Origin of the sequence: Reyranella sp. (genome assembly GCF_036558665.1) — a bacterium.
Taxonomy (GTDB): Bacteria; Pseudomonadota; Alphaproteobacteria; order Reyranellales; family Reyranellaceae; genus Reyranella.
The window spans coordinates 1-50,435 of record NZ_DATBFE010000151.1; the positions used below are offsets into that span (position 1 = coordinate 1).

The 50,435-nt window shown below is 65.1% G+C and carries 54 protein-coding genes and 1 pseudogene; 38 read left to right on the forward strand and 17 right to left on the reverse strand.

What is annotated here, in order from left to right; genetic code table 11:
• Positions 1-81 precede the first annotated feature (81 nt).
• Together metX and metW are read left to right on the forward strand one after the other, a co-directional pair.
• The gene (metX, locus tag VH499_RS21610; RefSeq protein ID WP_332054885.1) at positions 82-1,230 is read left to right on the forward strand and encodes a homoserine O-acetyltransferase MetX; all 1,149 of its coding nucleotides are present in this window, start codon (positions 82-84) and stop codon (positions 1,228-1,230) included.
• Entirely contained in the window at positions 1,227-1,835 is a 609-nt protein-coding gene (gene metW / locus VH499_RS21615) for a methionine biosynthesis protein MetW (RefSeq protein WP_332054833.1), read from the forward strand. The genes metX and metW overlap by 4 nt, the downstream gene beginning before the upstream one ends.
• Before the next feature lie 38 nt (positions 1,836-1,873).
• On the opposite strand, the gene VH499_RS21620 is transcribed toward metW, so the two are convergent.
• From VH499_RS21620 to VH499_RS21635, 4 genes are read right to left on the reverse strand one after another with little or no spacing between them, the layout of a single operon-like run.
• A complete protein-coding gene (locus tag VH499_RS21620; RefSeq protein ID WP_332054834.1) occupies positions 1,874-2,317 on the reverse strand; it encodes a GNAT family N-acetyltransferase in 444 nt (147 codons plus the stop codon).
• On the reverse strand, positions 2,310-2,813 hold the full coding sequence (locus VH499_RS21625; protein WP_332054835.1) for a YbaK/EbsC family protein: 504 nt from the start codon (positions 2,811-2,813) through the stop codon (positions 2,310-2,312). The genes VH499_RS21620 and VH499_RS21625 overlap by 8 nt, the downstream gene beginning before the upstream one ends.
• Positions 2,803-3,735, reverse strand: coding sequence for a DUF1932 domain-containing protein (locus VH499_RS21630; RefSeq protein WP_332054836.1), 933 nt, complete (start codon positions 3,733-3,735; stop codon positions 2,803-2,805). The genes VH499_RS21625 and VH499_RS21630 overlap by 11 nt, the downstream gene beginning before the upstream one ends.
• Entirely contained in the window at positions 3,735-4,514 is a 780-nt protein-coding gene (locus VH499_RS21635) for a class I SAM-dependent methyltransferase (protein ID WP_332054837.1), read from the reverse strand. Before VH499_RS21635 ends, VH499_RS21630 begins: the two co-directional genes overlap by 1 nt.
• Before the next feature lie 113 nt (positions 4,515-4,627).
• On the opposite strand from VH499_RS21635, the gene gloB reads away from it, so the two are divergent.
• Positions 4,628-5,404, forward strand: coding sequence for a hydroxyacylglutathione hydrolase (gene gloB, locus VH499_RS21640; protein WP_332054838.1), 777 nt, complete (start codon positions 4,628-4,630; stop codon positions 5,402-5,404).
• A 109-nt stretch (positions 5,405-5,513) separates the two neighbouring features.
• Positions 5,514-6,347, forward strand: coding sequence for a hypothetical protein (locus VH499_RS21645; RefSeq protein ID WP_332054839.1), 834 nt, complete (start codon positions 5,514-5,516; stop codon positions 6,345-6,347).
• Positions 6,348-6,363: 16 nt separating this feature from the next.
• On the opposite strand, the gene VH499_RS21650 is transcribed toward VH499_RS21645, so the two are convergent.
• Both VH499_RS21650 and VH499_RS21655 read right to left on the reverse strand, forming a co-directional pair.
• Positions 6,364-7,488, reverse strand: coding sequence for an MFS transporter (locus VH499_RS21650; protein ID WP_332054840.1), 1,125 nt, complete (start codon positions 7,486-7,488; stop codon positions 6,364-6,366).
• 13 nt (positions 7,489-7,501) lie between these two features.
• The gene (locus VH499_RS21655) at positions 7,502-8,458 is read right to left on the reverse strand and encodes an alpha/beta hydrolase (protein WP_332054841.1); all 957 of its coding nucleotides are present in this window, start codon (positions 8,456-8,458) and stop codon (positions 7,502-7,504) included.
• A gap of 232 nt (positions 8,459-8,690) precedes the next feature.
• On the opposite strand from VH499_RS21655, the gene VH499_RS21660 reads away from it, so the two are divergent.
• From VH499_RS21660 to VH499_RS21670, 3 genes are all read left to right on the forward strand, one after another.
• Positions 8,691-9,635, forward strand: coding sequence for a DUF2333 family protein (locus tag VH499_RS21660; RefSeq protein ID WP_332054842.1), 945 nt, complete (start codon positions 8,691-8,693; stop codon positions 9,633-9,635).
• Positions 9,636-9,946: 311 nt separating this feature from the next.
• Entirely contained in the window at positions 9,947-10,501 is a 555-nt protein-coding gene (locus VH499_RS21665) for a NifU family protein (protein ID WP_332054843.1), read from the forward strand.
• Positions 10,502-10,609: 108 nt separating this feature from the next.
• Complete coding sequence (locus tag VH499_RS21670; protein ID WP_332054844.1) at positions 10,610-11,692, forward strand: glucosaminidase domain-containing protein; 1,083 nt, start codon at positions 10,610-10,612, stop codon at positions 11,690-11,692.
• A 5-nt stretch (positions 11,693-11,697) separates the two neighbouring features.
• On the opposite strand, the gene ddpX is transcribed toward VH499_RS21670, so the two are convergent.
• Positions 11,698-12,264 carry a D-alanyl-D-alanine dipeptidase gene (gene ddpX, locus VH499_RS21675; RefSeq protein ID WP_332054845.1) on the reverse strand — a complete coding sequence of 189 codons (567 nt, stop codon included), beginning with the start codon at positions 12,262-12,264 and terminating at the stop codon, positions 11,698-11,700.
• Between the two features lie 56 nt (positions 12,265-12,320).
• Here ddpX and tsaB point away from each other — a divergent pair, with 56 nt between their 5' ends.
• Positions 12,321-12,998, forward strand: coding sequence for a tRNA (adenosine(37)-N6)-threonylcarbamoyltransferase complex dimerization subunit type 1 TsaB (gene tsaB, locus VH499_RS21680; protein ID WP_332054846.1), 678 nt, complete (start codon positions 12,321-12,323; stop codon positions 12,996-12,998).
• Positions 12,995-13,465 carry a ribosomal protein S18-alanine N-acetyltransferase gene (rimI, locus tag VH499_RS21685; protein ID WP_332054847.1) on the forward strand — a complete coding sequence of 157 codons (471 nt, stop codon included), beginning with the start codon at positions 12,995-12,997 and terminating at the stop codon, positions 13,463-13,465. The genes tsaB and rimI overlap by 4 nt, the downstream gene beginning before the upstream one ends.
• Here the strand turns inward: rimI and VH499_RS21690 are convergent, their stop codons facing one another.
• Entirely contained in the window at positions 13,466-13,714 is a 249-nt protein-coding gene (locus VH499_RS21690) for a sulfurtransferase TusA family protein (protein ID WP_332054848.1), read from the reverse strand.
• 47 nt (positions 13,715-13,761) lie between these two features.
• Here VH499_RS21690 and VH499_RS21695 point away from each other — a divergent pair, with 47 nt between their 5' ends.
• The 7 genes from VH499_RS21695 to ybeY all read left to right on the forward strand — a co-directional run bounded on the left by VH499_RS21695 (position 13,762) and on the right by ybeY (position 19,578).
• Positions 13,762-14,199 carry a Fur family transcriptional regulator gene (locus tag VH499_RS21695; protein ID WP_332054849.1) on the forward strand — a complete coding sequence of 146 codons (438 nt, stop codon included), beginning with the start codon at positions 13,762-13,764 and terminating at the stop codon, positions 14,197-14,199.
• Positions 14,200-14,265: 66 nt separating this feature from the next.
• Entirely contained in the window at positions 14,266-15,108 is an 843-nt protein-coding gene (locus VH499_RS21700; protein ID WP_332054850.1) for a GNAT family N-acetyltransferase, read from the forward strand.
• A gap of 57 nt (positions 15,109-15,165) precedes the next feature.
• On the forward strand, positions 15,166-15,948 hold the full coding sequence (locus VH499_RS21705; RefSeq protein WP_332054851.1) for a lysophospholipid acyltransferase family protein: 783 nt from the start codon (positions 15,166-15,168) through the stop codon (positions 15,946-15,948).
• Positions 15,945-16,715, forward strand: coding sequence for an enoyl-CoA hydratase/isomerase family protein (locus VH499_RS21710; RefSeq protein WP_332054852.1), 771 nt, complete (start codon positions 15,945-15,947; stop codon positions 16,713-16,715). Before VH499_RS21705 ends, VH499_RS21710 begins: the two co-directional genes overlap by 4 nt.
• Before the next feature lie 40 nt (positions 16,716-16,755).
• Positions 16,756-18,165, forward strand: coding sequence for a tRNA (N6-isopentenyl adenosine(37)-C2)-methylthiotransferase MiaB (gene miaB, locus VH499_RS21715; protein WP_332054853.1), 1,410 nt, complete (start codon positions 16,756-16,758; stop codon positions 18,163-18,165).
• Entirely contained in the window at positions 18,162-19,139 is a 978-nt protein-coding gene (locus VH499_RS21720) for a PhoH family protein (protein ID WP_332054854.1), read from the forward strand. The genes miaB and VH499_RS21720 overlap by 4 nt, the downstream gene beginning before the upstream one ends.
• Positions 19,108-19,578 carry an rRNA maturation RNase YbeY gene (gene ybeY / locus VH499_RS21725; RefSeq protein ID WP_332054855.1) on the forward strand — a complete coding sequence of 157 codons (471 nt, stop codon included), beginning with the start codon at positions 19,108-19,110 and terminating at the stop codon, positions 19,576-19,578. The genes VH499_RS21720 and ybeY overlap by 32 nt, the downstream gene beginning before the upstream one ends.
• 19 nt (positions 19,579-19,597) lie before the next feature.
• Here the strand turns inward: ybeY and VH499_RS21730 are convergent, their stop codons facing one another.
• On the reverse strand, positions 19,598-20,428 hold the full coding sequence (locus VH499_RS21730; protein WP_332054856.1) for an aldo/keto reductase: 831 nt from the start codon (positions 20,426-20,428) through the stop codon (positions 19,598-19,600).
• Between the two features lie 134 nt (positions 20,429-20,562).
• Between VH499_RS21730 and VH499_RS21735 the strand changes: the two genes are divergently transcribed.
• The 4 genes from VH499_RS21735 (at position 20,563) to metK (ending at position 25,078) form a co-directional block, all read left to right on the forward strand.
• The gene (locus tag VH499_RS21735; RefSeq protein WP_332054857.1) at positions 20,563-21,429 is read left to right on the forward strand and encodes a hemolysin family protein; all 867 of its coding nucleotides are present in this window, start codon (positions 20,563-20,565) and stop codon (positions 21,427-21,429) included.
• Positions 21,430-21,446: 17 nt separating this feature from the next.
• A complete protein-coding gene (gene lnt, locus VH499_RS21740; RefSeq protein WP_332054858.1) occupies positions 21,447-22,940 on the forward strand; it encodes an apolipoprotein N-acyltransferase in 1,494 nt (497 codons plus the stop codon).
• 254 nt (positions 22,941-23,194) lie between these two features.
• Positions 23,195-23,611, forward strand: a complete 417-nt coding sequence (locus VH499_RS21745; protein WP_296387641.1) for a helix-turn-helix domain-containing protein — start codon at positions 23,195-23,197, stop codon at positions 23,609-23,611.
• Positions 23,612-23,791: 180 nt separating this feature from the next.
• Positions 23,792-25,078: a methionine adenosyltransferase gene (metK, locus tag VH499_RS21750; protein WP_332054859.1), complete on the forward strand. Its 1,287-nt coding sequence runs from the start codon at positions 23,792-23,794 to the stop codon at positions 25,076-25,078.
• 25 nt (positions 25,079-25,103) lie between these two features.
• On the opposite strand, the gene VH499_RS21755 is transcribed toward metK, so the two are convergent.
• The 3 genes from VH499_RS21755 to VH499_RS21765 are packed head-to-tail and all read right to left on the reverse strand — an operon-like array spanning position 25,104 to position 27,278.
• Positions 25,104-25,568, reverse strand: coding sequence for an MmcB family DNA repair protein (locus VH499_RS21755; protein ID WP_332054860.1), 465 nt, complete (start codon positions 25,566-25,568; stop codon positions 25,104-25,106).
• A 10-nt stretch (positions 25,569-25,578) separates the two neighbouring features.
• Positions 25,579-26,778, reverse strand: a complete 1,200-nt coding sequence (locus VH499_RS21760) for a tetratricopeptide repeat protein (RefSeq protein WP_332054861.1) — start codon at positions 26,776-26,778, stop codon at positions 25,579-25,581.
• Positions 26,775-27,278: a hypothetical protein gene (locus VH499_RS21765; RefSeq protein ID WP_332054862.1), complete on the reverse strand. Its 504-nt coding sequence runs from the start codon at positions 27,276-27,278 to the stop codon at positions 26,775-26,777. Before VH499_RS21765 ends, VH499_RS21760 begins: the two co-directional genes overlap by 4 nt.
• A gap of 938 nt (positions 27,279-28,216) precedes the next feature.
• Between VH499_RS21765 and VH499_RS21770 the strand changes: the two genes are divergently transcribed.
• Positions 28,217-28,747, forward strand: coding sequence for a hypothetical protein (locus VH499_RS21770; protein WP_332054863.1), 531 nt, complete (start codon positions 28,217-28,219; stop codon positions 28,745-28,747).
• Between the two features lie 125 nt (positions 28,748-28,872).
• Here VH499_RS21770 and VH499_RS21775 read toward each other — a convergent pair whose 3' ends face one another.
• A complete protein-coding gene (locus tag VH499_RS21775) occupies positions 28,873-29,298 on the reverse strand; it encodes a cytochrome c (RefSeq protein ID WP_332054864.1) in 426 nt (141 codons plus the stop codon).
• A gap of 241 nt (positions 29,299-29,539) precedes the next feature.
• Here VH499_RS21775 and VH499_RS21780 point away from each other — a divergent pair, with 241 nt between their 5' ends.
• From VH499_RS21780 to VH499_RS21830, 11 genes and pseudogenes are all read left to right on the forward strand, one after another.
• Complete coding sequence (locus tag VH499_RS21780; RefSeq protein WP_332054865.1) at positions 29,540-30,475, forward strand: cytochrome c; 936 nt, start codon at positions 29,540-29,542, stop codon at positions 30,473-30,475.
• Between the two features lie 121 nt (positions 30,476-30,596).
• Positions 30,597-31,445: a MoxR family ATPase gene (locus VH499_RS21785; RefSeq protein WP_332054866.1), complete on the forward strand. Its 849-nt coding sequence runs from the start codon at positions 30,597-30,599 to the stop codon at positions 31,443-31,445.
• An 18-nt stretch (positions 31,446-31,463) separates the two neighbouring features.
• Positions 31,464-32,645, forward strand: coding sequence for a VWA domain-containing protein (locus VH499_RS21790; RefSeq protein WP_332054867.1), 1,182 nt, complete (start codon positions 31,464-31,466; stop codon positions 32,643-32,645).
• Positions 32,646-32,676: 31 nt separating this feature from the next.
• Positions 32,677-34,308, forward strand: coding sequence for a thiamine pyrophosphate-requiring protein (locus VH499_RS21795; protein WP_332054868.1), 1,632 nt, complete (start codon positions 32,677-32,679; stop codon positions 34,306-34,308).
• Positions 34,309-34,377: 69 nt separating this feature from the next.
• Positions 34,378-35,436: a TlpA disulfide reductase family protein gene (locus VH499_RS21800; RefSeq protein ID WP_332054869.1), complete on the forward strand. Its 1,059-nt coding sequence runs from the start codon at positions 34,378-34,380 to the stop codon at positions 35,434-35,436.
• 8 nt (positions 35,437-35,444) lie between these two features.
• A pseudogene (locus VH499_RS21805) lies at positions 35,445-36,485 on the forward strand (membrane dipeptidase); the annotation flags it as partial.
• A 388-nt stretch (positions 36,486-36,873) separates the two neighbouring features.
• On the forward strand, positions 36,874-37,320 hold the full coding sequence (gene soxX / locus VH499_RS21810; protein WP_332054870.1) for a sulfur oxidation c-type cytochrome SoxX: 447 nt from the start codon (positions 36,874-36,876) through the stop codon (positions 37,318-37,320).
• Between the two features lie 37 nt (positions 37,321-37,357).
• On the forward strand, positions 37,358-38,128 hold the full coding sequence (soxA, locus tag VH499_RS21815; RefSeq protein WP_332054871.1) for a sulfur oxidation c-type cytochrome SoxA: 771 nt from the start codon (positions 37,358-37,360) through the stop codon (positions 38,126-38,128).
• Between the two features lie 126 nt (positions 38,129-38,254).
• The gene (locus tag VH499_RS21820; RefSeq protein WP_332054872.1) at positions 38,255-38,527 is read left to right on the forward strand and encodes a hypothetical protein; all 273 of its coding nucleotides are present in this window, start codon (positions 38,255-38,257) and stop codon (positions 38,525-38,527) included.
• Positions 38,528-38,592: 65 nt separating this feature from the next.
• Positions 38,593-39,084 carry an Lrp/AsnC family transcriptional regulator gene (locus VH499_RS21825; protein ID WP_332054873.1) on the forward strand — a complete coding sequence of 164 codons (492 nt, stop codon included), beginning with the start codon at positions 38,593-38,595 and terminating at the stop codon, positions 39,082-39,084.
• A gap of 71 nt (positions 39,085-39,155) precedes the next feature.
• Entirely contained in the window at positions 39,156-39,953 is a 798-nt protein-coding gene (locus VH499_RS21830) for a class II aldolase/adducin family protein (RefSeq protein WP_332054874.1), read from the forward strand.
• Here the strand turns inward: VH499_RS21830 and VH499_RS21835 are convergent.
• Genes VH499_RS21835 through VH499_RS21845 form a run of 3 tightly spaced genes read right to left on the reverse strand, consistent with a single transcriptional unit; the run spans position 39,950 to position 43,215 of the window.
• Positions 39,950-40,432 (reverse strand): DUF3237 domain-containing protein, encoded by a 483-nt coding sequence (locus VH499_RS21835; RefSeq protein ID WP_332054875.1) that lies wholly within the window; start codon positions 40,430-40,432, stop codon positions 39,950-39,952. The genes VH499_RS21830 and VH499_RS21835 overlap by 4 nt on opposite strands.
• Complete coding sequence (locus VH499_RS21840) at positions 40,432-41,598, reverse strand: acyl-CoA dehydrogenase family protein (RefSeq protein ID WP_332054876.1); 1,167 nt, start codon at positions 41,596-41,598, stop codon at positions 40,432-40,434. The genes VH499_RS21835 and VH499_RS21840 overlap by 1 nt, the downstream gene beginning before the upstream one ends.
• Positions 41,599-41,619: 21 nt before the next feature.
• Positions 41,620-43,215, reverse strand: a complete 1,596-nt coding sequence (locus VH499_RS21845; protein WP_332054877.1) for a GMC family oxidoreductase — start codon at positions 43,213-43,215, stop codon at positions 41,620-41,622.
• Between the two features lie 75 nt (positions 43,216-43,290).
• On the opposite strand from VH499_RS21845, the gene VH499_RS21850 reads away from it, so the two are divergent.
• Positions 43,291-44,940 carry a thiamine pyrophosphate-binding protein gene (locus VH499_RS21850; RefSeq protein WP_332054878.1) on the forward strand — a complete coding sequence of 550 codons (1,650 nt, stop codon included), beginning with the start codon at positions 43,291-43,293 and terminating at the stop codon, positions 44,938-44,940.
• A gap of 119 nt (positions 44,941-45,059) precedes the next feature.
• Here VH499_RS21850 and VH499_RS21855 read toward each other — a convergent pair whose 3' ends face one another.
• A complete protein-coding gene (locus VH499_RS21855; RefSeq protein ID WP_332054879.1) occupies positions 45,060-45,854 on the reverse strand; it encodes an HpcH/HpaI aldolase family protein in 795 nt (264 codons plus the stop codon).
• A gap of 39 nt (positions 45,855-45,893) precedes the next feature.
• Between VH499_RS21855 and VH499_RS21860 the strand changes: the two genes are divergently transcribed.
• The 5 genes from VH499_RS21860 to VH499_RS21880 all read left to right on the forward strand — a co-directional run.
• Complete coding sequence (locus VH499_RS21860) at positions 45,894-46,271, forward strand: VOC family protein (protein WP_332054880.1); 378 nt, start codon at positions 45,894-45,896, stop codon at positions 46,269-46,271.
• 76 nt (positions 46,272-46,347) lie between these two features.
• Complete coding sequence (locus VH499_RS21865; protein ID WP_332054881.1) at positions 46,348-47,946, forward strand: ABC transporter substrate-binding protein; 1,599 nt, start codon at positions 46,348-46,350, stop codon at positions 47,944-47,946.
• A 9-nt stretch (positions 47,947-47,955) separates the two neighbouring features.
• Positions 47,956-48,903 (forward strand): ABC transporter permease, encoded by a 948-nt coding sequence (locus VH499_RS21870; protein ID WP_332054882.1) that lies wholly within the window; start codon positions 47,956-47,958, stop codon positions 48,901-48,903.
• A gap of 4 nt (positions 48,904-48,907) precedes the next feature.
• Entirely contained in the window at positions 48,908-49,801 is an 894-nt protein-coding gene (locus VH499_RS21875; RefSeq protein ID WP_332054883.1) for an ABC transporter permease, read from the forward strand.
• Positions 49,798-50,435: ABC transporter ATP-binding protein (locus VH499_RS21880; RefSeq protein ID WP_332054884.1), on the forward strand; the 638-nt coding region annotated here is incomplete at its 3' end. The genes VH499_RS21875 and VH499_RS21880, both read left to right, overlap by 4 nt.

Below are 50,435 nucleotides of genomic sequence, written 5' to 3' on the forward strand. Positions count from 1 at the left end.
CGCTAAAAGGTCGGAGTGCTCGAAAAAGCCCCCGCCCTTCAGGTCGGGGGCTTTTCGTTGGAGCGGAACGTGCTCGAGGACCTGACCGAAGCTGAACGCAAGGCGCTCGCCCAGTGCCGCCACGCGGTTCTGGGAAGCGACCGACCCCTGCTGCTCGATTGCGGAGTCGAACTCGGCCCGTATCGCGTGGCGTACCAGACCTACGGGACGCTCAATACAGACAAGTCCAATGCGATCCTGATCTGCCACGCCCTCACGGGCGACCAGTTCGTCGCCGAGCAGCATCCGGTGACCCGCCGCGACGGCTGGTGGGAGAGCCTGGTCGGGCCGGGCAAGGTGCTGGATCCCGCACGCTACTATATTGTTTGCAGCAACGTGCTGGGCGGCTGCATGGGCACCACGGGCCCGCTGGCCAAGGATCCCGGCACCGGCCAGCCGTGGAACCTGCGCTTCCCGGTGGTGACGATCGGCGACATGGTGCGGGCGCAGGCCGCCCTGCTCGACCATCTCGGCATCCCTGACCTGTTCTGCGTGATCGGCGGCTCGATGGGCGGCATGCAGGTGCTGCAATGGGCGGCGAGCTTCCCCAAGCGGGTCTTCTCTGCCGTGCCGATCGCCTGCGCCGCGCGCCATTCGGCGCAGAACATCGCGTTCCACGAAGTCGGCCGCCAGGCGATCATGGCCGATCCCGAATGGAAGGCGGGCGACTATCGCCTCCATGGTACGGCGCCGGAGCGCGGGCTCGCGGTCGCGCGTATGACCGCGCACATCACCTACCTCTCGGAGCTGGCGCTGCAGCGCAAGTTCGGCCGCAACCTGCAGGACCGCAATGCGCTGGGCTTCGGTTTCGACGCCGACTTTCAGGTCGAGAGCTATCTGCGCCACCAGGGCTCGACCTTCGTCGACCGGTTCGACGCCAACAGCTACCTCTACATCACCCGCGCAATGGATTACTTCGACCTCGCGGGCCAGCATGGCGGCGTGCTGGCCAATGCCTTCAAGGGCACGGCGACACGCTTCTGCTCGATCTCCTTCACCTCGGACTGGCTGTTCCCGACGCGCGAGAACCGCGCGATCGTGCATGCGCTGAACGCCGTGGCCGCCAACGTCTCGTTCGTCGAGGTCGAGACCGACAAGGGCCATGACGCCTTCCTGCTCGACGAGCCCGAGATGTTCCGCACGCTGCAGGGCTTCCTGCAGGGCGCCGGTTCCGCGCGGGGGTTGAAATGAGCACCGCGCCGATTCGCGTCGACCTGCAGCTGATCGCCGACATGGTCCAGCCCGGCGGGCGGGCGCTCGATGTCGGCTGCGGCGACGGCGCGTTGCTGGCCTATCTCATGAACTTCAAGCGGGTCGATGCGCGCGGCATGGAGCTCAGCCAGGCCGGCGTCAACGCTTGCGTCGCCAATGGGTTGTCGGTGATCCAGGGCGACGCTGACACCGACCTCAGGGACTATCCCGACGACGCCTTCGACTACGTGATCCTGAGCCAGACGCTGCAGGCGACGCGCGAGCCGCGCGAGGTGCTTCGCCAGATGTTGCGCGTTGGCAAGCGGGCGATCGTCTCCTTTCCCAATTTCGCCCATTGGCAGGTGCGGCTGCGCCTGGTGTTCGGCGGCCGCATGCCCGAAACCGTCTCGCTACCCTACAAATGGTACGACACGCCCAACATTCATCTCTGCAGCATCGACGATTTCCGTGCGCTCTGCCGCGACATGGGTGTGCATGTAGAGCGCGCCATCGTGCTCAACAGCAAGAGCCGGCCCATCCATATGCCGCCGTTGCTCGCCAACCTGTTCGGCGAGCAGGCAGTGTTCATGTTGCGACGGGATTGACCTTCGGAGCGGCCACTCCAGTGGGATGCGCTCCAAAGTCAGGGCGCCGGCGGTCTCTCGAACAGAACATCGTGCTCACCCTCGCCGATCGGGAGGAAGCCGTGGCGCAGGTAGAAGCGGTCGGCCGGGCTTTGCTTCAGCACCTCGAGGCGCACCGGCTTGCCGAGTGCATCCGCTTCGGCGAGGAGCGCCCCGAAGATTTGTGAACCAAGGCCCGCCTTCTGCAAAGGCGCAGCCAGGTAGAACGAATCGATGGTCACGAACGCGGGCCCGACGCGGAAGGCGACGCAGCCGGCGCGCTTGCCTTCCACCAGGATCAGGCGAAGGCCGGGCTGATCGAAATGGCCGCGGAAGATGCGCCGCGAACGCTCGGAAGTGAAGCGGCCGACCCGCTCGAGATGTTCGCGCATCACCGCGACGCGAAGCGCCAGCAGCGGCTCGAAGTCGGCCTCGGTGATCGGGCCGAAGCACCACTCAGGCACGGTCCGAAATCCTCGCCACGAGCGGCCTGGCGATGGCGAGCCATTGTTTCGTGTCGAGTTCCATCGAGCGATCGAGTCGACCGGCATTGAAGAACAGCGTCCCGTTCGCCAGGAGATCCTCCTCGACGACGATGGCGAGGTCAGAAGTGAGCACGAAGGGCGGCACCGCGCCCATGGCGCATCCAGTCAACGCCTGCGCCGTGTCCGGTGAGGCGAAGCCGCACTTGCGCGCCTCGAACAGCGAGGCCACGGCGTTGAAATCGAGCTTGCGATTGCCGGGCAGGACGGCGAGCGCATGGCGCCGGCCGCCGCCGCCGCCGCGCAAGTCGAGCACCATCGCCTTCGCGGCCTGTTCCGGCCGATTGCCGCGGATCGCGCTTATCTTCCCCGAGCGACCTTCCGCTTCGTGCTCGATCACGCGGAATTCCGCCTTCGCCTCGGTCAGCAGTGCGACGAGCCGGTCGAAGACGTCGCCGCTTGGCACGTCACCGGCCACGGACGACCTTTTCCGACAGGATCGCGAGCGCCTCCTCGAGGCCCGGCACCTTGCCGTCGGCGGGCGCGACACCGGCATCGACGGTGCGGCGATGGCTTCGCTCTATCGTCTCGGTCATCAGAGGCGCGACTCCGGTCTCGCGCAGTGTTCTCGCCACCAGGCCCATCTCCTCCCAGCGCCGATGGGCATGCACGACGTGCGTCTGCACCAGCATGGCGATGAAGTCGCGCAAGGGCATCGAGTCGGCATCGGACAGGCAGCCCAGCACCTCCTCGAGAAGGCCCTGGCGTTGCGCGGCGACCAACGCCTCCACGCCGAGCGCTTCCAGCCCCTTCACCAGCGTGCTGCGCAGCATCTTCACCGAGGAGGCGCTGCCGGGCCTGGCGCCGAGCAGCCTGGCATCGAAGCCGCTGGCATTCATCCATTCGACCATCGGCGCTGCATCCTCGCCTGCGACCAGCATGGGTGCCTTGATGCCCTGCTTGAAAAAACCGCCCATGACGGCAACGTCGACATAGGAGCCGCCGGCTTGCTCGATCGGAGCGCGATCCTCGTCCGACATGCGGCCCGTCACGGTGCAGAGGTCGAGATAATGGGCACCATTCTTGAGGAGGGGCGCGGCCGCCGTCGCGGCTTCCAGAGCATGCTCGCCCGGCACGGCGCAAATGACGAGATCGGCTTCACGCAGCGCCTCAGTATAAATACCAGCAATCGCGACCTCGAGCCGTCGCGCTTCCTTGCCAAGCGCTGCGCCGCGCGCATCCTGATCGAGGGCGGTATCGATCGCGATCAGACGGCGCGGTTCGTTGTCACCGGCCTTCGCCCCTCCGCGCCAGCCACCCTCGGCGGCGAGGCCGCGCGCGATGGCCGAACCTGCCTCGCCGAAGCCGAGCAGGGCGATGACGCGAGGCGAGATCGGCATCAGGAGGCGGGCGCCTCGCCGTCCTTGTTGTGGGCGTTGCGCGCGGCATGGCCATCGCGTTGCGAGGCGATGCGCAGCTTGGGCCGGACTACGGCAAGCGCCGGCGTATGCCGCTCGGCGATGCCGGCATAAAGCTGCTTGCCGGCCTCGATCACGTTGACGCCCGCGAAGCGGCCGAGCCAGCGCCGGCCGAAGCGCTCGACCGTGGGCGCCATGCGCAAGGCAAGCCGCGAATGGGTGGGCGGCATGTAGAGCGCCCGTGTCTGGCGCAAGGGCGCGAACATGTTGGCACGCAGGAGACCTGCGACCTGACCGGCCGAATAGGGGTGGCCCTGGTAGAACGGCGTACGGTCGATCTGCGACCAGAGACCTGCACGTGTCGGAGCCACGGTGACCAGCCGCCCGCCGTCGGCCATCACACGCCAGATCTCGCGCAGCATTGGCCGTACCTGCTCGGTGCATTCGATGGCATGGACCAGAAGGACGCGATCGACCGAGCGGTCGGGCAACGGCAGATCCATCTCGTCGATCAACGCGGTATGGTTGTGGCCCTCGCGCGGCCAGCGCGTCACGCCTTGTTGTGCGGGCATGAAAGCCATCACCCGCATTGCCTCGTCCATGAACGGTCGGAGGAACGGAGCGGCGTAGCCGAGCCCCAGCACCGTCTCGCCGCGCACGGTCGGCCACACCTCGCGCAGCCGGCCGCGCAACAGGCGGACCGTCATCTGGCCGAGCGTAGTGGCGTAGAATTCGTTGAGATCGAGGACGTCCGTCCACATATCGGTATCCTAGCAGAAACCTCGCCTTGGAGGGCCATGGAGAGGCCGTGGCCGGCGCAAGGGAGCTTTGCTAGCGTTGCACCCCAAAACCGCACCCTCACAGCGAGCGTCCCGTGACCACTATCCTGGAAATCGTCCGAATTCCGGTCCTCAGCGACAACTACGTCTGGCTAATGCGCGAACCGCAGTCTGGTTGCGTGGGCGTGGTCGATCCCGCCGTCACCGGGCCCGTCCTGGCCGAGGCCGAGAAACGGCGCTGGCAGATCACCCATATCCTGAACACCCACCATCATGGCGACCATGTCGGTGGAAATCGCGAAATCAAGGCGGCGACCGGCTGCACGATCGTGGGGCCCCGCCGCGATCGGGCCCGCATTCCCGGGATCGACGTCGAGGTGGACGACGGCGATCGTTACCCGTTCGGCGAGGCCGAGGCCGAGATCTTCTTCGTGCCAGGCCATACCAGCGGTCATATCGCCTACGCGTTCCGCGACCAGCGCGCGCTCTTCTGCGGCGACACGCTGTTCGCTCTGGGCTGCGGCAAGATGTTCGAGGGCACCCCCCAGCAGTTCTGGACATCGCTCAGCCGGTTGCGTGCCCTGCCCGACGACATGCGGGTCTATTGTGCTCACGAATACACCCAGTCCAATGCCCGCTTCGCCTTGACCGTCGAAACCGGCAACCAGCAGCTCGTGGCCCGATCGGCCAGCATCGATGCCGCCCGTGCGCGCGGCGAAGCCACCGTGCCCTCGCTGCTTGGCGAGGAGAAGCAGACCAACCCGTTTCTGCGCGCCGACATCCCGTCGGTCCAGAAGGCTGTCGGACTGCCGGGCGCCGACCCCGTCCAGGTCTTCGCGGAGGTCCGCCATCGCAAGGACGTGTTTCGCTAGTCTCGCCCCTCCCTGCGAGTACAAGCCGGGAACGTACGGTGACAAAAGTGAGTCAATGACGCCGCAGGTGGCGGACTTTGCGAGATCGTGGGCCGGGAACGTGTAAAAAATGATCGTGCCCTTTCCGGGCCGCGATTTCGAGGCGATGGGTGCGGCTAGATACAAGTATTTGACGGTTGTTCTCGCTTTGACGCTCGTCGTGGCGGCCGTCGTGCTGTTCTCGGTCCTGGTTCCGATGCGGGGAATGATCTGCACCCGGAACGAATTCACCGGCCAGGCGACGTGCGGCTCCTACCCGATCGCCCTCGTGGTGATCTGGAACGCGATGAAATCGGTCAACGATTTCGGTCCGGCGATCGCGGCCATCGCCGCCATTTTCGTCGCCTGTTTCGCCTTCGCACTGCTGCGTACGGCCGAGGCCTTGCGCGCAGCGACCGACAAATTGTGGTCGGTGTCCAAGGAACAGGTGACGATCACGAGCCGTGCCCTCGGTGAACTGGAACGGCCCTGGGTGTTCGTCGATATGTCGCCGTGGATCCATGCGTCCGACGGTCACTACAGCGTTCCGCACGTGCGCTTCACGGTCATCAACTACGGACGGGCGCCCGCCATCGTCCAGTTGATGGATGCCGCTTTCAGCACCGGCCTGCGCCCGGCGGTGAGGCTGCGTGACTACGACCATCTCAGCGGCACCGCACTCGGCGAAGGCCGGGAATGGAAGGATTGTGTCGCCACTCTCGACGAGGAACTGCGCAGCCGGCTCCGCCAGGAAGGGCCGCACATGGTTCCCGCCTTTGAGGACGAGAACCTGTTCTTCACGGTGCGCGTCGAATACACCGATGCACCCGGTAATCCGCATGTCAGCCGCTTTGGCTGGCGTTTCGATCCCGCCGCCGGTCACTGGATCGGCCTGCGCGATCCCGACTGGTTCTTCGCCGATTGAGGACGAACCCCGGCATCTACCTCCGCACCAGACATGCCCAGGCGCTCACACCCAATGCCAGGGCGAGGGCGGCGTAGAGCGGGGTCTGGGGGATGTGCAGGAAAAGCCACGGCGCGGTGAGAGGTCCGACAGCCGCGCCGAAGTCACGCCAGGTGGAATAGCTCGCCTGTGACGAGAGCACGCCACCCTTTCCACGCGCAATCACCAGCACTGGAACGAGCGTGTTGAACATGCCGCGCGTCATGACGGTGAGCAGTGCGCCGGCCACCTCGTAACCGGCCGCGATCATGCCAAAGCCCGCGACCAGCACGACGCCGTTCACGATCGCCGCACGCCGCGCGCCGAAGCGATCGCCGACCCAGCCGCCGACCGGGCCGGTCGTGATCTCGACCAGCCAGCGCAGTGCCAGCAGCATGGCCGTCGCCAGCACGGGCTCGACGGAGGTGATGGAATCCTTCATCAGGAAGGCGAGCGTCAGCAGGAAGACGCCGTCGCCCGCAAAGCCGAGCATGAAGCCCCATACTTCGAGGCGATGCGGGACCGGCAGTCGGAAGCCCCTGGTGCTGGCCGGCTCGGGCGGCAGGCGCGGCAGGGCGAGGGCCGCTGCGAACGCGACGAGGGTGACGCCCCCCAGGATCACGAAGGTCGAGCGGGCGCCCACCTGCAGCACCATCCAGGCCCCGCCTACCAGCGACAGCGCCTGCACGACGCCGATGGCGGCGCGGCTCAAGCCCACCCGCTTGCCGGCATTGGCCCGGTCGCTCACGGCGTAGGCGAGCGTGGCGAGATTGAGCCCGGCGAAGGAGATGCCCCACAGCATACGCGCCGCGATCTGCACGCCGGTGCTCGCAGCCAACCCGTAGAGGGCCGTCGAGATCACCGAGCCGATGGCGGCGGCAATCATCAGCGCATGCGGGCCCAGCCGCTCGCCGAGATGAGCGACGGCGGAATTGGCGAACAGGCGGATCCAGCGGTTGAGCGACAGCAGTACTCCCACCATGCCGAGGCTCAAGCCGAAGTCTTGATGGTAGAGCGGAAGTACGGCGTAGAGCAGGCCATCGCCGATCATCCCGAAGGCGATCACCAGGCCCGGCAGCGCCATGCCGACGGGAACGTCGCGCGACGGCGCCGTCGTCGTCATGGGCGGCGGTCGTTCACGCCTGGCCGCGCAGCACCAGCGCCTCGCGCAGCGCGCCGGCGCAAATCGCCGCCCCGCGCCGCGCGCCGTGCAGCAGCATGGGCGAGGAGAGGAAGCCGTGCAGCATGCCGCCGAACTCGACCAGGTCGGCCACCGTGCCGTCCTTCTGCAGCCGCCACGCATAGGCGCGGCCTTCGTCGCGCAGCGGGTCGTAGCCGGAGGTGATCACCAGCGCTGGCGGCAGGCCGGCCAGCGATGGCGCGCGCAGAGGCGAGACACGCCAGTCCGCGCGCGCCGCCTTGTCGGGGGTGTAGTGATCGAAAAACCATTCCATGGCTGGCGCGTCGAGACCGTAACCTTGATGGAAGAGCCGATAGGACTCCGAACGCGCTGCGGCATCGGTGACGGGATAGGCGAGAAGCTGCATTCTGAGCTTGGGCCCGCCGTTGTCGCGCGCCCAGATCGAAACTGCGGCGGCCAGATTGCCGCCAGCGGAATCACCGCCGATCGCCAGACGGCTGACGTCGATGCCAAGGGCAGCTCCATTGCCGGCAACCCACTTCAGCGCCGCCGCGACATCGTCGAAGGCCCCTGGAAAGCGCGCCTCGGGTGCAAGGCGATAGTCGACGGCGACCACGGTGATGCCGGCATCGAGCGCAAGCTGGGCGCAGAGCACGTCGTGGCTGTCGAGATTGCCGAACACCCAGCCCCCGCCGTGAGCATAGACCAGCGCCGGCAGATGCGTGTCGCTTGCTGCCTGCTCGGGGCGATAGAGGCGGAGGGGGAGCTTCCCGGCTGGACCCGGGATCGACCGGTCGGCGACCATGACGCCGTCAGGACGTGGCCCCTGCGCGTTGGGTCTGAGCGCCAGATACTGCTCGCGCGCTGCCTCGGGGGAGAGCGTGTGCCAGGCGGGCCGGTTGGCCGCCGCCATCAGGTCGAGCAGCTGCTGGGATTCAGGATCGAGCGCCATTTCCTTCCGACTCCGTTCATTGCAGTCGCGTCACGAAGCTACTGTAGACAGTCTCTGCTGCACGGGAAATCGCGCCAGCTCGACTTGCAGAAGGGGCTCGCCGGCGAGGCGGGACTGTTTCGTCATCGGGTGAATGTTAAGGTGCGCCATGACCTTCGAACCGGATCAAGGGGCGGCGCCGGCGCCGGCATCGCGCTGGCGGCGGACGTGGGACGGATTGCGGAGCTTTCGCTTGCGACGACCGCACGTCGGCGCCGCGCCAGGCCGGCGATCGGTCTGGAAATGGGCGGCCTGGACCATCGTCATCCTGCTGGTGCTCTACTTCCCGGTCGGCGCGCTGTTCGTCGAGAACATCGACGACGATCCGCAGTTCGGTCCCCAGAACGTGGCGGCCGGCGAGAGCCGCGCCGTGGCGCTGGCGGCCGATCTCGTCACGCGTGAGGTCGATGTCCACACTTGGGCGCCGATGCAGCCTTTCTTCCTGCCGGCCGGCATCCTCGACAACATGCCGAACTTCCAGCGGGGCATCATGGCGGCGCTGGGCCGGTTCGCCACGGAGATGATGGATCAGGTCGGTCGCACGCGAGGTTCGAGTCAGGTCGACCGTGATCTCGAGCAGGCGCGTGGTTTCCTGAACGAGCAGCCAAACGTCTGGATCTGGCAGCCCAGCGTCTCGCTGATGCCGTCCGCCACCTCGGCACAGAAATTCCGCGCCGGCCGGGAAAAGCTGATCGCCTACAACAAACGGCTGGCGGCGGGACAAGCCGTGTTCGAGCGCCGGTCCGACAATCTGCAGGCGCTGATCGACCGCATCGCCAACGATATCGGCTCGGACTCGGCGGTGATCGACCGGCATGTCATCGAGCAAGCCGGCAACCTGTTCGACCTCCAGTGCGATGACATCTTCTATTTCAACAAGGGCCGCCTCTACGCCAACTATCTCCTGCTGCGCGAGCTCGGCACCGACTTTCAGAACGTGGTTCGCGACCGCGACCTCACCAACCCCTGGAACCAGATGGTTGAGACCTTCCGCGTGGCTGCCGAGCTTCATCCATGGATCGTTTGGAACGGTTATCCCGACGCCTTGCTGGTCCCCAATCATCTGGCCGCCCAAGGCTTCTATCTGCTGCGCGCCCGCACACAGCTTCGGGAGATCAGTGGCATCTTGCAGAAATAACCCTGTCCATTGGCGCGCTTATCGTGCAGAAAGTTGTGCGACGTTTTTCCAGCTGACGCCTTGGAACCTTGGTTTGCAATGCGCACCGCGGATTTGACGATGAGGAGGCAAATACGTCTTACGCAATTGTAATAACTATCAAATAATAGATAGTTCCATAATATTTATACATAGACACCCAAGAATGAACTTGATCATGGCATTTTGCGTTCTTACGTCCAGCGAACGAACAGGGGATGGAGACGTCCTATCCCCAACCTGAACGACGCCGAGCGGACCTGCCGCCCTACGCGTTCGACAAGGAGGTAGGTTTGTTTATCCAGACCGAGCAGACGCCGAATCCGTCGACCCTGAAGTTCCTTCCCGGCCGTGTGGTCATGGAGAAGGGCACGGTGGATTTCGCCGATGCCGATGCAGCTCAGTCATCGCCGTTGGCCAAGCGGCTTTTCGCAGTCGAGGGTGTAGAGCGTGTGTTCCTCGGCGCCGATTTCGTGACCGTCAGCAAGGCTTCGGATAAGGACTGGCAGATGCTGAAGCCCTCCATCCTGGGCGGCATCATGGAACACTACACCTCCGGCGAGCCCGTGATCGCCGGTGAGTCGGGCTCCGCTGCCCATGGCGCGACCGACGAGGACGACGAAGTCGTCGCCCAGATCAAGGAACTTCTCGAAACGCGCGTGCGTCCAGCCGTGGCCCAGGACGGCGGCGATATCGTGTTCCAGGATTTCCGGGATGGCGTGGTCTACCTGCACATGCAGGGATCCTGCTCGGGCTGCCCCAGCTCGACGGCCACGCTCAAGATGGGCATCGAGAACCTTCTGAAGCACTACGTGCCGGAAGTGGTCGAGGTTCAGGCGGCCCTGTAGGCCGGCCCAAGCCCAAGCGCAAAGCGTACAGCGTAGAAGGGTCGCCGTCCCGCAGCCGGGACGGCGGACGGTAGCTCGTTGTCTCGAACAACTACCGAAGAGCGAACCATGCAGTCGTCGATCCGCCATTATGCATTCCCGGCCGTCTGGGTCGCCGTGTTCGCCACGGGAGTGAGCCTGCACCACCCGGTACCGCCCGCTGATGCAATGGCCCTTCTGTCCGCCCGAATTGGTCCGCCGGCGGATCCCGCCGATCCGCCGAGCTTCCTCACCGACACGCCCTTCCCGAAGCAGCTGGCCTTCGTTGTGCCGGCGCCATCCGATGCCGAGCAGGTCATGCAGACCGCGGCGCGCGATTCCTTTCCCGGCGGCCATGGCCGCTTTGCCGCGCCCGGCAACGCCGTGCGTCGCCAGGTCCAGTTGCGTTCGATCAATGCGCGCACCGCCGACGAATTGGCCGGTGCCTTCCGCGAGGTTTCCTACACCTTGACCGACGTGCGGCAGGGTGAAGCGGTTCCGCCGATCAAGGTCGAGAAGGTTCCGGACGACCTCGGTACCAAGGACGGCGCCCTGCGCAAGGTGCTCTTCATCACCGCGCTCCTGCCGGTGATCCTCGAGGTCAATCAGCGCGTGCTGGCGGAGCGCGACCAGCTTCTCTACTTGCGCAAGAAGATCCAATCGGGCCTCGGCCTCTCGCCGGACGAAGGCATCTGGCTCGATGGGCTGGCCGAACGCTACGGCACCACCTCGGCCGATCTCGATCAGCTCGTGCGGCGGGTCGACATCGTGCCACCGTCGATGGCGATCGCGCAGAGTGGCGTCGAATCCGGCTGGGGTACGTCGTTTGCCGCTCGCGAGGGCAATGCCCTGTTCGGCCAGATCCAAGCCTCGGGCCAGCATGCCGTGACCGTCTCCTGGCGGCCGGGAAGCGGCATGCCGCAGCCCTTCGCCAACATCGGCGAAGCGACCGAGGCCTATGTGGCGAACCTCAATTGCCATCCGGCGTATGGCGCGTTCCGCGCCGAACGGGCGGCGATGCGCGCGCGCGGGCAGACCCTCAGCGGCTACAATCTGATCGGCCAGCTCGCGCGCTATTCGGAGCTTGGTCAGAGTTATGTCGAGTTCGTGCGCGAGATCATGCGCGAAAACGATCTCGGCGACTTCGACAAGGCAAAGCTCTCGAGCTTCTGAATTCTTCAGCGCGCCTGCATCATGGACCGCGGCAGGTCGGCATCGGCGATCAGCGGATAGCGTCGTGCATCGAACAGCTGATAGTGCCACCATTCGTTGCGGTAGAAGTCCCATCCGGCGGTGGTCATGAGGCCGATGAGCATGAGCCGATTGCGCTGCGCCTCGGGCGTGATGTCGGTCCGGCCGTGATGCGACAGCGGCGTGAAGGCGTCGAAGCCCGTACCCATGTCGAGCTCCCGGCCGTCGGCGTCGAGCAGCGTGAGATCGACCGCGACGCCGCGCGAATGCGGCGAGCCGCGCCGGGGATCGGCAAGGAATTCCGGGTCGGGCCTCGCGTTCCACAAAACCCACTGCGCCTCCACCGGCCGCAGCGCGTCGAAGATGCGCAGGCGATAGCCGAGCGGCCGTGCGAGTGCGACCGCCGCCGCGAGCCTTTCGGCCGCGACGGGGTGCAACCAGCATTCGGCATTCCGGTACACCGGGCGGCCCGTTAGATTGGCGTCGGTCGAATAGGCCAGCGTCACATCGACATCGAAGTCGGGCGGGGCGATTGCAACCAGATCGAGCTTCATGACTGCACAATGCCCAGCCGCGCTGTCGAGCGCCAGCGATCGGCGGACTGCCTGAGATGACCCTTGTGCTCTCGTTCGACTGTGCCGTGATCGGTCTCGGCGTGGCTCTCCTACGAGGGGGCGACGTCCTGGCTGTTCATCGCGACCAGGATCGCGAGCAGGCGGCGCGCCTCTTGCCGGTGATCGCTGGGATCTTCGACACCGCGCAAGCCGATCGCCGCGACGTGTCCATGATCGCCGTCACCATCGGGCCGGGCAGCTTCACCGGCGTGCGCGTGGGTCTCGCCGTCGCGCGCGGGCTTGCCCTCGCCCTCGACGTCCCGCTTGCAGGGATTTCCACGACCACGACGTTGCTTAATCAGCTGCCAAAGAGTTCGCGCCTCGCCGTGGCGGCGGTCGACAGCCGGCTCGGCGACTGGTTCTGTGCCTTGGGCGAGAAGGACAAGACGCCGTTCCTTGCAACGACATCGAAGCTCGTCGAGAGGCTGCGGGGTCGGCCGTGTGTCGTCATCGGCCCACCGGCGGCCCGCCTTGCGGCCGAACTCGTCGCGTCAGGCATCGATGCGAAGGCCGAGGTCGTCTTGCCCGATCCGGTCGTGCTGGGGCGCCTGGCGGGCGAGCGGGGCGTCGAAAGCTGGCGGGCGCGCAACCGCGACGAGGGACTGCCGCGTCCGCTCTATCTGCGCGGCGTCAACGTCACGCTGCCGGACGGCCAACGGCGGACCGTCGATTGACTGCTGCCTACTCGCACCGGCCGCTGGGAGCGCTCGATCTCGACCTCGCTTCCGCCCTTCACGCCGAGGCGTTCGCGCCACTGGGAGAGCGCGGCTGGACGCGGCGGGAGATGGCCGAGCTCCTTGCCGCGCCCGGGGTCGCCGGTCTCGTGCTCCAGAGCGGCCGAAAGGAGGTCGGCCTTGCGCTCTGGCGCGTCGCGGCCGACGAGGCCGAGCTGCTGACCGTCGCCATACGGCCGGATTGTCGGCGTCGCGGGGCGGGTCGCGCCTTGGTGGAACTGGTTGTCGCGCTCGCGCGCGAGCGCGCAGCGGGCAGCCTGTTTCTGGAGGTCGGCGCCGACAATGCGGCGGCCCTCGCCCTCTATCGTGCGATGGGATTCCGGCAGGTCGGACACCGTTGCGCCTACTACCGCCGGGTCGACCGGCCGGCCGCCGATGCGATCGTTATGCGCCTCGGTCTCGATTGATCAGCTACGGCGAATAGTCACGATATGGTCATCCCCCTCGGGTACGATCCCCAAAATGATGTGACCTTCCTCACGCGCCGCGCGAGGAACGTTGCGCAGCGGCTCCTCTCCCCGCAGGCGTACGCTCAGCACCTCGCCCGGCCGCATGCGCTCCAGCCGCAATTTGGTGCGCACGAAGGTCATGGGACAGACTTCGCCGGTGATGTCGATCACCTGGCCGCCCGTGTCGGACATCGGGGGATTGGACATGCTGCCAAACTATACCGCGCCTGTTGCCCGGTGTAGGCTATCCCGAGATGCCTGACCAGAAGTCGAAACTCGAAGCGTTGTGCGCCGAGCGCGGGCTCAAGATGACGGACCAGCGCCGCGTCATCGCGCGCGTGCTCTCCGAGTCGTCGGATCATCCGGACGTCGAGTCGCTGCACAAGCGCGCAACCGCGGTCGATCCGAACATCTCCATCGCCACGGTGTATCGAACCGTACGGCTGTTCGAGGAAGCGGGCATATTGGCCAAGCACGACTTCGGCGACGGACGCGCGCGCTATGAGGAGACGCCGAGCGAGCACCATGATCACCTCATAGACGTTCAAAGCGGCAAGGTTGTGGAGTTCCACAACGACGAGATCGAGGAGCTGCAGCGACGAATCGCGGAAAAAGCCGGATATCGGCTTGTCGGGCACCGTCTGGAGTTGTTCGGTGTTCCCCTGGACGCCAAATCCGACCCTCAAAAATGAGTGGACGCAACGTTTGCCACCCCGATAATGGGCTCATGATCGGGGCGGCCCCCTTGCGGATGACGCATGCGCATTGACCGCGCTGACAGCGAAGCCGAACTCCTTGGCCCTCCCATCTCGAATGCGGAGATCGTCAAGGTCGTCGCGGGCGATTTCGAGGTTCGACTCGCCCAGACGGTGGCGGAGGTCGATGCCGCCCAGGCATTGCGTTTCCGCATCTTCTACGAGGAGATGAAGGCCAACCCGACGCCCGACATGGCGCGTTTGAAGCGCGACTTCGATGCCTACGACGACGTCTGTGATCATCTGCTGGTGCTCGACCGGCGGCGCGGTGAGGGGCCCGAGGGCATCGTCGGCACGTACCGCCTGATCCGCCGCTCGGCGGCGGCCAAGCTTGGCCGCTTCTACTCGGCTGCCGAATACGACGTTACCCCGATGGTGAACTATCCGGGCGAGGTGCTGGAACTCGGCCGCTCCTGCATCGCCAAGGATGCGCGAAACACTGCAACTATGCAGATGCTGTGGCGCGGCATCGCGCTCTATTCCTTCCACTACAACATCCAGGTGATGTTTGGTTGCGCCAGTCTGCCGGGCACCGAGCCCGCGCACGACGCGCTGGCGCTGAGCTATCTCTACCATCACCATCTCGCACCGCCCGAGATTCGTGTTCGTGCACTGGAGAGCCGCTACATCAAGATGGACATGCTCGAGCCTGGCAGCTACGAGCCGCGCAAGGCGCTGGCGCGTGTCCCGCCGCTGATCAAGGGCTATCTCAGGCTGGGCGGCTTCGTGGGCGACGGCGCCGTCATCGACCCCGAATTCAACACGACCGACGTCTTCATCATCGTCAAGACCGAGCTGGTGACGGAGAAGTACATCCGCCACTACGAACGCGGGATGCGCGACTAGAGCTGGCGCTTCGACGCGGCAATGTGGCTCGGCTCCCCTTTGCGTGGCGCGTTCAGGTTGACGAGTTACCTGCTGCTCACCCTGACGCTGCTGCCCATTCACCTGCTCGCCCTGACGCTCGGCCTGCGCCGGATCGTGAACCGCCTGCCGGTCCTCTATCATCGCATGGTCTGCGTCATTCTCGGCGTCCGCGTGCGCGTGCACGGCAAGCGTTCGGATGTGACGCCGACGCTGTTCGTCTGCAATCACGTCTCCTACCTCGACATCGAGGTGCTGGGCGGCCTCGTGCCGGGGAGCTTCGTCGCCAAGGCCGAGGTCGCGACCTGGCCGTTCTTCAAGACGCTGGCCAAGGCGCAGCGCACCATCTTTGTCGAACGGATCTCCAGCAAGACGACTTCCAGCCGCGACGAGATGATGAAACGCCTCGACACCGGCGACAATCTCATGCTGTTCCCCGAAGGGACCAGCAGCGACGGCACGCGCGTCCTGCCATTCCGCACGGCCTTGTTCGGGGTGGCGCAGCTCAGGCGCGACGGCAAGCCGATCGTGGTACAACCGGTGGCGATCTCCTATACGCGCCTCGACGGCATTCCGCTCGGCCGCTACTGGCGGCCCCTCTTCGCCTGGTTCGGCGACCTCGATCTCGTGCCCCATCTTTGGCAAATGGTGTGCCTCGGCGAGACCGAGGCTGTGGTGAGCTTCTTCCCTCCGGTCGATATCGACCAGCTCGGCGATCGCAAGAAGCTCGCCGAATTCTGCTTCCGCCAGGTGTCGTCGGGCGTCCAGGCCGCCAACACCGGTCGATACGAGCTGCTGCCGCCTTCCGCCGAGGCGGCATGACGGTCCGCTTCACCGTTGAGGCCCATGTGGGCTGGCTGGAATTCAATCGCCCACCGGTCAATGCATTCACCCGTGAGATGGTGGATGCCACGCACGACGGCATCGCTGCCGCGCTCGCCGATCCTGCGGTACGCGTGCTGGTTCTCGCCAGTTCGCTGCAACGCTACTTCAGCGCCGGCGCCGATCTCAATGTGTTCAGGGGCATGACCGGGTCGGGCATGCGTGGCTGGGCCGAGCGCTGCCACGCCATCGTGCGCCTCCTGAGGGAATCGCCCAAACCCCTGCTGGCGGCGATCAACGGCACGGCCGTTGGCGGCGGATTGGAGATGGCCCTTCATTGCGATCTGCGCTTTGCCGCGACCGACGCGCAACTCGGCCAGCCGGAAATCCGCATCGGCTTCATCCCGCCGATCGCCACGACCCAGGCGCTGGCCCGGCTGATCGGCCGGCCGCGTGCCATGCGCTATCTCTACGACGGGGGTCTGCTGCCGGCCACCCGGGCGCTGCAGTGGGGATTGGTCGACGAACTCGCCGAGCCGGCGGACCTGCGCCAGCGGGTGCAGGCCTACGGCAATGAGCTGGCATCCAAGCCGCCGGCCGCCCTTGCCGCCATCCGGCGCACCGTCACGCTGGGTGGCGGCATGACGTTCGCGGATGGTCAGGCGCTGGAGCTCGAGACGGTGGTGGAACTCGCCGACAGCCCGGACTTCGCCGAGGGCGTCGAGGCTTTCCTGGCCAAGCGCCCGCCCGTCTGGCGCCGGCCTTGAGACGATGATAGAACGCGCTCGTTCCAGCAACGAAAGACCAATGACTTTCGTCCCGATCGACGGGAAGCGCAGGCGCGTGTTCATCCGCACTTACGGGTGCCAGATGAACGTTTACGATTCGGACCGCATGGCTGACGTCCTGCGGCCGCTCGGCTATGCCTTGACGGAAAATCCGGAGCAGGCCGACCTGGTGGTGCTCAACACCTGCCATATCCGCGAGAAGGCGTCGGAGAAGGTCTATTCGGAGCTTGGCCGCCTGCGCGACGTCAAAACCGAGCGACGCCGCGAGGGAGGCGATCTCACCATCGCGGTGGCGGGCTGCGTGGCGCAGGCCGAAGGCGAGGAGATCGCGAGGCGCCAGCCTGCCGTCGATATCGTCGTCGGGCCGCAGGCCTATCACCGCCTGCCGCAGCTTCTCGCCGAGGCCGAGCGCAGAGCGTCCCTTCGTCGTAGCGGAAGGCGCCTGCCGGGAGCCGGCGTGCTCGACACGGAGTTTCCGGCCGAGAGCAAGTTCGACCATCTGCCGATGCCGGGCGGCGTGCGGGCAGGCTCGGCCTTCCTCTCGATCCAGGAAGGCTGCGACAAGTTCTGCACGTTCTGCGTGGTGCCCTACACCCGCGGCGCCGAATATTCCCGCCCTGTCGAATCGATCCTGCGGGAGGCCCGTGCCCTGACCGCGACGGGAGCCGTCGAACTCACCCTGCTGGGCCAGAACGTCAATGCCTATCATGGCGAAGCGGCCGATGGCTCGACCTGGTCGCTCGCCCGCCTCATTGGCGCGCTTGCCGAAATCGAGGGCCTGGTACGTATCCGCTATACCACCTCCCATCCGCGCGACATGGACGACGCACTTGTCGCCGCGCATGGCGAGGTGCCGCAGCTCATGCCCTACCTTCATTTGCCGGTGCAGTCGGGATCCGACCGCATCCTCGAAGCAATGAACCGTGGTCATGGCCGCGATCTCTTCCGCCGCCTTGTCGACCGGCTGCGCGGCAGGCGGCCTGATCTCGCCGTGTCTTCCGACTTCATCGTCGGCTTTCCGGGCGAAAGCGACGCCGACTTCGACGACACGATGCGGCTGGTCGAGGAGATCGGATTCGCATCGGCCTTTTCCTTCAAATACAGCCGCCGGCCCGGCACGCCTGGTGCGGCGCTCCCGGATCAGATCCCCGAAACGGTGAAGGCCGCGCGACTCGCCGCGCTGCAGGCGTTGCTCGCGCGCCAGCAGCGCGAGTTCAACCGGACGAGGGTCGGCTCCACGGTCCCCGTCCTGTTCGGCGAGCCAGGACGCAAGCCGGGGCAGATGCTGGGCAAGAGCCCGTGGCTGCAATCCGTCTATGTCGAAGGGCCGTCGGCATTGCTTGGCCGCATCGCAGAGGTGGAGTTGACCGAGGCGCACGCAGTAAGCCTGGCCGGCAGGTTGACGTCTTCCTTCGAGGCTGCTGCGTGAGTGAGTCGACCGCCAGTGCCGGCCGGTCGGCCGATCTGCGCCGCATGAAGTTCGACGATAATGCCCTGCTTGCCGTGCTCTACGGCAATCACGACCGCAATCTGGTGCGTATCGAGCAACTCGCCAACGTGCAGATCAGCGCGCGTGGCAACCAGCTCGCGATCTCCGGCAGCGCCGACGATACCGGCGTGGCGCACAAGGCGATCACCGGTCTCTACGAGCGGCTGAAGCGCGGCCTTTCGATCGAACCGGCCGATATCGACGCCGCCGTGCGTTTCGCACGCAGCGGCGGCGACGGCAGCGACGAAGAGGGCATCCGCACCCGGCGCCGCGCCGTGCAGGCGCGCTCGCCTGGTCAGCGCAGCTACCTGGCGGCGTTGCGCGAACGCGACATGGTATTCGCGCTGGGTCCGGCCGGCAGCGGCAAGACCTATCTCGCGGTCGCCATGGGGGTGTCGCTGCTGCTTGCCGGCAAGGTGGAGCGCATCGTGCTCTCGCGGCCGGCGGTCGAGGCGGGGGAGCGGCTGGGCTTTCTGCCGGGCGACATGAGGGAAAAGATCGATCCCTATCTGCGTCCGCTCTACGATGCGCTGCACGACATGCTGCCCGCCGAACAGATCGCCAATCGCCTGGAATCGGGCGAGATCGAGATCGCGCCGCTCGCTTTCATGCGCGGCCGGACCCTGTCGCACTGCTACGTGATCCTGGATGAGGCACAGAATACGACGCCCATGCAGATGCGCATGTTCGTGACGCGACTCGGCGAAGGATCGCGCATGGTGGTCACCGGAGACCCGAGTCAGACCGACCTGCCGGGCGGTCAGCGATCGGGTCTCGCCGACGCGGTCGAAACGCTCGACAACGTCGAGGGGGTGCGTTTTGTCCGGCTGGGCGCGCAGGATGTCGTGCGCCATGACCTCGTGACGCGGATCGTCGAGGCCTATGACGCGCGCGACAGGCAACGCAAGGGTTAGTTGTACCGTCATCCTGCTCGACCGCGCCTGGAGTCGTTCGACTCCCGGCGCCGAGCGCATCGTGCGGAAGGCGGCCCGTGCGACCTTGGCTGGCGCGCGACGGACAGGACGATACTCGCTGAATGTCGCCCTCGCCGACGACGGGCTGGTGCGGAGCCTCAATGCGCGCGATCGCGGCAAGGACAAACCCACCAATGTTCTGTCCTATCGTTCGGGCGAGAAAGCCTTCCTGGGCGACATCGTATTGGCGCGCCAGACCGTGCAGTGCGAAGCTCGGCAGCAGAAGAAGGCTCCGGCAGATCATCTCTCGCATCTGGTGGTGCATGGGATTTTGCACCTTCTGGGCTACGACCACGAGACGGAGACCGATGCCGCGCGCATGGAGGCGCTCGAACGTCGCGTGCTGGCGAAGCTCGGGATTGCCGATCCGTATTCGTAGGAGCGTGCTCTCCAAAGGCTCAAAGCATCGCGAGTGACTGCTTGGTTGCAGGTCGAGGGAAGGCGCGGTCGAGCTCGGCCAGGATGTCGCGTGACAGTGTCACCTCCAGCGCTCCCAGGTTCTCCTTCACGCGCTCGCGGGTCGATGATTTGGGGATCGTGACCACGCCCGGCTGGGTCAGCAGCCAAGCGAGCGCGAGCTGCGCTGGCGTGCATCCGACCTCGGCTGCAAGCTTCTTGAGCGCGCTCTTTCCCAGCAACCGGCCCTGATCGAGCGGCGAGTACGCCATGAGTGGCATCGAGCGCTGGCGCATCCACGGCAACAGATCGAATTCAGGGCCGCGACGCGACAGACAGTAGAGGACCTGGTTGGAGGCGGTCAGCCCCTTGTCGAGGCGCGCCGCCTCTTCCATGTCGCCGAGATCGAAGTTGCTGACGCCGAAGTCGCCGATTTTTCCTGCCTCGCGCAGGCGGAGAAACGCCTCGAAAGTCTCTGCAAGCCTCACGCCGCCGCGCCAATGCAGCAGGTAGAGGTCGATACGTTCGATCCCCATCCGCTTGAGGCTGCGTTCGCAGGCTGCGACCGTGCCGCCGCGGGTGGCATTGTGCGGATAGACCTTGCTGACGAGGAAAGGCCGCCGGCGGCGGCCGGCCAGCGCCTTGCCCACGATTTCCTCCGCGACACCTTCGCCATACATCTCCGCCGTATCGATCAGGGGATAACCAAGATCGAGGGCACAGCGTACGGCCTCGAGCTCGTGGCGCCGCTGCCGGGCGCTTTCGCCCATGCGCCAGGTGCCGATACCGAAGACCGGCAAGCGCGTGCCGGAGGGAAGCTGGAAGGAACGCATCGAGAACTTCCAATTGCAACGCAAGCCCTTTAGCCTATCTTAAACACATCATGCCGGACTCCACAGCGCGCGGATCGCAGCCGGGCCCTTCCCTCCCGGCGTCGCCGGGAGAGTCGTCGCGTTCCCTGCTTCCTTTGGCGGCCGAATCCTCTGCGCACAGTAGCTGGCTGCGGACCCTCTGGCGGCGCCTGCGCCGCCGCGACAGGAACGAGGCCGTCCGCGAAGCCATCGAGGAGCTGATCGAGGGCACGCCCGAAAGCGATACGCCGATCAGCGACGATCAGCGGGAGCTGTTGGGCAATATCCTGAAGTTGCGCGACAAGACCGTTGCCGACGTGATGGTGCCGCGCGTCGATATCGTGGGTATCGCAGCCGACACACCGCTCGACGAAGTGGTCCGGCTGATCCAGGCCGAGGCTCATTCGCGCTATCCCATCTACCGCGATTCCCTCGACGACGTCATCGGCATGGTCCACATCAAGGACGTGCTGGCCTATTGGGGTACGTCGAAGAAGTTCAATCTGCGCGACATTCTGCGCCGTGTGGTCTTCGTAGCGCCGACTCTGCCGGTGCTCGACATGCTGTTGGACATGCGCCGGTCGCGCACGCACATGGCGCTGGTGGTCGACGAATTCGGCGGCACGGACGGCTTGCTGACCATCGAAGATCTCGTCGAGGAGATCGTGGGCGAGATCGAAGACGAGCACGACGTCGCCCAGGCGCCGACACTCGCGCGCCGCGTCGACGGCACGATTGACGTCAACGGCCGCACGCCGGTCGAACTGCTCGAGCAGGAGATCGGCAACGTGCTGTCGGAAGATGAACGGCGCGAGATCGATACCGTGGGCGGCCTGATCTTTTCCCTGCTCGGCCGCATTCCCGAACGGGGCGAAGTGGTGCGCCATCCGTCCGGCATCGAATTCGAGATTCTCGACGTCGATCCGCGCCGCATCCGCCGCCTGCGCGTGCGGCCGGCCGCCACGCCGCAAACGGCCGCCTGATCCGACATTCTGCTGCAATGAGGCTTGAAGGAAAACGAGCCCTGGCTGTCGGGCTGCTGACGGGCGCGCTGGCCGGCCTCGCCATGCCGCCGCTCGACTGGTTGCCGCTTGCGGTGCTGGGCATCGTGGTCTTCGTCTGGCTTTGGGATGGCGCGCCGACATGGAAGGTCGCCCTCCTCCGAGGGTGGGCGTGGGGCCTCGGCCATTTCGCGGTCGGCTCCTACTGGATCGTCGAGGCGTTTTTCGTGCCGCCGGCCGATTTCGAGCTGCTGGGCCCGCCGATCGTGCTGGGCCTTTCGATCGTGCTGGGTTTCTTTCCGGCGCTGGCCGCGGCGGCAACGCGGTGGCTGGCCTTGCGCTTGCCCTATCTCGCTGGCCGCTACCGCCGGCTGGTGCTCCTCGCGGTTGCCTGGACAATCGCCGAATGGCTGCGCGGCCACGTTTTCACCGGTTTTCCCTGGAATCCGCTTGCCCACGTCTGGACATTCGCGACGCCTCTCCTGCAGGGCGCCGCCTTGTTCGGTGTCTATGGCCTGGGCACCCTGACCTTCATGATCCTGGCCGCACCCGCCGCCGGTTGGCGCGCCTCGGTTGCAGCTCTCGCGGCGGTCGGTGGAGCTGGCGCGGCAGGATTGGCGATCATGGCGCCGGTGCATCAGCATGAGGATGGCGCCGTCCTCCGCATCGTCCAGCCCGATATCGCACAACTGGAGAAATGGCAGCGCGACCGCGCCGAGCAGCATCTGCGCCGCCTGATCGAGCTGAGCCGTCGTCCGGGCTTCGACCATCTCGCCGCCGTGATCTGGCCCGAGACCGCGATACCGTTCACGGTGCAGCCGGGCTCGCCGATATTGTCCATCCTCGCCGTCGCCGTCCCTCCGGGCGGATATCTGCTGGCGGGAGCGGAGCGGGCGGGCTCGCGGATCAGCGACGGGGTGTGGAACTCCCTGCTGGCCATCGATGGCGCCGGGATGGTTCGCGCCCACTACGACAAGGTCCATCTCGTGCCGCTGGGGGAATACATCCCCTTTCACAAGGATTTTGCCCCGCTCAGCGGTCTCGTCGGACGCGGTTCCTTCGAGGAAGGGGCGGGCCATATCGCGCTCGATCTGCCTGGACTTCCCGCCTTCGCGCCCGTGATTTGCTACGAGGCCATCTTTCCCGGGGAAATCGTCGGGCCGGGACCACGGCCGCGCTGGATCCTGAACATTACCAACGATGCCTGGTTCGGCGTCTCGAGCGGTCCATACCAGCACCTCGCGAGTGCCAGGATGCGCACGGTGGAGGAAGGGCTGCCCATGTTGCGCGTCGCCAATACCGGCGTGTCGGCGGTTATCGATGCCTATGGTCGTGTGCTCGACTCGCTAGGGATGGAGCGCGAAGGAATCATCGACCATGCGATTCCCTCTGCCCGCTCCGTGACGCCGTACGGCAGATGGCACGACTGGACTCTTCTCGTGCTGCTCGCGAGTCTCGGCCTGTCGACGGCTTTGCGAGTGCGCACACACTGATCACAACTTCCGGCTTTGCGCTGGATGGACTGACCAAGGTTCAGCTTGCATTATCCGCAAGAGCGCGTAATGTCATATGCACTCCTGACGTGTAGATATGCATTTTTGCACTGATGGACGGGTGGAGCCGGCACAATTTTAACGCGTTTTGGGCCTCCTCTGTGCAACGGCATCACGTTCAGGAAAACCAAGACCAAAAAGGATTAGGAGCTATGGCGAGATCGCACCCTGTCGATGTTCACGTGGGAGCGCGCATGCGGCAGCGTCGGACTCTGCTCGGAATGAGCCAGGAGAAACTTGGAACGGCAGTCGGGCTTACCTTCCAGCAAATCCAGAAGTACGAGCGCGGGTCCAACCGGATCGGCTCGAGCCGGCTGTTCGAGTTCGCCAAGGTGTTGGATGTGCCGGTGTCCTATTTCTTCGACGAGATGCCCTCGAACGCGCTTGCCGGCCGGCCGATGTCGGGCCGCGGCCGCAAGGGCGGCTTCGGCGAAGCCGCAACACCGTTCGAGCAGGAGAAGGATCCGCTCATCAAGCGCGAGACGCTCGAGTTGGTGCGCGCCTACTACAAGATCCGCGAGTCACGGGTGCGCAAGCGCATTTTCGAGATGGTGAAGGCCGTGGGCGCGGCGAGCCATGCCGAGGTCCTGGGCGGGCGCAAGGGCCGCTGACGGGCTGGAGAGCGGCCTCTTGATTTCTCGCCTCAATTAGAGTTCTTAGCGGCGCGGCTTCGATGGTCGACGCCGCCGCGGACGGATTTGGACGACTTGCCACCGCGCAAATAAAGGCTAAGCCGGACGGCGGCCCATCCGCCCTGCCCGGAGGTCCAGTGACATCTGTGGAGGGCTGCCTTGGCGCTCAAAAACTACATCTTTACCAGCGAATCGGTTTCCGAAGGCCATCCGGACAAGGTCTGCGACCAGATCTCGGACGCGATCCTCGATGCTTTCATCGCCAATGATGTGAAGCTTGGCCACGCCGACGACAGCCACGCCAACACGCGGCTTGGCTGCGAGACGCTTGCCACCACGAACAAGATCGTCATTGCGGGCGAAGGCCGTGCCTGCGAGCCGTACATGAGGAAGTACGGCAAGCACACCATCGTCAATCGCGAGGCCCTCGCCCAGATCGCGCGCGATGTCGTGCGCGACATCGGCTACGACCAGGACGGGTTCAGCTTCCACGGTGCCGACGTCGAAGTGCTGCTGCACGGTCAGTCACCGGATATTGCCATGGGCGTCGACGCCAAGAAGAAGGGCGGCAACTTGGGCGAGCAGGAAGGCGCGGGCGACCAGGGGCTGATGTTCGGCTTCGCCTGCCGCGACAGCGAGGAGTACGAGAAGAACTCCTTCATGCCGGCGCCGATCTACTTCTCGCACAAGATCTTGGAAGTACTGAGCCAGGCCCGCCGTTCGCGCGAGCTGCCCGACCTGCAACCGGACGCCAAGAGCCAGGTCACGGTACGCTATGTCGACGGCAAGGCGGTCGGCGCCGTCAAGGTCGTGGTCTCCACGCAGCACAAGGAGACGACCGCCAAGGGCAGGAAGTACGACTCACGCGCCGTCCGCGAGATGATCGCACCCTATGTCGAGAAGTCGCTGCCCAAGGGATGGATGCCGAAGAAATCGTCCGACTTCTTCGTGAATCCCACCGGCAACTTCGTCGTCGGCGGCCCCGATGGCGATTGCGGCCTGACCGGACGCAAGATCATCGTCGATACCTATGGCGGCTACGCCCCCCATGGCGGCGGCGCCTTTTCCGGCAAGGACCCGACCAAGGTCGATCGCTCGGCCGCCTATGCTGCCCGCTATCTCGCCAAGAACGTTGTTGCGGCTGGCCTCGCCGACCGCTGCCTGATCCAGGTGGCCTATGCCATCGGCGTCGCCGACCCGATGTCGCTCTACGTCAACACGGAGGGCACGGGCAAGGTGGACGAGCGCAAGCTAGAGAGTGTGCTGTCCGACATCTTCCCGTTGCGGCCGACGAGCATCCGGCGCGGCCTGCAGCTCAACAAGCCGATTTATCGGCGCACGGCCGCCTACGGCCATTTCGGCCGCCGGCCCGACCGTGACGGCGGCTTCTCCTGGGAGCGGCTCGATCTCGTGCCGGAACTGAAGCGCGCCTTCGGCGCACGCTGAGGCGCGCCCAGCTTTTTGATGCAGTCTAGCCGAGCTCGAAGAAGTCCGGATCTTCCAGGCGGGCCAGCCGCTCCGAGGCGAGCCGTGCACAATCGATCAGCAGCGACTTGCGACGCGCGGCGGTAACCGGCCGCCGCGCCGGTCGGCGCAGGATCTCTCCACCATAGGCGTCGGCCACGATCAGGCCGATCTCCTGCGGGATGAGGTCCTGAGGGAAATCGACCGGCACGGCGAAGTACAGCAGGTCGCACCAGTCGAGATAGTCGGGCCATTTCACATCGACTCGCCAATCCTCGATCGAGGATTTCACCTCGACGATGATGAGTTCGCCGTCCGCCCCGACAACGAAGATGTCGGCGCGCCGGCCGTCGGGCAGCGGCATCTCGAGCAGGACGGAGCGGCCGCTTTGTCGCATCAGCCGGCAGGCACCCCGGCAGACCGCCATCGTGGTGTCGGGGCGCGTCTGTCGTGCGGGCGAAGGCGTGGCCATCGGTCGGCGGTCAGGGCTGCGGCCGTGCGAGAGCAGGCGGTCCATCGCCCAGTGGCCGCTCCAGCTTGGGGACGAAGGCCGCGGCGAGCGTCTCGGCGCGGGCGCGGTCCGCTGGAGCAATCTGTCCCGAGGCCTTCTCTCGCACCATATGCGACTCGGCGTTGCCGCCGCGCTCGGCGAGCAACAGCCACTTGTAGCCCTCGACCGGCTCGGCCGCTCCGCCAGCACCTCCCAGCAGCAGGATCCCGAGGGCGAGCTGCGCCTGGGGCAGGCCCTGGCGTGCAGCGCGGCCATACCATGCCGCCGCCTGGACGAGGTCGCGCCCGACACCCGACCCGGCGGTGTAGGCGTTGGCGAGCTTGAATTGTGCCGACGGAACTCCGGCATCGGCGGCCAGCCTGTACCAGGTTGCGGCGTTCTCCATGATCTTCTGATTGGCCGCCTTGTCCCGCGGAGCGAGCCTGCGTGCAGTCAGATCCCCCAAGGCCAGCGCCGCTTCGGGCACGCCGTCCTTCTGGGCCGCCAGCAGCCACCGTTGAGCGCCGGCAGCATCCTGCTTCACGCCCTCGCCGTCAGCGAGGGCAAGGCCATAGCGCAACGCCGCCAGAGGATGACCTTTTTCCGCCGCGCGCCGGTAGAGATCGGCGGCGCGCACGGGATCGGGCTGGGCGGCCCGTTCGCCTCGTTCCAGGGCGCGGGCGAGCGCATAGAGCGCATAGGGATCGTTCGATGTGGCAGCCTTCTCGAGCCAGCCGCGCGCGCGCACGAGGTCGCGAGGGACGCCTTGGCCGCGCAGGTAGAGGATGCCGAGATTGAGTTGCGCCCGATACAGGCCCGCGGTGGCGGCCCTTTCGAAGAGCTGCGCCGCGCGTGCATCGTCACGCTCGATGCCGGCGAGGCCATGCGCGTAGACCAGACCGAGCTGGTGGGCAGCCTCGGGCGAGCCTGCCGCCAGGGCATGCTGTAACGCCTGCAATCCCTCGCGGCCATGGCCGCGGTCGAGCAGCACGGCGCCGAGCCAGGCTTCCGCATCAGCATTATTCTGCGCCAGTTTCCGTAGCTTCGCCTCGGCGCCTGCGAGGTCGCCCGCGCGATAGGCAGTGACCGCGGTCAACAGCGCCGGCGGAAGTTCGCGGTCACCGGATTGGGCGAGGGCGGGCGCGCTCGCAGCGAGCAGCGCCGCAAGCAGCGCCGCCCACGTCGACTTCATCTCGTCTTGAACTTGAAGGCCGCCGCCGCCGCCTTGGCCTTCTCGATTTCGTCGGGCTTCAGTTCGGCTCCGATCTGGCCAAGCAGCGCATCGACGTTCGGTCCATTCCAGAGCTGATCGATGCTCAGCCACTTGTAGGCTTCCGAATAGCTCTTGGGCACGCCTTTGCCATCGGCATAGGCGCTGGCGAGCGGAGGTATGGCGGTCGTGTAGCCCCGCTCGGCTGCGTCGAGCAGCAGCGGCACGGCCTTGTTCATATCGAACAGCTTGGAATCAGGATTGCCGTAGACATAGAAGCCGAGCAGGAACTGGGCGCGGGGATCGCGTTCCTTAACGAGAAGCTGAAGCGCCTTCTCCGCTCCCGGCATGTCTCCCGTCTGCAGTGCCTTGAGGCCATCCTCGATACCTGCGGCCGCCGGTTGTACCAGTCCGCCGACCATCAGGACGGCACCGCAGAAACCGGACAGGAAGCGAACAGCGGGGAAAAAGCGCACAGCCAAACTCCGGATCATCTCGGAACCGGGTCCGTCTACCACGGAACGAGGACGCCAACACCTGGTCGCCCATGCGGCCTGACACCTACGGGAGGTGGAAATGGCGCGTGCCACCGCACAATTTGCATCAAAATATTCAAGCCAAATGCAGCGTATTGCGAATAAGGGACTGATTTTACGAAATAAAATCGCGATAAGTTTGTCTCCGCGAGATACTTGCATTCACTTTTTTGACTATCTCGTCAGGACAAGGCCCGATAATCCCGAGCAAAAAGAGGTACCCTCCAAATCCAGATATGCAATTTTGCAAGTGACGGCGGGTGGGGTGTTTTGTTAAGGTCTTTTCATTAGAGAACATCGTTATCTGGTTTTAAGTCATATCAGAAAGGCGTTTGAGACAGACAGTACCGCGCTTTTTTCGAGCGCGATCCAGCCCAAGTTTCCCATAGCCCGCCGGCGGCTCCCCAGGCCGCTCATCGAAGCCCCCTTCCCACACACCCTAAGGCTTCGGTAACCCCACACCCAGGCGGGCTCCTAAGGAAGGCCGGTCGTTCCCCAAGCGACCGGCCTTTCGTATTTTCGGACTTGATGATGCACAGGCGGCCGGTCAATCCTCGCAAGAAGATTTGAAAAGGCCTTGTGGCGCTTGGCTTTTTGCCAGCCATCGAAAGGCCCAGATACCCCAAAAGTGTCTATCTCGAGAAAAACAATGCAGCAAAATCAGGCATCGAAACGTTGAAGATATGCACTTTTGCAAGTTACAGGCATCCTGCCTCGTGTTAATGTTTCGTCATTAAAGACATTTTTATTTTATTGGTTTCAATATGAAAATTATCGGATTTCCAGTCGACGTGTCGCGATCGCAAGATGGTCGCATCGTTCGCGGTCTGCGTACGCGGCAATCGCTCATTCAGGCCACCCTTGACCTAATCCAGGCCGGCGACGTGGAGCCGACCTCGGCGGCAATTGCCACCATTGCCGGCGTTTCCAGCAGAGCGCTGTTCCAGCATTTTGCCAGCCTCGCGGATCTCTATGCGGCGGCGTTCGACCTTGCGGTCAGTCGCGCCTTCGAAGCCCATCGGCCGGTCGATATCGGAGCATCGCTCGCCAACCGCATCGAGCTTCTGGTGTCGGATCGCTCGGCGCTGTTCGAGGAATGGCTGCCGGTGTGGCATTTTGCCGAGCGTGTCCGCAGCGTCGCTCCCGCGGTCGGACTGGGCGTCGCCCAGTTGCGCAAACTTCTGCGCGAACGCCTCGCGGCGTGGTTTGCCACCGAGCTCGGCAGTCTCGACCCGACCGCGCGCGACCTCGTGCTCGATTCACTCGACCTCGCCTTCGGTCTGGATAGCTGGATGAACATGCGCGAGCAGCTTCGTCTCTCGCCGATTCATGCCTCCCGCACCTGGCGGTTCACTGCCGAGGCGATCGTCTTGCAGGCTCTTGCCTTCCCCGCGCAGCCCGTGGCGGTGGCCTGACAAGCCACCGGGACGAAGCGTATTCCTTCCCACCAGCGCTTCGTCGCTTCACCCAGCCATCCCAGCCATGGGCATCACAGACGGCCGGTCGTTCCCAAGCGACCGGCCTTTATCATTTGCGCGCCTCAGTTTTCCTTCTTGACGCGATATTTCTGGTGGCAAGCCCCACAGGCTTTGCCCGTCTCCGTGAAGGCAGCGGCAATTGCGGTGAAATCTCCGGAGCCGCCGGCGACGGCGAGCTTGTCGTAGGCCGCGTCGGCATTCTTGCTGGCAGCCAGGAATCCATTCCAGTCGGTCCACACGACAGGAAGGGCCTCGGTCTTGCCCTTGTCGGAGCCGGCGGGGAACATCTTGTCAAAGGCGGTCTGGAGCTCCTTGAGCTTGGCCGCCTGCTCCACCACTACCTTGGCGTCGCCTTTGCTGTCCATAACCCCCTTGATGGCGCGCATGGCTGCGGCGGCCTGCTTGCGGTTTTCCTCGCGCTGCTTGATGACATCGGTGTCGGCCGACGCCACTCCTGCCGCGACATAGCTCGCCGCGAAGGCGATCATCACCGCCGCAATCAGGCTCTTCTTTCTCATTTCATTCCTCCCGGTTTGTTCCTCGCCGACTGATGAACCTCAGCGACCCGACATTTGTCGCAGAGGCGTTCGCCAATACGAATAGGCGCGTTCGATTTCTTCCATCACGACTGCGTGTGTTCGAGTTTATTTTTCAATGAGCATTCTCGCGATTGCAAGCGTTCGGAGCGCGCCCGATAAAGCCGCATGACCGCTCGAACAAGGAGACGACATGCGGTTCCCGGTCTGGCTCAAGGTGATTGCGCTTGTCGCGATGGGCGTCGCTATCGCCGGTTTCTTTCTCACCATGCCGTCGCGGATTCCAGCGAACTCTCTGACGTCGCGAACCGCCGATCTCGCCAACGGCGCGACCATGTTCACTATCGGCGGATGCTCCTCCTGCCATGCCACGCCTCATCAGGAGGATCGCACGCGGCTTGGCGGCGGCCTGTCTTTGGCCACGCCGTTCGGCATCTTCAATGTGCCGAACATCTCACCGGATCCGACCTATGGACTCGGAGCCTGGTCCGAGGAGGACTTCGTCAACGCCATGAAACGGGGAATCGGGCGCAATGGCGAGCACCTCTATCCGGCCTTTCCCTATACGTCCTATCAGCGCATGCGTCTCGACGACGTGCGCGATCTCTATGCTTACCTCAGGACTTTGCCATCCGTTGCGACGCCGTCGCGGCCCCACGACCTGCCTTTCCCGTTCAACGTGCGCCGCGGGCTCGGTCTCTGGCAGCTTCTTTATGTCGACGGCAAGGCGCTCGCGCCGGACAGTTCCAGGGATGCTGTCTGGAATCGCGGCGCCTATCTTGTCGAAGGGCCTGGGCATTGCGCCGAATGCCACAGTCCTCGCAACCTGATCGGCGGCATCGACGCCGATCGCCGCTTCGCCGGTGGACGGGATGCGGAAGGCAAGGGCTGGGTTCCCAACATCACGCCTCACCCGGACGGCATCCCGGACTATTCGGTGAAGGACATCGCCTACCTGCTCGAGACCGGGTTCACGCCCGGCTTCGATTCGGTCGGCTCCAGCATGGCCGACGTCGTGAAGAACACGAGCAAGCTGTCGCCGGACGACCGACTGGCGATCGCCACCTACATCAAGTCGTTGCCGCCACGCCCGGGCAAGGCGCCACCGCGCACCAACAAAGCCCATTGAATTTCATTGCCCGGAGGGCCCGACCGAACTCGCAGGCATGGCGTCCCTTCGCGGCCTTGCTGGCTGTTGGGGCGACCTTTAGGGTGGTTCGGCACACTCGAATGAACCTGGATTTTGCACCATGAAATTTGCCGGTACCGACTCCTACGTCGCCAGCGACGATCTGCGCGTGGCGGTGAATGCGTCCATCTCGCTGCAGCGACCGTTGCTGATCAAAGGCGAGCCCGGCACCGGCAAGACCGTGCTGGCTCACGAAGTCGCCAAGGCGATCGGCGCGCCGCTGATCGAGTGGCACATCAAGTCGACGACGAAGGCACAGCAGGGCCTGTACGAATACGATGCGGTTTCGCGACTGCGCGACAGCCAGCTCGGCGACGAGCGTGTGAAGGACATCCGCAACTACATCAAGCGCGGCAAGCTGTGGGACGCGTTCACCTCCGCCGAGCGGCCGGTCCTGCTGATCGACGAGATCGACAAGGCCGACATCGAGTTTCCCAACGATCTGCTGCTCGAGCTCGACCGCATGGAGTTCTACGTCTACGAGACGCAGGAGGTCGTGAAGGCGGCACAGCGGCCGGTGGTGATGATCACGTCGAACAACGAGAAGGAGCTGCCCGACGCCTTCCTTCGTCGCTGCTTCTTTCACTATATCCGCTTCCCCGATCGCGAGATCATGACCCAGATCGTGGATGTCCACTTCCCCGGCCTGCAGCGCAACCTGCTGCGCGAGGCGCTGAACATCTTCTACGACATCCGCGAAGTGCCGGGCCTCAAGAAGAAGCCATCGACCTCGGAGCTGCTCGACTGGCTGAAGCTCCTGATGGTCGAGGACATGTCGCCCGAGGCCTTGCGCTCGAAGGATTCCAAGCAGCTCATTCCGCCCCTGCATGGCGCGCTGCTCAAGAACGAGCAGGATGTCCATCTGTTCGAGCGTCTGGCCTTCATGGCGCGGCGCGAGCAACGCCAGTAGCACGAAAGGGCTCGGCCCATGTTCGTGAACTTCTTCCTCGAGCTGCGCCAGGCCAAGGTGCCGGTCTCCATCAAGGAGTATCTGGCGCTGATGGAAGCGATGGACAAAGGCGTCGCGGAATACAATGTCGACGACTTCTACTACCTGTCGCGCTCGGTGCTGGTGAAGGACGAGCGCAATCTCGACAAGTTCGACCGCGTATTCGGCCATGTCTTCAAGGGGCTCGAGGCGCCGGCGGGCGAGGGGAGCACGGCCGAGATCCCCGAGGAATGGCTGCGCAAGCTCGCCGAGAAGCTTCTGACCGATGAGGAGAAGAAGCAGATCGAGGCGCTGGGCGGCTGGGAGAAGCTGATGGAGACGCTGAAGAAGCGTCTCGAAGAACAGCAGAAGCGTCACCAGGGCGGCAGCAAGTGGATCGGCACGGCCGGCACCTCGCCGTTCGGCGCTTACGGCTTCAATCCCGAGGGCGTGCGCATCGGACAGGACAAGAACCGCGAGGGCCGCGCCGTCAAGGTGTGGGACAAGCGCGAGTACAAGAACCTCGACGACACGGTCGAGATCGGCACGCGCAATATCAAGATCGCCCTGCGCCGGCTGCGCAAGTTCGCGCGCGAGGGCGCCGAGGTCGAGCTCGACATGCCCGACACGATCCGCTCGACGGCGCGCAACGCCGGCTATCTCGACATCAAGATGATTCCCGAACGGCGCAACAAGGTGAAGCTGCTGCTGCTGTTCGACATCGGCGGCTCGATGGATGCGCACATACGGGTCTGCGAGGAACTTTTCTCGGCGGCGCGCTCGGAGTTCAAGCACCTCGAGTTCTTCTACTTCCACAACTGCCTCTACGAGAAGCTGTGGAAGGACAATCGCCGGCGCCACGTCGACACCTTCCCGACGGCGCAGCTCCTGCACACCTATCCGCCCGACTACAAGGTGATCTTCGTCGGCGATGCTTCGATGAGCCCCTACGAGATCGCCTATCCCGGCGGCTCGGTCGAGCACTGGAACGAGGAAGCGGGCCAGGTCTGGATGCAGCGCATGGCCGACACCTATCGCAGCCTGGTATGGCTCAATCCCGTGCCGGAACGGCACTGGAGCTACACGCCCTCCATCCAGCTCCTGCAGCAGCTCTCCAGCAGCCGCATGTTCCCGCTCACCCTGGGCGGCCTCGACAGCGCGATGAAGGAACTCAACAAGTAGCGGGCAGCGTCCCGCCACAGGAGGAGCGCAGATGAAAACCGGGCCGGCGATCGCCGACATCCTGAAGAAAGAGGGCGTGGAATATCTCTTTGCCTACCCGGTCAATCATCTGATCGAGGCCTGTGCGGCGGTCGACATCCGCCCCATCATCGTGCGTCAGGAGCGCATCGGCTTGCACATGGCCGACGCCATGTCGCGGCTCACCAAGGGCCGCAAGATGGGTGTGTTCTGCATGCAGAGCGGCCCCGGTTCGGAGAACGCCTATGGTGGCGTGGCCCAGGCCTTCGGCGAATCCATTCCGCTGCTGGTGATCCCGCAGGGTTATCCGCGACGCATCGCGCATGTGCCGCCGAACTTCAACTCGACGCTGGCGATGGCGCACGTCGCCAAGCACTGCGAGCCGGTGACATCGGGCAAGGAAGTCGCCAACATCATGCGCCGCGCCTTCAGTCTGCTGCGCAACGGCCGCGGCTCGCCCGTTATTGTCGAGTTGCCGTCGGACGTCTATGCCGAGGAGGCCCCCGACCCGCTGCCCTACGAGCCGGTCGTCGTCACGAAATACGGCCCCGATCCGGCGGCGGTGACGCAAGCGGCGCAAGTGCTGATGACGGCCAAACGGCCCGTGATCTACGCGGGGCAGGGCGTGCACTGGGCGGAAGCCTATGCCGAGCTGAAGGAGCTGGCCGAACTTCTGGCGATCCCGGTCTGCACCAGTCTCGAAGGCAAGAGCAGCTTCGATGAAACCCATCCGCTGGCGCTGGGCTCGGGCGGGCGGGCCTATCCCAAGGCGGTGCGAAGCTTCCTCGACCGATCCGACGTGATCCTGGGCGTGGGCTGCTCGTTCACCGAGACCAACTTCGGCATCTCCATGCCGCAGGGCAAGACCATCATCCACGCCACGCTCGATCCGGCGCATCTCAACAAGGACGTGAAGATCAAGCATGGGCTGGTGGGCGATGCGAAGCTCACGCTCGCGGCCCTCGTCGCCACCTGCAAGGCGGCCGGCGCCACCCGGCGCGATGCTTCGGCGGTCACCGCCGAGATCAAGCAGATCGAGGGCGACTGGCTGAAGGAATGGTTGCCCCGGCTCAAGAGCAACGACGCACCGCTCAACCCCTATCGCGTGTTGTGGGACCTGCAGCACACGGTGGATGTGGCCAATACCATCATCACCCACGATGCCGGCAGTCCGCGCGACCAGCTCTCGCCGTTCTGGAAGGCGAAGGCGCCGCATACCTACATCGGCTGGGGCAAGACCACGCAGCTGGGCTATGGTCTCGGGCTCGCAATGGGCGCCAAGCTCGCCTGTCCGGACAAGCTCTGCATCAACGTCTGGGGCGATGCCGCGATCGGCTTCACCGGCATGGATTTCGAAACGGCCGTGCGCGAGCGTATTCCGATCATGTCGGTTCTGCTCAACAATTTCTCGATGGCGATCGAGCTGCACATCATGCAGGTTTCGACCGAGAAATACCGCTCGACCGACATCTCCGGCGACTATGCCGCGATGGCGCGTGCCTTCGGTGGCTACGGCGAGCGCGTGACCAAGCCCGAGGACATCGTGCCCGCGATCCAGCGCGGCATCGAGCAGACCCGCAAGGGCGTGCCGGTCCTGCTGGAATTCATCACCTCGAAGGAAGTGTCGATCTCCGTCCCCAAGTAACGAACAGTTGTCATCGGGGATGGAGCACAGGACCTTTGCAGCGTCGCGGAAAGGTGCTTCGCTTCGCCCATGACAAAGATCCTTACACCGCTCGCCGAGCACGAGGTCGCCGTCCACGATGGCCTCTGGATGAGCGCGACCGACGCCGAGAAGGTCACTGGCTGGACACTGAAGGCCGAGGGCATGTGCCGCGGCGATGTCTGCGTGCCGATGCCGGCCTCCGCCGTCGGCGCGGGCGAGCTCGACATCATTGCCTTCTGGAAGAAGCTCGCCGGCCCTGTCGTCGCAAGCGACAGTCATGATGTCTGGACGCTGGGCGCTCCAGCCGACGAGCGCAATGCCCGTCTGGAAGGCCTCGAGGCGCCCGACTTCACCCTGCCCGACCTTGACGGTGTCCCGCGCACGCTCTCGACGCTCCGCGGCAAAAAGGTATTTCTCGCCACTTGGGCCAGTTGGTGAGGATGTCGTTTCGACTTGCCCGTGTGGCAGCAACTCTACGATGAACTGAAGGACAAGGACTTCATGGTGGTGGCCGTGGCGGAGGAAAGCCGCGGCGCCGAGCACGCCCGGCCCTGGATCGAGCAGGCAAAGTCGAGCTACTGGCAGCTTATCGACACCGAGCATCGGCTGAGCGACCTGTACAATCTCGTGAACGTGCCGCAGGCGATCTGGATCGACGAGCAGGGCCGCATCGCCCGGCCGCCGGAGACGGCGGGATCGACCGATCATTTCCGGCGTATGGATCTCAAGACCAGGACCATGTCGCCCGAGGACCAGGCTGCGCGGCTGGCGGCGCGTCAGGCCTATCTCGATGCCGTGCGCGCCTGGGTGACCGCCGGCAAGCATGCGCTGTCGGCCGATGCGGCGCGCAAAGCCCTGCCGAAGGTCACGCCGGAAATCGCCGAGGCGCACGCCCGCTTCCGCCTCGGCGTCTGGTTGCGCACGCAAGGCCGCACCGCTGAAGCCGCTCGGCAGTTCGCCGAAGCGAGCCGATTGCACCCCGACTCCTGGAGCATGTGGCGGCAAGCGGCCGATCTCGACGAGGTCGGCAAGGCGTCCGGTCCGGAATTCTGGCAACGCGTGCAGGCCCTGGGCGATCGGCCCTATTATCCGCCGCCCAAACTGTAAGCGGGCCGATGCGGCTTTCCTGGCATGATCTTGGAACGCCGCGAGCCGACGACGCCGAAGGTAGAAAGGTCGAGCTTGTCGGCTGGCCTGACGCCGCCCCGGTGCCACGCGCCGCCCGCCACTTCCTGCTGACCGGCGAACCCAATTGCTGTGCCGGCTGCGTGCCCGCCAATCCGCTGGCCGTCGTCGAGGTCTTCGCCGACGAGGAAATCGAGTTCGCCGGCAGCGGGCTGCATCTGTCCGGCACCTGGCAGGTGCTGCGGGACGATCCGCTGGGCTGGCGCTATCGGCTTCGCGGTGCACGGCGGATCGGCCTGACGCGTCGGGCGCTGCTGGTGGCCAGTCCGCTGACCGCCCTGGCCGTGCCCGCCGCGGCCGAACCGGTGACCAGCCTCAGCATCGACATTCATTCCCATGCCGGCCAGCTTCTCCATGTGCACAGCGAGAACGGCAATCATCCCTTTACGCCGGTTGCCGAGCCCATGCGTCAGGGCGGAATGGCCGTGATCTGTCTCGCGGTCGTCTCCGATTCGCCGACCACCCAGCTCACGCAGGGCCGCTTGCGTCCGTTCCGCGATCCCAAGCCGGGCGAACTCTACGCCCACACGCAACTGGCCTTCGCTCGTCTGCACAAACTGGTGCGTGAACAGGGGCTCGGCGTCATTCGAGAGGCCGCGGCATTGGCAAGTGCCTCCGCCGAACGCCCGTCGGTCATCGTCGCATCCGAAGGCGGTGACTTTCTCGAAGGCCAGCCGGAGCGGCTCGACGAGGCGTACGAGAAATGGCAGCTGCGTCACCTGCAGCTCACGCACTATCGGCCGAACGAGCTGGGCGACATCCAGACCGAACCCTCGATCCATGACGGTCTGCCGCCGGCCGGCGCCGAGGTCATTCGTCGTTGCAACAGGATCGGCGTCGTGGTCGACGTGGCGCATGGCACCTATGCGTTGGTGAAGAAGGCGGCCGATGTCGCGACCAAGCCGCTGGTGCTGTCGCACACGTCGCTCACCGAGCGGCCGGCGCCATGGACGCGTCAGATCACGCCCGACCACGCGCGCGCCATCGCGGCGACTGGCGGCGTGATCGGTCTTTGGCCGGTGGCGGCCTATTCGGCACCTACCGCTCCTACGCCGAAGGCTTCGCGAGAATGGTCGATGTCGCCGGCATCGACCATGTCGGTCTCGGCACCGACCAGCTCGGCCTGGTGGGCCCCAGCACGATGCCGAGCTATTCCGATCTACCGCAACTCGCGGCGGCGCTGCCCGTTTCAGCGTGGAGGAAACGGCCAAGCTCCTGGGTGGCAACTACCGGCGCGTATTCGCGGCGAGCCTCGCCTGAGCGTCCGCGCGGCGTTTCAAAGCGCCGCAGGCGCGGCTCTTGCGGAGCTCGCTCGAGGCGATAGAGGATCGCGGTGCGATGTGACTACCAGCCCAAGGCATGCGCGCTACGACCGTCCTTGCCGTCCTCTTGACCCTTTGCGCCTCCGGCGTTGGCGCCCAGGAGGGGCTGCGGTCTTATGTCATCGTGGGCGACGCCATTCCGGATTCGCTGACGGGAAAGGCCGGCGACGCCGCGCGCGGGCGGGCCATCGTCGCCGATCGAAGCAGAGGACTCTGCCTGCTCTGTCACAGCGCGCCCATTCCCGACGAGCGATTCCAAGGCAATCTCGCGTCCGATCTTGCCGGCGCCGGGACGCGGTGGACCGCAGGTCAGCTCCGTCTGCGTCTGGTCGATGCCTCGCGCCTGAAGGCGGACACGATCATGCCATCCTACTACCGGCTCGACGACCTGCAGCGGGTAGCGCGGACCTTCGCCGGCAAGCCCGTCCTCGACGCGCGGCAGATCGAAGACGTCGTGGCCTATCTCGCGAGCTTGAAGCAGTAAAATGTCGGTACTTCCGGACGCCGCGCATCGGCATGACATGAGGACGCCTTCAGTAGCGCTCGGCTTAGTGATGGTGCTCCTGGCGACGCCGGCGGTGGCGCAGGACGGCAAGGACCAGCGCCGGTCGGGCTACCAGGATATGGGACCGGCCCTGCAGAAGATGCAGGACGATGACGCGGCAAACCCGGCCATGCTGTACGTGCAGGCGGGCGAATCGCTCTGGAAGCGGAGAGCCGGCGCCGCCGACAAGGCCTGCGCTGACTGCCATGGTCCGGGCAGCATGAAAGGTGTAGCGGCCCGCTATCCGGCGATTCCGCCCAACGCCGACAAGCCGGTGGATCTCGAAGGGCGGATCAATCTCTGTCGTATCGAGCACCAGAAGGCGACGCCGCTCGCTGCCGAGAGCGACGAGCTTCTCGATCTGGCAGCCTATCTGGCATTGCAATCACGCGGCATGCCGATCACACCGCCGAAGGATCCGCGTCTCGTGGAATTTCGGGCGCGCGGTGAACAGCTCTTCGACAGCCGGCTGGGCCAGCTCAATCTCTCCTGCGCCAACTGTCACGACGACAATGCAGGGAAGAAGCTGGGCGGCGCGACGATTCCCCAAGCCCATCCTACCGGCTATCCGATCTATCGTCTCCAGTGGCAGGCGTTGGGCTCCCTCGAGCGGCGGTTGCGCAACTGCATGATCGGCATGCGTGCCGAGCCCTTCGACTACGATTCGCCGGAATATCTCGATCTCGAGCTCTATTTGATGGACCGGGCAAAAGGGATGGCAATCGATGCGCCGGCTGTCCGGCCATGAGATAGCCTGCCGCCGGCAGAACATGCCGCGCGATCGCCTGTCTGGGAATTTTCTTCCTCCTCCCGGATGCGCATTCGACATCCGGTTTCATTGAGGCCGGCAAGGAGCGCGCTCTAGAGTCCGGGCATGTCGTCCCTCGCCGCAGATCTTTTCGCGGGCGTCGTTCGCTTTCTTGCCGCGTCCTATGCCGAGGCCGGACTCTGGGTCATCTCCACGCGCGGCCGCATCGTAGGGTCGCTCGTTTCGGCGGAAGGCGATTGGCGGCTATGCTGGTTCGAGGACGCAGATCCACGGCTCGCCGGTTATGCCGGCGCGGTCGATGGCGATGTCGAGGCCTTGGCCCATGCGCTCACCCTGAGGCTTGGTGCGCCGGTGCGATTGGATCCGCTTGCGGGCTGAACCGAGATCGAGATCGGCCTCGCGGGCTCGACAGTGCAGGCCGTCGCGCCCTATAGGAACCCGTCATGGATGCGATCGACCGAAAGATAGTGGCTCTCCTGCAGGAGAATGCCAACCTCTCGCTGGCCCAGATCGCCCATCGCGTCGGCCTGTCGCAAAGCCCGTGCTGGAAGCGCATCCAGCGGCTGGAGAAGGCCGGCGTGATCCTGAAGCGCGTCGCGCTCGTCTCGCCGGAAGCGGTGGGTGTCGGCCTCACGGTATTCGTGTCGATCGAGAGCGGCGACCATTCGACCGCCTGGCTGTCGAAGTTCGCCCAGACCGTCACCGCCATGCCCGAGGTGATGGAATTTCACCGCATGGCCGGCGATATCGACTACATGCTGCGCGTCGCCGTGCCCAACATGCAGGCCTACGACGCCTTCTACAAACGGCTGATCGACACCATGCCGCTCAAGAACGTCACTTCGCGCTTCGCCATGGAGCGCATCAAGTCGACGACGGCCTACCCCCTGCCGGCCGAGCCGCGAAATCCGCGCGAGGGAAGGAAGAAGGGCTGATCGCGACGGTGGACGCGCAGGTGCGCCGAGCGCTACGGTTCGACGTCGCGGACAATGCCGGAGAGCGCCCAATGAGCGTGCATGCGCTGAAGACGTCGAAAGTTGCCAACCTTCGCTCGAAGGTGTCGGCGGAGGAGTGGCAGATGCGCGTCGACCTCGCCGCCTGCTACCGCCTGATGGATCTTTATGGCATGTCCGACCTGATCGCCAACCACATCTCGGTGCGTGTGCCCGGTGAGCCGGACGCGTTCCTCATCAACGCCTATGGGCTGTTGTACGAGGAGATCACCGCCTCGAGCCTGCTCAAGATCGACCATGAGGGCAAAATTCTTGCCAAGCCCGACTTCGGGCCCGGCCTCGACTACGGCGTCAATCGCGCGGGCTTCGTGATTCATAGCGCGATCCACATGGCCAAACCCGACGTCAGCTGCGTGATCCACACCCATACCTGGGCCGGCATGGCGGTCTCGACTATGGAATGCGGGCTGCTTGCCAACACCCAGACCTCGATGCGCTTCGCCCATATCAGCTACCACGACTTCGACGGCGTCGTGCTCGATCTCGCCGCGCGCGGGGGGCTGGTGACGGATCTCGGCGACAACAACGCCATGATCCTGCGCAATCACGGCCTGCTCACCACCGGTGCCACGATCCCCGAGGCATTCAACGCCATGCATCGGCTGGAGCTTTCCTGCAAGACCCAGATCGCGGCCATGTCGTGCAATACCAGGCTGATCGACGTCCCGGCCGATGTGGTCGAGGCGACCTACCAGAACTACCAGCCGCATGTCCGCCGTCCGTTCGGTCTGCTCGACTGGCCGGCGCTCCTGCGCAAACTCGACCGACTCGATCCGAGCTTCCGCGACTAAAGAACCTCGTGGAACCCGATCGCGACGCGGTCGGGCGTGCGGGCGGCGACGCCAATGAAGGTCGCGTGCTCCATCCATTTGAGCGACGGCTCGGCCGTCTCGAAGCGCGGCGCCGTGCGAAAATGATAGCTGTCGAAGGGCACCGACTCGCCCCTCGACATCCGCGCCAACACCTCCGGACTGGCGACACGCAGTCCGTCGTTCTGCACATAGACGAGTGCGCCTGACTTGCTGCGGATGGTGTAGCGCGCGACCACCTCGATGGTGCCGTCGGGCCGGACGACCTGCCAGTCGGCGCCGCCGGGCAGAATCTCGCCCTCGAAGCGCGGCCCGTGCGCCTCGCCGCCGAGGATATCGATGATGCGGCGATGGCCGCGCGCCGTCTGGCCGAGGTCCTGGATCGGCCCGACCTTCACCCTGACCGCGAAAGTGAAGCGAAGCGCCGGTGGAGTCGTGAGGAAGCGCTCGATCTCGTCCATCATGCCGCCTTCGGCTTGCCGAGCAGGTGGTCGGAGATGATGCGCTGCTGGATCTCCGACGTGCCCTCGAAGATCTTGGTGAGACGCGCGTCGCGCCAGTGGCGCTCGACGGCATGGAGCGTCGTATAGCCCGCGCCGCCGAAAATTTGCAACGCCTCCGAGGTCACACGCTCGGCCATCTCCGACGCGTGGAACTTCGCCATCGCCGCCTCCTTGTCGCAGCGGCGCTTCTGGTCGATCTCGTCGCAGACATAATACATGAGCTGGCGCGAGGCCTCGATCTCGGTCGCCATGCGCGCGAGTCTGAAACGCGTGTTCTGGAATTCGCCGATCGCCTGGCCGAACTGACGCCGCTCCTGCGCATAGGCGGTCGCATCCTCCAGCGCTCCGCGGGCCAGGCCGATCGCACGTGCCGCCGTGTGGGCGCGCGCGCGTTCGAGGCCGGCCGATATGTAATAGAAGGCGCGGCCTTCCTCGCCGATCAGCGCCGGCGCGGGCAGGCGGCAATTGTCGAAGGCAAGCTCCCAGGTCTTCCAGCCGAAATAGCCGATCTTGGGGATCGGGGCGCCGCGCACGCCGTCGGGCAGCGTGCCGCGCTTCTTCTCGATCAGGAACGAGGAGAGGCCGACATGCCTGCGCCTTGGATCCGGTGGATCCGACGTGCGCGCAACCAGCATGATGTAATCCGCGCCGTCCGCAAAGGTGCACCAGTACTTGTTGCCGTTGACCACCCAGCCGTCGCCGTCGCGCCGGGCCCGGCAGGAAATGTTGCCGAGGTCTGACCCGACATCCGGCTCCGACATCGCCGCCGCCCCCAGAAACTCGCCGCGGGCGGCGCGCGGCAGGAACACCGCCCGTTGTTCTTCCGTCATACCGCGGCCGGCGCTCAAGCCGTTGCCGCGGGCGATGACGGAGGCCACGCTCATCCAGGCGCGTGCCAGTTCCTCGGTGATCAGGCAGTATTCGAAGACGCCGAGCCCCATGCCACCATATTGCTCCGGGATGACGATGCCGAAATAGCCCATGTCGGCGAGCTTGCGCATCAACTCGCGCGGGATGTCGCCCTTCTCGGGATCGAGCTTGTTGGCGATCGGCAGCACCTCCTTCATGGCGAAGGCGCGCGCCGTCTCCTGGATCAGGCGGCGCTCGTCGGTCATGTAGCCCATCGCTTCTCCTCTTTCTCGAGCCTACGCCGTCGCATCCTCGCGAATCATCGCCGCGCCCTTCTCGGCGATCATTATGGTGGGCGCGTTCGTGTTGCCTGTCGTGAGCGTGGGCATGACCGATGCGTCGATCACGCGCAGGCGCTCGATCCCGTGCACCTTGAGCCGGGAGTCCACGACGGCGCGCGGATCCTCGCCCATCCTGCAGGTGCCGACCGGGTGATAGAGCGTGTTGCCGGCGCGTCGCGCGTAGGCCAACAGGTCTTCGTCCTTTTGCATGTCGGGGCCCGGCTGGATCTCGCCACGGCTGTGCCGGCCGAGCGCCGGAGCGGCGAAGATGCGCCGAACATGGCGCGTGCCGCCCAGCAAAGCCAGCTCGTCCGTGCGGCTGGAAAGATAGTTCGGCCGGATCGCCGGCCGCGCGAACGGATCGGCCGACGTCGCCATGATCGTGCCGCGGCTGTCGGGCTTCACGACGCAGACGACGCAGCTCATGCCGGGCTGCTCGTCGAGCTGGCCGAACTTCAGCGGATGGGTGCTGCCCGGCGTGAACAGGAGCTGCAGGTCGGGCGAGACCAGCCCCTCTCGGCTGTCGCAAAAGACTTGCGCCGTCGTGACGCCGAAGGTCAGGGCACCGCGCCCGGTGATGGCGAAACGCAAGACTTCCGGCAGGACGCGCGGGAAGCGGGCGATCTCGTTCACGGTCGGCGTGCCGTGCACGCGATGGACGACCCGGATCACGTAGTGGTCGATCAGGTTGGCGCCGACGCCGGGCAGATCGTGCACGACGGGGATGTCGAGCGATTGCAAGTGTGCGCCGGGCCCGATTCCGGAGACCTGCAGAATGTGCGGCGAGTTGATCGTCCCGCCCGCGACGATCACCTCGCGGTTGGCATGCACCCGGGTGAGATTGCCGCCACGCCGGAAGGTGACGCCGGTGCATCGCTTGCCTTCGAAGCTGAGCCTGCCGCCCTGCGCGTCGGTCTCGATGCGCAGGTTCGGCCGGCGCCGGGCCTCGCGCAGGAATGTCTGCGCGGTCGAACCGCGAAACCGGCCGCGCCGCGTCATCTGTGAATAGCCGACGCCGTAGCGCTGCTTGCCGTTGAGGTCGGGATTGAACGGAAAGCCTGCCTGCTGGGCCGCCTCGACGAAGCGATGAGTGAGCGGGAGGATGGTCCGGTAGTCCTCGACCTTGAGGGGACCGTCCTGGCCACGCAGCTCGGGATCGCCGGTCTGCACATAGTGCTCGGATTTCCTGAACCAGGGCAGCACGTCGTCATAGCTCCAGCCGCGGCAGCCCATCTGCGCCCAACCGTCGAAGTCGGCTGGCGCGCCGCGCACATAGAGCATGCCGTTGATCGAGCTCGAGCCGCCGAGCGTTCGACCGCGCGGCCATTCGATGCGGCGATCGCCGGAGCCCTTCTCCGGCTCGGTCGTGAAGTTCCAGTTCACCAGCGGGTTGCGGATCAGGGAGCGCATTCCGGCGGGAATGTGGATCATCGGATGCCAGTCGCTCGGCCCCGCTTCCAGCAGGATGACCGACGCGCCGCTTTCCGACAGACGAGACGCGACCACGCATCCGGCCGAGCCGGCGCCTACCACCACATAGTCGGCCTGCATGGCGCATCCTCCCGATATCGCTCGACAAGCTCCATCGCTTTCCCATACCAAGCAAGGAATTTGAGGGAGCGGAATATGCGCGGTCGCCAGGTTCTCTTGCAGACCCTGCTCAACCATGGGGTCGATCGCATCTTCGGCAATCCCGGCACGACCGAAAGCCCGCTGCTCGACTCGCTGCTCGACTATCCCCAGATCCGGTACATCGTGCACCTGCACGAAGGCGTGGCCGTCGGGGCCGCGAGCTTCTATGCGCAGGCGAGTGGCAAGACGGCATTCGTGAACCTGCATGTGGCGCCGGGCCTCGGCAATGCAATCGGCATGATCTACGGCGCCCTCAAATACAACTCGCCGATGGTGGTGACGGCAGGCCAGCAGGATACGCGGCTGCGGCTGCGCGATCCCGTCCTCGGCCACGACCTTGCGGCGATGGCCGCGCCGGTCACCAAGTGGAGCGTGCAGGTCGAGCGCGCCGACGAACTGGGCCCGATCCTGCAGCGCGCCTTCAAGATCGCCAACGAGGCGCCGGCCGGACCGGTGTTCGTGGCGCTGCCGATCGATGTCATGGAGCAGGAGACGGAGATCGCTGCTGGACAGCCGGCGACGCTGTTTCCGGCATGCCGCCCCGATCCTGCGGGCATCGCCGCCATGGCCGGGTTCATCACCGACGCCAGGTCACCGGTGATCGTGGCCGGCGACGACATTGCCCGCGCCGGCGCTGTCGACACGCTCGTGAAGCTGGTCGAGAAACTCGGCGCAGCGGTGTGGTTCGAGGGATTGCACGGGCGCAATTCCTTCCCGACCGATCATCCCGCCTGGCGCGGCACTCTCGCTTTCGACACGACGGGTGTGGCGAGGCAGCTCGCAGCGAACGATCTCGTGCTGATGGTGGGCGGCCCGTTCTTCGAGGAGGTGTGGTACGCGCCGGACCGGCCGTTCGCGGCAGGCACCAAGGTCCTTCAGATCGAGGCGGCGCCGTCACGGCTTGCCTATAATTTCACGCTCGACGCCGGCGTGATCGCCGATGTCGGCGCGGCGCTGGCGGCGCTCGAGGCGGCGATCAAGGTTGACGCGATTGCCGCCAAGAAGCGGAACGTAGCGCTCAAGGCGCAAAAGGATGCCGACGAGGGCGCGCAAGAGGCGCGTGTCGAGAAGGCGTGGTTGCGGTCGCCGACATCAATGGCGCGCGCCATGGCGGAAATCCGGGCGGGCTCGCCCGGAGATGTCGTGGTGGTCGACGAGACGATCACCGCCAATCTCGACCTCTTCAAGACCTTCACCTTCAAGGGACCGGGCGACTATTACAGCGGCCGCGGCGGAGGCATCGGCCAGGGTGTCGCGGGTGCGCTGGGCGTAGCGGTCGCCGACACGAAGCGGCCGATCCTTTGCCTGTCGGGCGACGGCTCGTCCATGTACTCCATCCAGGCCCTGTGGACGGCAGCGCATCACGACCTCCCGATCGTGTTCGTGATCCTGGCCAATCGCGAGTACCGTGTGCTGAAGCACAATATCGACGCCTATCGGGCCCGCTTTCAGGTGAAGTCCAACAAGCCCTATATGCACATGGACCTGACAAGTCCCGCGCTCGGCTTCGTCGATCTTGCCAGGGGCATGGGCGTGGCCGGCACGCATGTGACCAAGGCAGAAGACATCAAGGCTGCCGTCGAAGCCGCCTTCAGGTCGGGCAAGCCGCACCTCTTGGAAATCGAGATCGAGGGGAAGCGATAGGATGAAGGCGCTCCCTGGCGTCACTCATGGGCATCCGGACCGCGGGGACCAAAGCGCGGAGACTACTCCGCGCGACTCGCGGCCCCGAAGAGAAGGCACCGGAAGTCGCGCGCTCGCGTCTACTGAAACGCCCGCACCTTCGCGTGGTGTGCCCGCGCGGCGGCGGTGAGCATGGGAAGATCGTTGCCGGCGAGTAGCAGCTTCATGCCCTTGCCGGCGTAGAGCTTCAGCAGCTCCTCGCTGTAGGCGCCACCCATACCCGGCCACTTGCCGTGCGTCCTGCAGGCAGCCACGACCTTGTCGACCGCCGCCTGCACCTTGGCGTGGCCATTCTCGCCGGGAATGCCGAGCTCCATCGAAAGATCGCTCGAACCGATCAGCAGGCAGTCGATGCCGGGCACCGCGGCGATCGCCTCGGCATTCTCGACGGCCTTGGGCGTCTCGATCATGACCGTGATCAGTGTGTTCTCGTCGCTCTGCCTGGTCATCTCGCCGAGAGGCATCGGTGCATAGTCGAATTGCGCTTGGCCGCCGCCCACCGAGCGATGACCGCGCGGCGGATAGCGCAGCTTGTCCGCGATCTCCTTGGCCTCCTCCGCCGTATCGACGTGCGGGATCACGATGCCGAGTGCGCCGCCATCGAGCACACGCGTGGCCATCGTGAGCTCTCCGTAGGGCACGCGCACGATCGGCGCGATGCCCGAATCCTGGGCAGCGACGGCGATCTCGCAGGCCGTTTCGATCGACATCGCGCCGTGCTCCAGATCGAGGAACAGCCAATCGTACCCCGCCGCCTTCATGACCTTGATGATGTCGACATTGCGTACCAGTCGCACGCCGATCCCGACGGCAAGCTCGTTCCTTTTCAGCCGCGCCTTGGCCGCATTGACCGCAATGCCCATCGTCTCCTCCATGGCTTTCGCCTTGTTCCCGGCTTGGCTAAGCTAGACGCCATGACTTTCCATGTCGAACGGATCGACCATGTCGTGCTGAGGGTGCACGATCTTCCGGGCATGGTGCGGTTCTACGAGCAGGCGCTGGGCTTCAAGGTGGAGCGCACGTTGGACAGGCTTCATCTCGTGCAGATGCGGGCGGGCGCATCGATGCTCGATCTTGTCCAGGCCGAGCGGCCGGCCTTGGGCGGCAACATGGACCATCTCTGTTTTCGCGTCGAACCGTTCGACCGCGAGGCGATCACCGCCCGGCTTTCGCCGCTCGGCATTGCGGTGGGCGAAACCGTCGAGCGCTATGGCGCGGAAGGCACCGGGCCGTCGGTTTATTTCAACGACCCCGAGGGTAACCAGATCGAGCTCAAGGGCGCGGCGCAATAGCGTTTGGCGACTGCACACGATGTGCTAGCTTGCAGGCCATCAAGAAGCCATTGCGTTGTTGTGGGAGGGGAAATTTATGCGTCTTCGCCTCGGATTGTTGGCCGCGAGCATGGTCGGCGTTGTGGCGGCTGCCGCGCCGTCGTTTGCACAAAAGCAGGGCGGCACGTTGCGCATGCCTCACCGCGAGAATCCGCCCAGCGCATCGATCCTCGAAGAGTCGACCATCTCCGTGGTCCAGCCCTTCATGTCGGTTTTCAACAACCTCGTGGTGTTCGACCCGAACGAGAAGGCCAACAGCCCTGATCACATCGTGCCCGACCTGGCCGAGACCTGGTCGTGGAGCGACGACAAGACCAAGCTCACCTTCAAGCTGCGACAGGGCGTGAAGTGGCACGACGGCCAGCCGTTCACCGCGAAGGACGTGAAATGTACCTTCGACGCGGTCGCCGGCCTCGACGAGAAGTCGGAGCTGCTGCGCAAGAGCCCACGCAAGATCTGGTACATCAACCTCAAGGAGGTCTCGACCAACGGCGACTACGAGGTCACCTTTACCCTCGGCCGCCCGCAGGCGTCGTTCCTGTCCATGCTCGCCTCCGGCTACTCGCCGATCTATTCATGCCATGTGGCGGGGCGTCAGATGCGCACCAAGCCGATCGGCACCGGCCCGTTCAAGGTGACCGAGTTCAAGCGCAACGAGGCGATCAAGCTCGTGCGCAACCCCGACTACTGGAAGAAGGGCCACCCCTATCTCGACGCCATCGAGTGGAAGATTGTCCCGAACCGCGCGACGCGCATGCTCGGTTTTCAGTCGAACGAGTTCGACATGACGTTCGATTCCGACGTCACCTTCCCGCTCTTGAAGGACGTCAAGGCCCAGAGTCCGGATGCGGTTTGCGAGGCGCGGCCGACCAACGTCAATTCGAACATCCTGATCAACCGCGACTCGCCGCCGTTCAACAATCCGGAGCTGCGCCGCGCCCTGGTCGACGCCATCGATATCCACGCCTTCTCCGAGATCCTGAGTCAGGGTCACGATCTCGACGGCGCGGCGATGCTGCCGCCGCCCTACGGCAAATGGGGCATGCCCAAGGAGATGCTGGCCTCGTTGCCCGGCCATTCGACCGACATCGAGAAGAGCCGGGCCGAAGGCCGCAAGATCATGGAGAAGCTGGGCTACAGCGCAGACAAGCCACTCAAGATCAAGGTCGCGACCCGCAACATCGCGATCTATCGGGATCCAGCGGTCATCCTGATCGATCAGCTGAAGAAGGTCCATATCGACGCCGAGCTCGACCCGATCGATTCGTCGGTCTGGTACAACAAGATTGCCAAGAAGGACTACCAGATCGGCATGAACCTGACCGGGGTGTCGGTCGATGATCCGGACGTGAACTTCTACGAGAACTTCTACTCCAAGTCGGAGCGCAACTACACGGGCTACAACAATCCGGATGTCGACAAGCTGATCGACCAGCAGTCGGCCGAACCCGACCTGGAGAAGCGCCGCAAGCTCGTGTGGGAGATCGAGAAGAAGCTGGCCGAGGACGTGGCTCGCCCCGTGATCGGCCATAATGTCGCCAACACCTGCTGGTCGCCGAAGCTCAAGGGCGTGAAGCTGCAGGTCAACAGCATCTACAATAGCTGGCGCTTCGAAGACTACTGGCTCGACAAGTAAGGAGCGGGGATGGGAGCCTACCTTGTCCGGCGCCTGTCATTGATGGCGGTGACGTTGGTCGGGATGTCGATCCTGATCTTCGTCCTGCTGCGACTGGTGCCGGGCAATGTGGCCGATATCCTGGTCGACGCGACCGGTAACGACGATCCCAAGGAGAAGGCGAGGATCGTCCACGAGCTCGGGCTCGATCGGCCCATCGCCGAGCAGTACTGGCAGTGGATCGACGGGCTGGCGCACGGCGATCTGGGCTACGCCTATGTCTCCGAGCGCCCGGCCATCGAGGAGATCGCGCCGCGCATCCCGATCAGCGCCAAGCTTGCCGGGCTCGCCATCTTCTTCGCCGTGCTGTTCGGCGTGCCCCTGGGCGTTATCAGTGCCGTGCGCCAGAACACCAAGCTCGACTACATTTTGCGCGTGGTGAGCCTGAGCGGGCTTTCCTTTCCCTCGTTCTGGCTCGGTCTGCTGGTGCTGATGGCGGCGGTGCAGTGGTTCGGCAAGATCCCGATCTACGATTCCGATGCCCACGGCTTCGTCGCGCAGGTCAAGATGCTGATCCTGCCGGCGATCACGGTGGGCTTCCGCAGCTCCGCGCTCATCATGCGGCTCACGCGTTCGTCCATGCTCGAGGTGCTGCGCCAGGACTATGTCCGGACGGCGCGGTCGAAGGGCGCGTCCAACGCCTCGGTGAACTACGACCATGCCCTGCGCAACGCCCTGTTGCCGGTCGTGACCGTGATCGGCATCGAGGCGGCATTCCTGGTCGGCGGGCTGATCGTTACCGAGACGGTCTTCAACATTCCGGGCGTCGCCCGCTTCCTGGTCGAGGCGATCCGCTGGCGCGACTATCCGATCGTGCAGAACCTCACCATGCTGATCGCCATCATCGTTGTGACGATGAACTTCCTGGTCGACATGGCCTACGTGGCCCTCGACCCGCGCATCAAGTTCGCAGGCTGACGCCATGGCGCTGATCGACCACGAAGCTGCGCTGGCCCGGGCCGGTGCCAATGTCACGGGCTGGTGGAGCAGGACGCTTTTCTTCGCGCGCCGCTACCCGCTGGGCGCGGTCGGGGCGGTGATCGTCATCGTCTTCGTGTTGACGGCGGTGTTCGCCGACTTCATCGCGCCGGTCGACCCTACGGCCACCAACGCCAAGTTCTCGCTCGCCCGGCCAGGCGCCATGTTTCTGCTCGGCGCCGACTTCATGGGCCGCGACATGTTCAGCCGCATCATCCACGGCGCCCGCATCTCGCTCGCGGTGGGAGTTGGGGCGATGGGACTGGGCGTGCTCATCGGCATCGCGGTCGGTCTCACCAGCGGCTATCTCGGCGGTTGGGTCGATCTTGCGCTGCAGCGCCTGACGGACATCATGCAGGCGCTGCCGCTCCTGGTCATGGCCATCATCATGGCCGCCTCGTTGGGGCCGTCGCTGCGCAACACCATCATCGCCATCGCCATCCCGCTGGTGCCGAATGTGGCGCGCGTGGTTCGGTCGAGCACGTTGTCGCTGCGTGAGCAGCCGTTCGTCGAGGCGGCGCATGCCGTCGGCATGGGTGAGCTGCGCATCGCCGTGCGCCATGTGCTGCCGAACACGCTGGCGCCCCTGATCGTGCTGGCGACCGCGCAACTCGGCTCGGCGATTCTGGTCGAGGCGTCGCTCTCCTTCCTGGGCCTGGGCGTGCCGGAGCCGCATCCGTCGTGGGGACGCATGCTGTCGGAATCGGCGGCCGAATACGTTCGAACCGCCCCATGGCTGGTGATCTGGCCGGGCGTCGCCATCAGCCTCACCGTCTTTGGCACCAATTTGCTGGGTGATGCGCTGCGCGACCTGCTCGATCCGCGGCAGCGTTCATGACGACCCAGCTCGAAGTCGAGAATCTCGGTACCTGGTTCTACACGCGTCAAGGCATCGTGAAGGCGGTGGACAGCGTCGACTTCCGGGTCGCCTCGGGCGAAACGCTGGCGATCGTCGGCGAGTCGGGCTGCGGCAAGAGCATGACGGCGCTGTCGCTGATGCGGCTGGTTCCCGATCCGCCCGGCCGCATCGTATCGGGCTCGATCAGGCTCGGCGGCCGCGACCTGCTGACGCTCAGCGAAGAACAGATGCGCAAGGTGCGCGGCAACGAGATCTCGATGATCTTCCAGGAGCCGATGACCTCGCTCAATCCGGTGATGACCATCGGCCGGCAGATCGGCGAGGTGCTGACGATGCACCAGAAGATGTCGCGCGAGGCGCTGGACAAGAAGGTCATCGAGATGCTGGCGCTGGTGAAGATTCCGGAGCCCGCGCAGCGGGCGAAGGAGTATCCGCATCAGCTTTCCGGCGGCATGCAGCAGCAGACGATGATCGCGATGGCGCTGACCTGCAATCCAAAAGTGCTGCTGGCGGACGAGCCGACCACCGCGCTCGACGTGACCATCCAGGCGCAGATCCTCGAATTGATCGGCGACCTGCAGCGCAAGCTCGGCACCGCCGTGATCCTGATCAC

Bases quoted from the DNA above. Each gene is read 5' to 3' on its own strand.
- VH499_RS21650 (WP_332054840.1), bottom strand. From the start codon at position 7,488: ATGACGACGACGGCGCCGTCGCGCGACGTTCCCGTCGGCATGGCGCTG.
- VH499_RS21870 (WP_332054882.1), top strand. From the start codon at position 47,956: ATGGGAGCCTACCTTGTCCGGCGCCTGTCATTGATGGCGGTGACGTTG.
- ddpX (WP_332054845.1), bottom strand. From the start codon at position 12,264: ATGAAGCTCGATCTGGTTGCAATCGCCCCGCCCGACTTCGATGTCGAT.
- VH499_RS21710 (WP_332054852.1), top strand. From the start codon at position 15,945: ATGACGGTCCGCTTCACCGTTGAGGCCCATGTGGGCTGGCTGGAATTC.
- VH499_RS21795 (WP_332054868.1), top strand. From the start codon at position 32,677: ATGAAAACCGGGCCGGCGATCGCCGACATCCTGAAGAAAGAGGGCGTG.
- VH499_RS21860 (WP_332054880.1), top strand. From the start codon at position 45,894: ATGACTTTCCATGTCGAACGGATCGACCATGTCGTGCTGAGGGTGCAC.
- VH499_RS21635 (WP_332054837.1), bottom strand. From the start codon at position 4,514: ATGTGGACGGACGTCCTCGATCTCAACGAATTCTACGCCACTACGCTC.
- VH499_RS21655 (WP_332054841.1), bottom strand. From the start codon at position 8,458: ATGGCGCTCGATCCTGAATCCCAGCAGCTGCTCGACCTGATGGCGGCG.
- VH499_RS21690 (WP_332054848.1), bottom strand. From the start codon at position 13,714: ATGTCCAATCCCCCGATGTCCGACACGGGCGGCCAGGTGATCGACATC.
- lnt (WP_332054858.1), top strand. From the start codon at position 21,447: ATGAGGCTTGAAGGAAAACGAGCCCTGGCTGTCGGGCTGCTGACGGGC.
- VH499_RS21825 (WP_332054873.1), top strand. From the start codon at position 38,593: ATGGATGCGATCGACCGAAAGATAGTGGCTCTCCTGCAGGAGAATGCC.
- VH499_RS21850 (WP_332054878.1), top strand. From the start codon at position 43,291: ATGCGCGGTCGCCAGGTTCTCTTGCAGACCCTGCTCAACCATGGGGTC.
- VH499_RS21830 (WP_332054874.1), top strand. From the start codon at position 39,156: ATGAGCGTGCATGCGCTGAAGACGTCGAAAGTTGCCAACCTTCGCTCG.
- soxA (WP_332054871.1), top strand. From the start codon at position 37,358: ATGAGGACGCCTTCAGTAGCGCTCGGCTTAGTGATGGTGCTCCTGGCG.
- tsaB (WP_332054846.1), top strand. From the start codon at position 12,321: ATGACCCTTGTGCTCTCGTTCGACTGTGCCGTGATCGGTCTCGGCGTG.
- VH499_RS21755 (WP_332054860.1), bottom strand. From the start codon at position 25,568: ATGGCCACGCCTTCGCCCGCACGACAGACGCGCCCCGACACCACGATG.
- ybeY (WP_332054855.1), top strand. From the start codon at position 19,108: ATGACGCGCGCGACAGGCAACGCAAGGGTTAGTTGTACCGTCATCCTG.
- VH499_RS21700 (WP_332054850.1), top strand. From the start codon at position 14,266: ATGCGCATTGACCGCGCTGACAGCGAAGCCGAACTCCTTGGCCCTCCC.
- VH499_RS21775 (WP_332054864.1), bottom strand. From the start codon at position 29,298: ATGATCGCCTTCGCGGCGAGCTATGTCGCGGCAGGAGTGGCGTCGGCC.
- VH499_RS21695 (WP_332054849.1), top strand. From the start codon at position 13,762: ATGCCTGACCAGAAGTCGAAACTCGAAGCGTTGTGCGCCGAGCGCGGG.
- VH499_RS21875 (WP_332054883.1), top strand. From the start codon at position 48,908: ATGGCGCTGATCGACCACGAAGCTGCGCTGGCCCGGGCCGGTGCCAAT.
- metW (WP_332054833.1), top strand. From the start codon at position 1,227: ATGAGCACCGCGCCGATTCGCGTCGACCTGCAGCTGATCGCCGACATG.
- VH499_RS21865 (WP_332054881.1), top strand. From the start codon at position 46,348: ATGCGTCTTCGCCTCGGATTGTTGGCCGCGAGCATGGTCGGCGTTGTG.
- VH499_RS21645 (WP_332054839.1), top strand. From the start codon at position 5,514: ATGATCGTGCCCTTTCCGGGCCGCGATTTCGAGGCGATGGGTGCGGCT.
- VH499_RS21760 (WP_332054861.1), bottom strand. From the start codon at position 26,778: ATGAAGTCGACGTGGGCGGCGCTGCTTGCGGCGCTGCTCGCTGCGAGC.
- soxX (WP_332054870.1), top strand. From the start codon at position 36,874: ATGCGCGCTACGACCGTCCTTGCCGTCCTCTTGACCCTTTGCGCCTCC.
- VH499_RS21820 (WP_332054872.1), top strand. From the start codon at position 38,255: ATGTCGTCCCTCGCCGCAGATCTTTTCGCGGGCGTCGTTCGCTTTCTT.
- VH499_RS21630 (WP_332054836.1), bottom strand. From the start codon at position 3,735: ATGCCGATCTCGCCTCGCGTCATCGCCCTGCTCGGCTTCGGCGAGGCA.
- VH499_RS21780 (WP_332054865.1), top strand. From the start codon at position 29,540: ATGCGGTTCCCGGTCTGGCTCAAGGTGATTGCGCTTGTCGCGATGGGC.
- VH499_RS21785 (WP_332054866.1), top strand. From the start codon at position 30,597: ATGAAATTTGCCGGTACCGACTCCTACGTCGCCAGCGACGATCTGCGC.
- VH499_RS21840 (WP_332054876.1), bottom strand. From the start codon at position 41,598: ATGGGCTACATGACCGACGAGCGCCGCCTGATCCAGGAGACGGCGCGC.
- VH499_RS21745 (WP_296387641.1), top strand. From the start codon at position 23,195: ATGCGGCAGCGTCGGACTCTGCTCGGAATGAGCCAGGAGAAACTTGGA.
- VH499_RS21790 (WP_332054867.1), top strand. From the start codon at position 31,464: ATGTTCGTGAACTTCTTCCTCGAGCTGCGCCAGGCCAAGGTGCCGGTC.
- VH499_RS21845 (WP_332054877.1), bottom strand. From the start codon at position 43,215: ATGCAGGCCGACTATGTGGTGGTAGGCGCCGGCTCGGCCGGATGCGTG.
- VH499_RS21855 (WP_332054879.1), bottom strand. From the start codon at position 45,854: ATGGAGGAGACGATGGGCATTGCGGTCAATGCGGCCAAGGCGCGGCTG.
- miaB (WP_332054853.1), top strand. From the start codon at position 16,756: ATGACTTTCGTCCCGATCGACGGGAAGCGCAGGCGCGTGTTCATCCGC.
- VH499_RS21670 (WP_332054844.1), top strand. From the start codon at position 10,610: ATGCAGTCGTCGATCCGCCATTATGCATTCCCGGCCGTCTGGGTCGCC.
- VH499_RS21730 (WP_332054856.1), bottom strand. From the start codon at position 20,428: ATGCGTTCCTTCCAGCTTCCCTCCGGCACGCGCTTGCCGGTCTTCGGT.
- VH499_RS21835 (WP_332054875.1), bottom strand. From the start codon at position 40,432: ATGGACGAGATCGAGCGCTTCCTCACGACTCCACCGGCGCTTCGCTTC.